Source organism: Thermicanus aegyptius DSM 12793 (assembly GCF_000510645.1).
Taxonomy (GTDB): domain Bacteria; phylum Bacillota; class Bacilli; order Thermicanales; family Thermicanaceae; genus Thermicanus; species Thermicanus aegyptius.
Genome location: NZ_KI783301.1, coordinates 3030041 through 3087067 on the forward strand (window position 1 = coordinate 3030041; position 57027 = coordinate 3087067).

The following is a 57027-nucleotide window of genomic DNA, read 5'->3' on the forward strand; positions in this document are numbered from 1 at the left end:
ATGCGCCTGTGTCATCTGATGTTTCTCCAAAAAATCACAGGCGATCTCCGCATCTTCATAAACCGCATGGAGGACAATCGGCTTCCCTAGCGATTTTGCTAATAGAATGAATTCTTCCAACAAAGCGATATAGGAGGCATAGTCAAGTTCTTCCCCTTTTCCCTCCGCTTCTTTTCTCGTATAATAGGGAAGACCCACTTCCCCCACCGCCACCATCTCATGGCTGTGAGAAATCATCCATTGAAGGAGCATTTCCTTTTCAGATGAATTGGGCAAATTTTGTTCAGGATGGTATCCATATGCAGGATGAACCAGGTTGGGATATTTCATGTGAATCTCCCGATTCATTTTGCAGGAATCCAAGTCCGTGGAAACCGTGATCAGTCCTTTTATGTTCATGGAACCTGCATCAGCAAGCAACTTTTCCCGTTCTTTGTCATTGTATTGATCCAGATGAAGATGGGCATCAATGATCGGTATCATCTTATCTCTCCTTTCACTTACAACCGGGTCCACACATCAAAGTTCATTATTTAGAAAGTTCATTATTTAGGTTCATATGATATGGAGGCATGTCTCAATTCTCCTCTTTTGGGCGTGTATTAGCCCTAAGGAAAGGAAGAAAAAAGCCATCCCTTCCCAGATGGCTTTCGCTTCTATGCACAATTTCCCTTGTATCGAGATAGGTAATTTCCTCATTCTCGTTCTTACCGGAATGGAACGCAAACAGGATGCGGAAGCTGTCGAGGTATTTATCCAAATCGGCAGCGGATGCAATGTGGTAAGACCGCCACAGGCGGCCGTTTGCTCATATTTATAACCTCTTTCAGCTCTACTTTCAGGACCGCAGATCCCTAAACACGTTTTATATGAAAGTATTGCTTTACATGATCGCTCCATTTTGGCGAAGAAACTCAGCGACGTTATTGTTACCTTGCTTGATCGCAAGAGACAATGGAGTATCTCCACCTTCAACCCTAGCGTTTACATCAGCTCCATGTTCAATCAATAAGCGAATCATCTCTGTGTTATCATCATGAAAGGCTGCGGTATGCAAACATGTATGACCATTGCTATCAAAAATGTTTGTCTGGGCATTGTGTGTGAGAAGAAGTTCAATAACATCCATATTTCGCTCCCCGGCGATTGCGGCATGCAGCGCAGTATTGGAAGGAATGTAAGAAATCTTGGAATGCGATACGGCATTAACGTCTGCGCCATAATCTAGTAAGACTTGCACGATATCTTTGTTCCCAAAATGCGCTGCAAATCCTAAAGGTGTAAGTCCATCGCTGTTTTCCGTATTTGCAAGCCTCGGATAAGATCCCAATATTTCTTTGAGCCCAGAAGCATCTCCTGATTGCACCGACTGAAATAATTCGTCAATGAGATGAGCTAATTCCATCCTTTTATCCTCCATTTCGACTGTTTAAAGCAATACCTGTCCATTCCGGATCCTTTCACCTTAACCATCGTTTTTCATTATTTTTATGTAGACTTGCCTACTCCTTGGGCCATCAAACTCGCAAAAATAAATGCCCTGCCATGTTCCAAGCTTTAATTCGCCATTCTCGATCATGACCATACAGGATGCTCCCATCACGGAGGCTTTCATATGTGCATGAGAATTCCCCTCCGCATGCCGGTATCCGATATTTTCCGGGAAAGCTTTTTTAAGTCCCAATAAGATATCATGAACCACATCTGGGTCGGCATTTTCATTAATGGTTACGCCCGCCGTCGTGTGAGGAACATATAGGATGGCAATGCCATCCTTCACTCCTTTTTTTCTCACCTCTTGTCTGACCATATCTGTAATTTCGATCATTTCTTCCGGTCTGGAGGTTTTTATGGTATATTCCATTTCAGCTTCACCGCTTTTCTTCACATTTCTTTCATAGAATATTTATTTCCATTTTTTTATGATTGAGGAAAATCATACATGGTCCATATTCACTTTACAGATTATATCTCAACAGAAAAAAGATCGAGTGATCATATCACGACAAAAAGGTATGAATTAGATTTAAACATTCCGTGACGACCTCATCAGAAACTTTACCTCTGATTTGAAATCGGCGGGCACGCCAATCCAAACTCTTCACTTGATCGGTCAGTATCACTCCTTCGAAGGCCAAGCCACCAGGTAATACGACTTCGAAAGGATACCCTTTCTGTTGGCGTGTAATCGGACAAACGACTGCAAATCCCGTCACTTCGTTAAATGCTTTTGGGGATAGTACAATTCCAGGTCGTGTTCCCGCTTGTTCATGCCCTGTTTGCGGATTAAAATTAACATAAACAAGGTCCCCTCTTTCAGGTACTTGCATTAGAATAGCTCATTCCCTTCTGCCCCAAAATCAATGTGAGCATGACGGTTTTCCGGTGTTACCTTCGCCAGAAGCTCTTCTAACGTAGGTTTCTCATTTTTAGGAACTAACAGGATTTTATGATCCTCTACACGAATCTCCATTTCCGAGCCCTGATGAATGGCCAGTTGCTCCACAATATGGCTGGGGATACGAATTGCCAGGCTATTTCCCCACTTCTGCACCTTCGTCCTCACGCATATCGCTCCTTTTCTCGCTCTAGACCCATTATATCACCTTCCATGTTCATTGTATATACATCATATAAACGTTACTTCGGAAAGAGGATATTCAGTCACGTCATAACAACTGGCTGTTATTTTTTAAAACTTTTGCTCGATACCATATCTTTGTTGGGGTGTGGCAGGTTGCTGAATGTTCAGGAACAAAACGGAAGCGATACTGGCGCATGAAGCGGTTCATGTTAAAAATCGTGATGTACTTTTGCAGCAACTGGCACGGTTGGTTTTCATTGGGCTTGTCGGCGGATTGGTGTTTCTGTTTTATGATGAACTGAAATGGCTTGCCCAAAATCATGTTTTTGTCACCTTTGTATTGGTGTATACGCTGATGTTTCTCTATCCCAATTATTTGTCTTTTTTTACCCAGTGGATGGAAGTACGGGCAGATCATCTGGGCGCCTCTTTGCTTTCAGGAGGACATAGGCAGATGGCCGGCGGGCTGACGGATTTGGCTCGCGCACAGGAACATGACCTGGAAAAGTCAATGGAATACAGTTTGCCAAACAAACGTTCAATATTGCGAAGTTCGTCAATCCTGGAACAGGTTGCATGGTTTTGGCGGTTCCTAGAATTTCAGTTTCAATATCATCCCCCGATGTATTGGCGGATTCAAAGCCTTCTACAATGTGTGACGTGGCGGGAAGCGCGCAAGCATTGGATGATCGATCGGTTCAAGGAGTCGTGTCCGGATGTCGTTTGGAAGAAATAAATGACCAGACCTCGTTCGGGACTCTCAGTCTAGAGATCACATCCATGCCGGACATAGACGAATCATCGCCTCCTTCGTGGAAGGAGGCGACAATCCATTTCCCCATAAGCATTGAAAACATATCGTTCTTCCGGTGAACCGGATGAAGGGTTCTTCCTTCACACCGTATACTCGCCTACTTCGATGACGAAATCGGCGATCCGTCGCTTTAAAGCGATCCGGTCGATGGGCTGGTAGCGGGTCAGTTTCCGGAGAAGGGCGAGCTGGGTCTTTAAGCTATCCCCCTCTTCCAGATGGGCGAGGGCTTCCTTCGCCAGCATTTCGATTCTCTCCATCCCTTCATATACCACCGCTTGGGCGAGATCGATCTTCCTGCTCGATTTCCCTACACCGTTTCTTCCGATCTCCTTTAAAGTCCGGAGGAGGGCGCTCTCCATGGCGAAGATCTCCGCCGCCAGATCGGCTGCGTGGGAAAGGATTTCCTGTTCACCCTCCAATTTCTCCTGGTACTTCTGCACCGCCTGGCCGGCCACCAGGAGGAAGATCTTCTTCGCCATCGCCACCATTTCTTTCTCCTGGGCGAGGGGCTCCGTCCCGATTTCCGCCGGCATGAAGGAAAGGATTTCATTTTGAAAGCGAAGGGCGGCTCCCATCAGGTCCAGTTCCCCTTTCATCGCCTTTTTCACCAGCGTCCCGGGGACAAGGAGGCGGTTGATCTCATTGGTTCCTTCGAAGATGCGGTTGATGCGGGAATCCCGGTACATCTTCTCCACTTCATATTCGGCCATGTACCCGTACCCGCCGTGGATCTGCACCGCCTCATCCACCACATAATCCAGCACTTCCGTGGCATAAAACTTATTGAGGGAGCATTCGATGGCATATTCGGCGATTCCCTTCGCCACCTCCCGCCCGTCTTCCACCTTCTCTCCGAGGTATTCCATCATCTCATCGAAGAGCCCCACGGTCCGGTAGATCATGCTCTCGGCCGCATAGGTGCGAATCGTCATCTCGGCAATCTTGGACTTGATGAGGGGGAAATTGGCGATCTTCGTCTTAAACTGTTCCCTCTCTTTGGCATATTGAACCGCAAGCTCAATGACCCGTTTCGCTCCGCCAACGCTTCCTGCAGCCAGCTTGTAACGGCCGATATTTAAAATGTTAAAGGCGATCACATGCCCCCGGCCCACCTCGCCCAGGAGGTTCTCCTTCGGAACCGGTACATCCTGCAGGATCAAGGTGCGGGTGGAGGATCCTTTAATGCCCATTTTCTTCTCTTCCGGGCCGGTCGATACGCCGGGATCGTCCCGTTCTACGATAAAGGCGCTAAACTTCTCCCCATCCACCTTGGCGTAGACGATAAAGAGATCGGCGAAACCGGAATTGGTGATCCACTGTTTTTCACCATTGAGAATATAATGGGTTCCTTCCGGATTCAAAACGGCGGTCGTCTTCGCGCCCAAGGCGTCGGAGCCGGAACCCGGCTCGGTCAGGGCATAGGCGGCCAGCCTTCGTCCGCTGGCCAGGTCAGGAAGATACTTTCTCTTCTGCTCCTCGGTGCCGAAATAGACGATGGGGAGCGTCCCGATCCCCACATGGGCCCCAAAGGAGAGGGCGAAGGAACGGGCAAGGGCAAATTTCTCCGCCACCAGCATGGTGCTGATCTTATCCAATCCCAGCCCCTCATATTTTTCCGGGATGTCCCCGGCGAGGAGGCCTAACTCCCCCGCCTTTTTCAGGAGGTTTACCGTTAGATCAAAGCGGTGATGCTCCTCAATTTCGTCCAGTACCGGCCATACCTCCCCCCTGATGAAGGATTCCGTCGTTTCTCCGATCATCTTTTGCTCTTCCGAAAGATCTTCCGGCGTGAAAATCTCCTCCGGGGCTGTCTCCTCAATGAGGAAACTTCCCCCTCGTTTTACGCTCTTCGTCTCAAACATCTTCTTCTCCTCCTTTATCCTTTTCCTTTATCCGCAAATTCGCATAGTCCAAACTCCATCAGGGGACCGTCCGACCGTCCGTTCGAATGGTAGAAATGTGGAAGCGAGTCTCCGCCCTAACAGGTGAAGAGGGTAGATTTGGCCGTTCCCTACTCTCCCACCCGCTCAAAAACCCCGGCGGCTCCCATGCCGCCACCGATGCACATGGTGACGACCCCATAGCGGGCTTTGCGCCGTCTCATCTCATGCATGAGCGTCACCGTCAGCTTTGCTCCGGTACAGCCCAAAGGATGGCCCAGAGCGATGGCCCCTCCATTTACATTCACCTTTTCTTCGTCCAGGGAGAGCTCCCGAATCACGGCCAGTGATTGGGACGCGAAGGCTTCATTCAATTCGATCAGATCTACCTCATCCAGGGAAATTCCGGCCATCTTCAGCGCTTTTGGGATGGCGTAGATGGGACCGATCCCCATGATCTCAGGTGCCACTCCCGCCACCGCAAAGGAACGGTAATAAAGCAGGGGGGGAAGTCCCAGCTCCCTCGCTTTTTCTTCCGACATGATGAGTACGGCGGCCGCCCCATCGCTCGTTTGGGAGGAGTTTCCCGCCGTCACCGTCCCCCCGAGGCGGAAAGCCGGTTTTAATTGGGAGAGCTTTTCCAGGCTGGTGTCATAGCGAATTCCTTCATCGGTGTCGAAGAGAAATTCGTGTTCCTCCACCCTCCCTTTCTCATTCAACGCTCGCTGCGTCACTTGAATGGGAATAATCTCCTCCTTAAATTTCCCTTCCTGTACGGCCTTTGCGGCCCTTTCATGGCTTCGTAAGGCGAAACGGTCCTGATCCTCACGGGAGATCCTATAACGGCGGGCCACCTCCTCGGCGGTGATCCCCATCGACATATAGACTTCGGGGCGATGATCGACCAGCCAGGGGTTGGGAGCCACTTTATGCCCTCCCATTGGGATGAGGCTCATGCTCTCCACACCTCCGGCGATGATCACATCGGCAAATCCCAACATGATCCGTTCTGCCGCCATGGCGATCGTTTGAAGTCCTGAACTGCAATATCGATTCACCGTCATCCCCGGGACAGAATCAGGCAGTCCGGCCCTTAGGAGAATATTCCGGGCCATATTCATCCCTTGCTCTCCTTCCGGGAAAGCACATCCTATGATCACGTCTTCGATCTCCTCCGGCTTAAGGGTTGGAACCCGGGCGAGGAGGGCTTCAATTACGGCTGCTCCCATATCCTCGGGGCGGACATTCCGGAGACTCCCCTTCGGTGCCTTCCCCACGGCGGTTCGTACTCCCGCCACAATTACTGCATTCCTCATCTTCCCTCTCCTTTCTATTCCTTGATCTCTACATTGACACCTTTATCACTTGAACGTATCCTTCTCCTTCGCTCTCTTATCGAACGTGTTTTGTCGCTCCCATCAAGCCATCGTAGAGATGGCCTCCCTCTCGCTCAGGGAAAATAAAGAGGTATTTCTTCCATCATCTCTATAATTTTGATATTCCGATCCAGCGTATGGGTCAGTTCCGCAGCGGTTTTCCCTTCGAGAGCATATATTGCATTCTAGCTTGCGTTTTCGGTTCTCCAGCCAGGCTTAGGAAGGCTTCTCGCTCCAGATCGAGGAGATACTCCTCCTCCACCTCCGTTCCTGCAGGCAGACGCCCCCCTGCAAGCACAAAGGCTAGCTTCTCGGCGATCTTCTGGTCATGTTCACTAATATAGCCCGCCTGCCTCATGGAGTAGGCACCTAACTTCATCACCGCATAGCCCGGCTCACCGACCACCTTGATCTTTCTTTTTTGCGGCGGCTGATACCCTTTTTGGGCCAACGCCAAAACCTTCTGTTTCGCGTCATAGAGGAGGTGATCCGGATGGATGCTGATCGTGTCGGTTGGGCGCATATACCCTAATTTTTTCGCTTCCAGCGCGCTGGTGGAGACTTTGGCGAAGGCGATCGTTTCAAAGACTTGATTCACATAGGGTTGGAGATCAGCCTTCGACCCTTCCGGAATCCGCTCCATGAAACGGATGAGAAGCTCTTTGGTTCCCCCTCCTGCAGGAATAAGCCCCACTCCCGTCTCTACCAACCCCATGTACGTCTCGGCGGATGCCTGAATGAGGCTGCCGGCTGCGGCAACCTCATACCCGCCCCCCAAGGTCATCCCAAAAGGAGCGGCAACGATCGGCTTCGGGAAGTACTTCAGGCTCATGGTAAATCTCTGAAACTCGCGAACGAGCAGATCCAATTCATCCCAATTCTCGTCTTGGGCCTCCAACAACATCATCATTACATTGGCCCCGGCACTGAAATTCTTCCCTTGATTTCCAATGACCAGGCCTTCGTAATTCCTCTCCGTCTCTTCCAGGGCAAAGCGGGCCACCTGAATGATATCGCTTCCAAGGGCGTTCCCGGTCGAATGAAATTCCAGGCATAAGACGCCGTCACCCAAGTCGATCAGGCTGGCGCTCTTGTTCCCCTTCACCTCTTTCCCTTCTTCTTTTAACCGTTCTAAGGAAATGAACTCCGGCCTTTCCTCCACCTTCCGGTAAGAACCCTTTAAATATTGGAAAATCCCTTCCCGATCCGTTCGGTAAAATCCTTTGATTCCGGATCGAAGCATCTCTTCAATCCAATCGGGAAGGTTTTCGCCCTCTTCCTTCATGCGGCGGGTCGCTTTTTCAAAGCCGATCGCCTCCCATAGTTCAAAGGGGCCCAGCTCCCATCCAAAACCCCATTTCATCGCCTGATCGATGGAGACGAGATCTTCGGATATCTCTCCCACTTTCTCCGCCGCATAGAGGAGGGTGCGCTTCGTCACGTTCCACGCGATCTCACCCGCCCGGTCCTTCGCATAGAGGAGCGTGCGGAGCCGTTCCTTCCGATCCCCCGTCTTCGCCGCCTGCAAGGAAGGCGCGGCCAGCTTCCTCCGGGGACGGTAAGAAAGGCTCTCTATATCTAAGGCAAGGATCTCCTTTTCCCCATTTTGCTTTACTTGCTTATAAAAACCCTGACCGGTCTTTGATCCCAGCATTCCCCGGGAGAGCATCTCCTCCATAAAGGGGGGAATGTGAAAGATGCTCTTCTCTTTTGGATCCTCCACATTCTCATAGACATTCCGAGCCACATGGACAAAGGTATCCAGCCCCACCACATCGAGGGTGCGGAAAGTGGCGCTTTTGGGACGACCCAGGGGCGGGCCCGTCACCGCATCCACTTCATCGACGCCGTACCCTCCCTTCAGCATCTCATCCACCGTCACCATCAGCCCGTAAGTTCCGATGCGGTTGGCGATAAAGTTGACCGTATCCTTGCAGAGAACCACCCCTTTGCCGAGGATCCGCTCCGCAAAATCCTTCATAAACCGCACCACGTCGGGATCGGTCTCCTGGTGAGGAATAATCTCCAGGAGCTTCATATAACGGGGCGGATTAAAGAAATGGGTGCCCAGGAAATGGCGGCGAAAATCCTCACTCCTTCCTTCCGCCATGGCCGTGATGGAGATGCCGGAGGTATTGGAGCTTACGATGCTGCCCGGCCGGCGATAGGTTTCGATCTTCGCCAGAACCTCCTTTTTGACCTCCAAGCTCTCCACCACCACTTCGATGATCCAATCCGCCTTCTTCAATCGGTCCAGATTATCTTCCAGATTCCCGGGGGTGATCAGGTCGATCCGCCCTGGATCGTACAGGGGGGCCGGGCTCGCCTTAAGAAGTTTGTTCTTCCCCTGTTCGGCCAAACGGTTCCTTACCTCCCTCTTATCCAGGCTTAATCCTTTTGCTTCCTCCTCCGGTGTAAGCGATTTCGGCACAATGTCCAGTAAGTCACTCCGAATCCCCACATTGGCCAAGTGGGCAGCGATCCCTGCCCCCATCACACCGGAGCCGATGACGGCTACTCTCTTAATGCTGCGCGACAAACCAATCCCTCCTCTTGAATGGTCTCACTTTTACTTTTATTCCGGAGCCGGCTCCTTCAGTCGTACGGTGCGTGAATGAATACTCATTCATTATTCTTTCTATTACTATAAAACAAATAGGGTTTACATGCAATGGGGAAAGTTGCATTTTCCGTACTCTTCTTTATTTTCAAAAGCGGAAACTCTCTATACAATGAAGGAAAAAGGATAGGAGGAAGAAACGTGTGAAGAAAAATCCCTTAGGCCATTCCCAATTATTCGTAACAGAGATCGGCTTCGGAGCCATGTCCATCGGCACCGATGAAAAAACGGGAATCCGCCTCATCCATGAAGCGTTGGATCTCGGGGTGAACTTCATCGACACGGCCGATCTCTATGATCATGGACAGAATGAGAAGATTGTGGGCAAAGCCATCCAGGGGAGAAGAGATCAGGTGGTTCTGGCGACCAAGGTGGGAAACCGCTGGCGAGAGGATGGGACCGGATGGGATTGGGTCCCTTCCAAGGAGTACATCAAGGAGGCAGTCCAAAAAAGCTTAGCCCGTCTTAAGACCGATTACATCGACCTGTACCAGCTTCACGGGGGGACGATTGAAGATCCCATCGATGAAATCATCGAAGCCTTTGAAGAATTGGTCCAGGCAGGAGCGATCCGCTACTACGGCATATCCTCCATTCGGCCTAACGTGATTCGGGAATACCTGAAACGGTCCCGCATCGCAAGCGTCATGATGCAGTACGGTCTCCTGGATCGCAGACCGGAAGAAGAGATGCTCGATCTTCTTTATCAAAACGGGGTAAGCCTCATCGCCCGGGGACCCTTGGCGAAGGGACTCCTGACCGATCGTATCCTTAAGGAGGAGAGAGGGGACGATTTCTTGGGCCATTCCTATCGGGAAATCAGAGCGGCGGTAAAAAAGATGAAAAAGATCCGCCCGGAGATAAGTCTCTCAAGTCTCTCCCTGCGTTACCCGCTTTCTCACCCTGCTGTCGCCACCGTCATCCCTGGGGCAAGCAAGATCGAGCAGATGCAGGAGAATGTAAGGGCAGCAAAGACTCCTCCCCTGACCGAGGAAGAGAAGAAGGCGCTTCAATCCCTATTCTGGCAAGATCGATATGAACTCCATCGGTAATTCGTTGCATTAAGGTGTGGGGTTATGTTCACCTTCCCCCGCGTTTCAAATTCACAGAAAAGTCATTCATCTATATGGATAAAATCAAGCATTTGGCGTATAATAGAATTACTATCTCATCTCAAAGAGATCAAGAAACAGAAGAAGGAGGGATGAAGAATGGATTTTTCCTTGAAAAGCAAACACGGTGCCTTTCCCGTCGAGGTGACGATTGATGAGGAGAATCATCGCTTCACCGTTCGCAACTCGGACACGACCGGAGAATTCTTCAATTCCCCCCTTGAATTGATCTCTTGGATCACAGAGAATTGGAGAAAAGAGGACTTCGAAGACCCGGACGCGTACGAGAGGATGCTTCATGAGTTCCGGTACTATGCCTAATCCGCAGTAAAGAATGGGGGGAAGGCCGATTGCATGGCAATCGGCCTTTTTTATGCGCTACTTTCCACGATCTTCGGCTATTTCTTTATTCCGCTTGTCTGGAAAAGCGCCTCTTCAACTCGACGTCCATAGTCAGGGTCCGCCTTGGCGAAGTGTTCAATTTGACGGCGCTTAATATCTTCTCTCGTTACGTGTCTCAACGATTCAACAATGTTTTTCACGAGACGCGCCTTTTCTTCCTCACTCATGAGACGGTACAAATCGCCAGCCTGTGTGTAATGATCATGATCATCATAGGGGACGCTGTCCGCCATACCGGATACCTCAAATGGGGTGATTTTATGCTCCGGAACTTCCGCCGGGCCTTCGAAGCTGTTCGGTTCATAATAGACAGACCCTCCACCATTATTGTCCAGGCGCATAAAACCGTCCCGTTGATAATGATTGACCTCAACCCGGGGCCGGTTAATCGGCAGCAGATGATGGTTTACGCCGACACGGTACCGGTGCGTATCACCATAGGCAAATAAACGCGCTTGCAGCATCTTATCCGGGGATGGCTCAACACCGGGAACCATGTTCCCAGGGGAAAACGTCGCTTGTTCCACTTCGGCGAAATAATTCTCCGGATTGCGGTTTAACACCATACGGCCCACTTCAATGAGGGGATAATCCTTGTGCGACCACACCTTGGTCACATCAAAGGGATTGAAGCGATACGCCTTCGCCTCTTCCAACGGCATGATCTGCACATATAAGGTCCAGGAAGGAAAATCTCCGTTTTCAATCGACGTAAAGAGATCTTCGGTATGATAATCCGGATTTTCTCCGGCGATTTTGGCGGCCAGTTCCGGGTCCATATTTTTTACGCCCTGGTCGGTTTTAAAATGATACTTCACCCAAACCGCTTCGCCCTCTTTGTTTACCCACTTAAACGTGTGACTCCCATATCCGTTCATATGGCGGTAAGTTAATGGGATGCCGCGATCTCCGAACAAATAAGTAACCTGGTGCAAAGATTCCGGTGATAACGACCAGAAATCCCACATGGCCGTCGGATTTTTCAGATGAGTACGGGGATCACGCTTTTGCGTATGGATAAAATCGGGAAATTTAATCCCATCGCGGATAAAGAAAATGGGGGTGTTGTTTCCGACGATGTCGTAGTTCCCTTCTTCCGTGTACATTTTTACCGCGAATCCCCGCGGGTCGCGAACGGTATCGGCAGAACCCGACTCGCCGGCCACCGTCGAAAAACGGACAAAAACGGGGGTGCGTTTCCCAACGTCGTTAAACACTTTTGCTTTTGTATACTTTGACATATCGTTCGTTACTTCGAAATAACCGTGAGCACCTGCTCCTTTCGCGTGGACGACTCGTTCCGGTACTCGTTCCCTATTAAAATGCGCCAGTTTTTCCAGAAGATGCACATCCTGAATTAACGTCGGACCAGAAAGCCCCCCAGTCATGGAATTCTGGTTGTCACCAACCGGAGCTCCCCAACTCGTGGTCAGCTTTTTCTTTTCGGACATCCTCATTCTCCTCCTCTTCAGTTTTTCTCCTTACAAATTCATAATAACTTTTTTAATTTTAAAGTCAATATCTATTTATAATAATTTTAATTAAAAGCGATCATCAAACATGGAGGGATAGACCCCCGTTTTTATGCATGATAAAATAGTCGTGAAATACACAAAAGCCCTTTTCGGCGTTTTTTGGTTCAGAAAGACGTTTTTTTGGTTCAGAAATGAAAATTACCGGTCTTTTTCCGCAATGGGGATTGTTACATATCAAGGCAGGGAAAATGAGAAGGAACGGAGAGGTTTAACCATGCAAAAGCTATTTAGCCAATGCACAAAAGAAGAGTTAAAGGAAGAAGCAAACCGCCTAAAAGAAGAGATGATTAAAAAGCGGGCGGAAGGGGAGCATAGCCGGGCCAACGTCCTGGAGAAGCGGTACTATCTGGCCCTCTCCTACCTGAAAGATCCCGGAGAAATTCTCCCTGGAGTCACTTACTCCATCCTCGGCGACGGCCGGGAGCTTATGGTGGAATGGATCGACGGTGTCATGGCCTGGGGTTATCTCTATGGGGACCGGTCCGGCGAGATGGTGGCTTTCCCCATCGGACAACTTGCACCGAAAAGAACTTGCCATCACCATGAACATCCGTAATGGTGGACCTCCTTGTTTGGGCGTTCGGTGAGATCCTGAAAAGAATTTATCATGCAGTGCAACATCCTTCGTTTTCCTTCGTCTAATAGAGTGAACTCTCTCAAGTTCCCCTGACGAAAACCCGCTCCCTATTCAGGAGCGGGTTTTCAAGCATTCCTATGTTTTCATTTATCCCTTCTTTTTGGCCACACACGCCTGTGAAGTTTCGTGAAAGACAAGGAGAGTTGAGCCCATCGACCGCCCAAGTGCTTCAATAGGGAAGCCCCTTCCCCATGGGTTTGCAACAACTCTTTTCTTTCGTAGAGGAGAAATACACCGAGGAAAGAAAAGGCCCCAATCAACCGAAAGACGGAAGAGATGTTCATGGAAGAATAAATATCGCCTAACTCCAAAAGCCAGACCCCAACCTGGGGAGCGATAAAACCGACGAGGCCGATAATGATGTTGTATCCTGCGATATAGGTGGTCCGCTCGTTCTCGGGGGATACATGAAGAAGCTGGTTAAAGAGAAGCATGGTTACTCCCGCCACAGGGATTCCCGTCCAGAGGTTTACCAGGACCAGATAAAAGAGATTGGGAGAAAGGATGGTGAGCGTAGGCGCTGTCGCAAGCCCCAATCCACTTAAAAAGAGCATGGCGGAATTCCCATATTTATTTGCGAACCGGCTCCAGTAAGGATAAGCAAATATCTGGGACAATTGGTTCGCCACCGTAAAGAAGCTAAACCACATGGCCGTCGCGTGGGCATTCTTAATCTGGTAAATATTAAAAAGGGGCCAGGCCATCTGCCAGCCGAAATTTAATAGAATGGCACAGATCATAAAAAGTAGATAAGGCCGATTCTTGATCATCGCCGGGATAAAGCGGAGAGGCGATTTAAGAGGAGATCCCTTCGGCGTAACCGGAGCATCTGCCGGATATTCAATATGGCGGAAGAGATAAAACGACTCCATCAACCCTAAGAGAAAAGCGAGAAAAAAGAAGAAAGAATAAGGATATGGATTGGTTTTATCAAAGAAATTAAGAATCAGACCGACCCCAAGAACCGTAATCATCGAGGCCAAGGTGGCATATTTATTCCGAATCCCGAAAAAGTTGTTTCGTTTTTCGGCAGGAATGAGGTCCCCGATAAAGGAGGACCAGGAGAGGTTGGCGAAGGAATTGGGCAAGCCGAGAAGGGCCGCCGCGATCACGAGCATCCAAGCCTGATCGAAAGGCAAAAAAGGAATGAGGGCGATAAACAGGTAAATGATTTTCCCCAAAGCGATATTATACCCGGTAAATTCCCTCTTCTTCGTCAGCCGGTTTAAAATCAACGTGCCCGGGATGATGGCGAGGAGATTCATCATCTGGGGCAGAGAAGAAAGAAGGGCTACCTGATACTCATTGGCGCGGAGGGCTTCCATCGCGAACAACGCAACAAATCCTGCATAGATATTGCCGGCGGCGGCGGAAAACATCGCATTTTTAATGCTATATTTCATGTTTAGGGCGATCTCTTCAGGAGTATAGCGGTACATGATGCATTCCTTTCCCTCATACGCTGAAGATAACTATACTCCTTTTCTCATCCCCTTACAAGAGAGAAAAAGCACCCTCTTCAAGCGGTGATCGCTAGTCGACCGATTCATTTTCGAATAACCGGCATAGCCGGGCCATCTCAATGGCGGCCAAAGCCGCTTCCCAGCCTTTATTTCCAGCCTTTGTCCCGGATCTCTCTATGGCTTCCTCGATGGTATTCGTCGTCAGCACCCCGAAGAGGATGGGGATTCCGGTTTTAAGCGAAACGGAAGCAACGCCTTTCGCCACTTCTCCCGACACATACTCGAAATGAGGGGTAGCTCCCCGGATGACCGCACCCAAGGCAATCACGGCCTGGTATTTCCCGGAGGAAGCCATTTTTTGGGCAATGAGCGGTATTTCAAAGGCCCCCGGAACCCAGGCCACTTCGATCTCTTTTTCATCCACCCCATGCATCCTTAATGCGCCCAGGGCTCCTTCCAATAAAGGTTTTGTGATGAAGTCATTAAAACGGCTCACCACAATGCCGAACCGTAAGCCCGTCCCGATCAGGTTCCCTTCCAATTCTCGAACCATTTTCCCACTCCTTCCTCTTAAATCATCATCAAAAGATGTCCCATTTTTTCCTTCTTGGTACGCAAATACCCTTCATTATTGGGATTCGCATCGATCTCCAAAGGAATCCGTTCCACCACTTCTAAACCATGCCCGTCCAGTCCTTTGATTTTTCTGGGATTGTTGGTCAAAAGCCTCATCTTTCCTACCCCCAGATCCTTAAGAATCTGCGCGCCAATCCCATAATCGCGGAGATCCGCCGGAAAACCTAACCGTTCATTCGCTTCGATCGTGTCATACCCTTCCTCCTGCAGCCGGTACGCCTTTATTTTGTTCACCAGGCCGATTCCCCGTCCTTCCTGCCTCATATAGAGGAGAACCCCCTTTCCCTCCTTCTCGATCTTCTCCAATGCGGCATGGAGCTGCGGACCGCAATCACAGCGATAGGAACCGAAGAGATCCCCCGTTAAGCATTCGGAATGTACGCGAACGAGAACCGGTTCATCCGGCCGGATCTCCCCCTTTACCAGAGCGACATGCTCTTTATCATCGATGAGGGTGGTGTAGACCATCACCTGAAAATCCCCATACGCTGTAGGAAGGGTTGCCTCCGCCGCCCGTTTGATCAGCACTTCCCGCTCTTTTCGGTACTTGATTAAATCGGCGATCGTGATCATCTTCAACCGATGAACCCTGGCGAATTCGATGAGGTCAGGAACCCTGGCCATCGTTCCGTCTTCGTTCAGAATCTCACAGATCACGCCGGCGGGATATGCGCCTGCAAGGCGCGCCAGATCGACGGCGGCCTCCGTATGCCCCGCCCGCCTTAAAACCCCTCCCTTCCTCGCAATCAGGGGGAAAATATGCCCGGGCCTGCGAAAATCTTCTCCCCTCTTATCCTCGGAGATTAGGGCCAGAACGGTAACGGAGCGGTCATGGGCGGAGATCCCTGTGGTTGTCCCCGCCTTGGCATCGACGGATACCGTAAAGGCGGTCGATTGGCTTTCCGTATTCTCTCCCACCATAGGGGGTAAACCGATCGCTTTCGCTCTTTCTTCGGTCATCGGCACACAGACCAATCCTCTTCCATAGGTCACCATGAAATTGATCACTTCCGGCGTCGCTTTTTCTGCCAGTGCGACGAGATCCCCCTCATTCTCCCGATCCTCGTCATCGCAGACGATCACCACCTTCCCCTGACGCAAATCCTCCAACGCTTCTTCAATGGTTGAAAAAGGGGATTTTTCCATTCGAAACCCTCCTACTCTAATCATCCATGTTGGTGCAAAAATTCCCCGGTCAATCCCTTCCCTTCCGAGAAGTGGAGAGTACCGATTCTTCCCCTCTCCAAAGCAATTTTTCCACATATTTCCCAATGAGGTCGAACTCCAAATTGACCAGATCTCCCACCTGTAGCTCTCCCAGCGTCGTCACCTGCAACGTATGGGGGATAAGGGCAATGCGGAGGCTCTCTTCCTCCACATCCATCACCGTGAGCGAAACGCCATCCACCGCGATGGAGCCTTTTTCAATCACATATCTCATCATTCGATCCGGCGCAGCGATGCGGATCACTTTTCCCTCCCCTTCTCCTTGGATGGACTTAACCTCTCCCACTCCATCAATATGTCCGCTCAACAGATGCCCGCCTAATCTCTTTCCCAGGGATAAGGCACGCTCCAGATTTACTCTCCGGCCTAAAGCAAGGCGGGATACATTGGTCCTCCTTACCGTCTCCGGAACCACCTCCACCGTAAATGCCGATTCTCCCATAGAGACCACCGTGAGACAGATCCCGTTTACGGCGACGGAATCGCCAATCTTTAGATCCTCCATCGTCTTCGTCGCATCGATCGTAAGGGAGTAAACTTCACCCGTTTGGCGGATGGCGGCCACCTGCCCCATCTCCTCCACAATTCCTGTAAACATGCCTCACCCTCCTCTTCTGAGATATCCTTGGATGAACCAGTCTTCCCCCACCTTTTCCACCTGAACCTCCGTCAGCGGGAGAGCCTCATCCATGCGGGGGAATCCTTTCCCTCCGAAGGGGGTAGGTCCCTTCCCGCCGATCAACTTTGGCGACAGGAAAAGGAGTACCTTATCGACCAGTCCTTCCATGAGTAAAGAGCCGTTCATTTCTGCACCCCCTTCGACCAAAAGGAACGCGATCTCCCGCAGACCCAGGACGCGAAGAAGCTCCTTCAGATCCACTCTTCCCTCCCGTTCGGGGAGGGGCAAAACCTCCGCCCCTTTCTCCCTCAGTTGGGCCATCTTCGCCGCATCGGCTCCCTCCCCGCAGGCGATCAGCGTCGGAGCCGCCGAGGTATCCAAGACACGGGCGGTTAAAGGGATGCGGAGCCTCGTATCCACGACGATCCGAAGCGGGTTCTTTCCTCCTTCCGGCAATCGGGTGGTTAAAAGGGGATCATCCGCCAATACCGTACCGATCCCCACCATCACCGCATCGGCCTGATTCCGGAGACGATGGACATACTCCCGGGCGGCTGCGCCGCTCACCCAGCGGCTATCCCCCGTATGGGCGGCAATTTTCCCATCCAGGGTCATCGCCATCTTTACGACGGTGAAGGGGCGCCTCTTCGTGATGTAGTGGAAAAAAACCTCGTTTAATCTCTTTCCCTTCTCCTCCCCTAACCCCACTTCCACGTGAATCCCTGCCTTCCTCATCTTCTCCACCCCCTTGCCGGAGACAAGGGGATTCGGGTCAAGCGTCGCCACCACCACTCGTTTAAGACCGGCTGCGATGATTTGGTCGGCACAGGGGGGAGTCCTCCCATAGTGGCTGCACGGTTCTAATGTAACGTACAGGGTTCCTCCCTCCGCCTCCTCTCCGGCCATCTTGAGGGCGTGAACCTCCGCATGGGGAGTACCCGCCTTGAGATGAGCACCAAAGCCGACAATTCTTCCCTCTTTTACAATCACGGCGCCCACCATCGGATTGGGCCATGTTCTTCCCTCTGTGGAGGCGGCCAAGGCGAAGGCGTGATTCATATAGAATTCATCGTTCATCCGTTCCCCTCTCCTTATGGATCTCTCTTTCTCTTCGATCAAAACAAGGCAACAAAAAAGCCCGGAAGGAAAAATCCTTCAGGGCGTTTTTTTATCCATGCACAAGAGAATCCCTCAACAAAACCTTTCCCATTTGCTCCCCCGGTCTTACCGTTGATTCCGTGCCCGAAAGCTCCTCTTCAACCGTAAGGATGAAGAGAGCCAACCGGTCGATGGGGTGTCCGCACAGGTCTAAGCCCTCCTCATCAAGGAGAGGAAAGAGCACTTTCCCCATCCGGAGGTGGAGGAATCACTTCACCCCTCCTCATCCTGGCATAAGGAGAGGAAAAATGACCTTTTCCCCTTAGACAGGATAAAAAGGAAAAGAGGAATTATAACCGATCCAATGGGTAAGGGAAAGGATCCATTCCGGTCGATCCTGTGCGTAAAATGTGCGTAAAAATAGAGGGATCTCGTTCCTTCTTCCATCCGGACTATACCGTCGGTACCGGCTTCTCACCGGTTCTGCCTTTCGGCTCGTGGACTCCACTCTTCCCTTTTGAAGAGATGTTACCACCGGTCGGGAATTGATTTCTCTCACCCTGCCCTGAAGGAACTATTCATTTTCATTTATGTTTTATAAGTATAGCCCTTTCTCCTCCGTCTGTAAAGGGGCCTGTCCGGGGTTTTTCCCCTCGCTCCTACTCCTCCTCGGCGGAATGCTGCAGCACGGGAAAATCGACATATCTTTCTTCTAAAAAGCGGATTTCCCCCTGCCCGTGGGTGAGATCGGTCATCCAGGCGGAAAAAGCCTCCTCCTCCCCCATTGGCACCTCCACATGAAGGGTGACCGCATCCGTATAGTCGATCTGGGACAGGCGAATGGCGCGGGTGCGAAGTTCATTCTCCACTCTTCCCAGCAGGGTATAAGGAATACGTATCGTGATTTCCCGGTGCAAGACCCGTTCGATCACTTGGGCCGCATCCACCCCCCGGGTCGCGCTCTTCCCGTAAGCCCGGATCAGCCCGCCCGCCCCCAGCTTAATCCCGCCGAAATAACGGGTCACCACCACCACCGTATCCTTCAGATTTCTTTTCTTCAAGACTTCCAGGATCGGTTTGCCTGCCGTACCGGAAGGCTCCCCATCATCATCCGCTTTCTGAATCTGATCTCTCTCCCCGATGAGATAGGCGGAGCAGTTATGCGTCGCATCCCAGTGTTTTTTGCGGATCTGCCCGATAAAGGCCAGGGCCTCTTCTTCCGTCTCGGCCCGATTTACCTGGGCGATAAAACGGGAGCGTTCAATCTCGATCTCTTCCTCCCCGTACCCTTTGACCGTGAAATATCTTTGCAGCATAAAAATAGACTCCCCCTTTTAACACGTCCCGAATGTTCTATTTCTATCCCCTCCTCTAATGGCCATCTTTCCTTCGTACTTCTATCCGTACTTCCGCCAGATTCGATTTCCAGCACGCTTTCTATCCAGATGATCCACACGATTTGATTCTCGTTTACGTGAGATTCCCGTTCATGGAATTCCGATTCTCTTCTTCCGCATCTTTTCTCATTTTAATTCCGTCAAGAAAAAGCTGCAAACCGAGTGTGCCCACACGATTCTGGGGGGATTTATTCATGAGGATCTGATAGCCGGCCATTCCCTCCATCATCCCCATGAAGGAATAGGCAAGCTCCTCAATATCCAGGGGCTTGAACTCCGCCCGGACGATGCCATCGAAGAGGAGTTCCCGGAGCATATCGTGTATTCGCCCCATCCAGCCCTGCATCCTCTCCGATGTGATGGGATGGGTCAGATGAAGGAGCCAGAACTCCATGCTGATGACCCACATGGTCTCGCCCGAGTCCCGATACGGAAAGTGTAAGAAACGCCGGATCTTTTCCTCATACGGACCCTTTTCTTCCCGTAAGGCATAGTAATGATGTCCCAGCTTCTCGATCCAATCTTCCATCAAGGCGAAAAAGAGCTCTTCTTTGCTGGGAAAATGCCAATAAATGCCTCCCTTGCTTACGCCGGAGAGGCTTACCATTTCATCCATGGTGGCTCCTTTATACCCCTTTTCCCGGAAGAGCCGAAAAGCGGACGCCAAGATCGCCTCCCTCTTCCCGGCAGGATCTCTTTTTCTCATCGAATTTCATAACCCCTTATACAATCAACTACCCTCATTCTACCCAATCGGGAAGATGAGGGCAATTGTTGCTGCACCCTATTATCTTCATCATTTTATCGGGGATCGTTCAATAGTAAACGATTGTTAAGATAAAAGTTTATTTTTTTCTAACTTATTTAAGGTCGATGAATCTGAACATTTATTTACGTATCCTTGTATTTACGCGTGCATCCGATATGTAGAGGCTACACTTTAAGGATCTCGGGAGGGGTAAAGTATTTCAACAAAGTATACAAGGTATACAAGACGTTTAGATAATAAGCCATCATAAAATACAATAAAATAATCTATATCACTTGACAATTCATATTTGTTTGGATATATTCTCTTTGTATCATTTGTTAAGTTTTTAATTGATTAATGTTACTTTATAAATAACGATCGCAGGATAACGGGAGCGCTTGCCTATCTTCACGTCATCTATCTTCCACGTCCAGGTTTACAATCAACTCCGGTCTTGTCCGTATCAGAGGGGGGTTTATTGCGTCGCCTATGAAAACTGTGACAGAATGGTCCCCTTGGCGGGACAGACGGTTTCTTCTCTTTGCCAGTGGAAACTTCATCGACAATGTGGGCAACTCCATCTACAACGTGGTCCTCCCTTTACTGGCTTATGATCTAACCCAGTCACTTACGGTTATGTCCTTTTTAGCCGCCACCCTACCCCTAAGCTTTTTAACGGCGCCGCTTTTCGGGGTCCTCGCCGATCGCTTTGGCTCCAAGGTATTGGTGATCCCAGGGCTTGGAGTACAGCTGATCGCGGCACTCGGGATCAACCTGATGGCCATGGGCGCCTTAGGGGGTGGAGAAGAGAACATCGCCTTAATCCCGCTCATGGCGCTTGCACTGTTGGTCCAACTCGGTGGAAACGCTTACCGGAGAGGATGGATGGCGGGAGTCCCAAGAATGTTCGGGGAGCATGCGGTGAAAGCGAGAGGCAGCCTTAACACGCTCTATGTCGCTTCAACGATTTTAGGACCTCTATTTGTGACGATCGGTCTTCCACTCATCGGGTACGTATGGCTTCTCTGGATCAACCTCTTCACATACGTCGCCCCGATCATCGTCTGGTGGCTCGGCGCCCATCCACCAGATCCTTCTCCTCGAGCGGGTAATGTAGGCTTCTTTTTTTTCCGAGATCTCGCCGAGGGGTGGATGATCTTGCGGAAACAGCCACAAATCTTTAATTATTTATTTGTTCTGTTTCCCCTTACTTTCGCGACGACGATTGAGGCCCTGATTATCTATTACCTGCGCAATTTTTGGGATCTTTCCGCTCAATACGTAAGCTCCGTATGGATAATCGTAAACCTAGCCACATTAGCAGGTTCTTTGTTTGCCAGTGAACAAAAGAAGCTCGACTTGCGTTGGTTATTAACCATTACGGTGGTTGGCTCGATAATCACATTATTTCTGTTGCCCGTACCTATCCTTCCAATTGTTTTGTTTGCCGTGATCCTACAATACATCATGGATGGTATATTGGGTACAACCGATTCGATGATGATGGTGAAATTTATCCCTGCCGAAGCCTTCGGACGCATCAACGGGATCATCTTGCTGCTTTACAGCATCCCTTCGGTCGCATCGAAGTTTCTGGTCCCGTTGATTCAGCACTTCGTCGGTGTTCAGATTACGTTCGTTATCTTAGGTCTCAGTGCTCTCTTTTCGGTATTCTGGCTATTTCGAAAGTGGAACCTGTGGTCCGACGATGCTCCCACGGTTCCTGCCCTCCAGCCAAGCAGTCAAAATGTCCGGCAAAACAGTTTTTCGGAAGATTCAGGACAGTGATCAGTAATTTACATCAATGCTTGCCAATCCTACATCATGAATTTTTTTCTTAACTCACATTGTATTTTCTTTTTGTTTCAAACAATTTTTCATAAATCTTCTTTTTCATTGGATTTGCATCAGGTAGAAGAGGAAGTTCTTTTTCCACTTTCTCTAGATTTCTCTTCCCTTCATCTATCTCCCCATTTTTCAACTGAACATCAGCTAAGGCTCGGAGGGCCCGGACATAAAGTTCATATCGCCCTTCTGTATAAAAGATGTATACTGCCTTCCGCATCAGGTTTATTGCTTCTCTCAATTCTCCTTTCATCTCGTGGGTGAGGGAAAGCAAGTGGTGGTATTCTCCCAATTGGTACAGTATTTGGTTTCGTATAAGATCGTAGAGAATGGCATATCCCGCTTTTAAAAGATCATCGTATCTACTATTACGGTACCAGACCGATAATAAATTGTAGCCAATTTTAGGATAAAGACTTCGATCTTTCAAATATGGGATTTCTTCAAGGCTTCGTAAAGCCTGTAGGAAAATCTCCTCCGCCTCAGTATCCCGAGATAACTTCATCAGCACAAGCCCTAATGAATTGGAAATTCCTATTTCTAGTTCTGTAATCGGCATCGGGGAAAGAGATAAGAGTTCTCGGAGAAGATATTCCGCTTTAGAAAGATCCCCTTCCTTCCGGAACATTAGAATGGCCTCATACCACTTAATATAGATATAAATAGATTTGGGAGTCTCCCTCATTCCTTTCACCAGTTCTTTGAGATGTCTGACCACATCGTCTAATAACTCGTATTCTTCATAATAATCCAATTCCCTGCAAAGATCCATCATCCGTTGAATATCTTTCATTTGGGGAGATTCTCCTGAAGGAAGAAGAAGAAACCCTATAGGGATCGATAAACGTTCACTGATTTTTTCTAAAATTGGAAGTGAGGGAGTGGAATGACCTTTTTCGATTCTCCATAGTGTATCCGGATTACATATCTCATCCGCCAATTCTTCAAGGGTAAATCCTCTTTTCTTCCTATAATCGCGAATGTTTTTTCCAATGGAATTCATCAAACTCCTCCTTGTCGTCGATGATGTTCACAATTTTCTTTTTCTTTTCTGCAATCTTTCATGTGGACGTTCACATTTTTGCATGATATTATGAACACAGAGCATAACAAATAAGGGTCAAGTCCTAATTGTGGTGTAAATTCTCCCCTCCCCGGTGATTGCATTATGTTAACTAACCTTTCGGACGCTCTGCTGTGACTCCGCCACCTCCTTCTTCCTACGCTCCTCCCGCCAGACGTAATAGTCTTCCATGTCAAAGTACCGGTGACCAGATTGCCATTTCTCGTCAATCTCCATCAGCAAGGCACCTAGAAGCCGTATCGCCGAGTCTCGATTCGGGTAGATTCGAATCACCCGATCTCGCCTGCGAATTTCCTCATTAAGACGCTCCTGACCGTTGGTAGTACGGAGACGTTTCCTGTACCGTTCTGGCAGCTCCAGTACTGCCGTGATGTCATCAAAGCCCGACTCGAGGATATCCACAGCTTTTCGTGCTCTATCGCTGTACTCTTTCACAACCTGCTCCATCAACAAACGGGCTGTCTTCACATCTGGCGCATCAAGGATGGCCCGCATTTTCCCATACAGCTCCTCCTGTAAACTCTTAGGCACGGCGTCCAAGAAGTTGCGCATAAAGTGCGTTTGGCATCGTTGCCAGGTACAGCCTTGAAACTGGGTGTGTAGGGCTTTCACAAGCCCGCTGTGGCTGTCAGAGACAACGATATCCACACCATGCAGNCCTCGGTCNTTCAACCAGCCGAAAAACGCACTCCAACTGGCTTCAGACTCGCTATCCCCGATGCGCATTCCTAGCACTTCACGGTATCCGTCTTCACCCACACCAGTAGCAATCAAAGCAGCCCTCGAGCGCACCCTGCCATCCTCACGAATCTTTAGCACCATGGCATCCACGATCACAAAGGGGTATTCCTTGTCCTTCAGGCTTCGTTCGTTCCATCCTTGGACAACGGGGTCCAATCGTTTACAGAGCTCCGATACGGTAGACTTGGAAAACTCTTCTCCACATAGCTCCTCCGTGATAGCGGCTACCTTCCTTGTGGATACACCATTAATAACCATCTCCATCATCGCCAGTAAAAGTGCCTGTTCACTGCGCTGATAACGGGCAAAAAGCTCTGTGGAAAACTTGCCGCTACGGAGTCGTGGCACCCGCAATACCAGCGTACCGACGCGGGTCGTGATGGGATGGGGGCGAGTACCATTGCGATAACCCTGACGATCTTCAGACCGTTCGTAGGGCTCTGCATTCAACTGCTCAGTGGCCTGGGCTTGAAGAACCTGATTCAGCACCTGTTCTAGTAAGACAGCCACCCCCTTATCTCCAGAAAATAGATCTTTCAAAATTTCATCGTTCAAGGTAATATTATATTGTGCCATCTCCATACCTCCCTGTAGATTTTGTTCACAAACTCATTCTACCAGAGAAGGGCGGGGGTGGCACCTGTGTATTATGTCACCCAGCTGAACGATTGATTTTACACCAATTATACGGACTCAACTCAAATAAGACCCTATAACTTTATTATACCAAAGAACTGAGGTGATTGTTAGATTTAGATGCGACAAATCATTATTTCTATGTTCATCATCGCCTTTTTTCTCTTCTCTGCTACTTACACCACAGATGATATTAAGGTTATTACAGGTAAGGGTACCGGTTCAACTCAATTATTCCCTCATGAGGACGATCCGATCGATGGGAAATAATTAAAAAAACATTTAAAGGAGACTTAAAATGAAAAATGTCTTTTTCAAAAAGGGTAAATTGGGAGTAACTATTTTTCTTTCACTTCTGTTGATGATGCTTTCGCAACCAATGTACGCTGAAGAACCAAATAAGTTTGATAAGGATCAGGCGCTTAAGGAGTTGCAAGAAGATTTGATTGTGGTAGAAAAAAAGAGAAATGAAACAAAGAGCGTGTCGCCGAAGGAGTATGTGAAGGTATTGAATCAATTGAAGAAAAACGCTCCTCAGAAATACGAAAAAATTATGTCTGAGGAGTTGAACTCTCCTAGGTACGTACCAAGTTACTCTGGTCAAGTTGGAACAGAGGGGGATATTTTAGTCACATACGACAATAAAACCAGCGGTTGGCATCACGGACACGCTGCAATTGTGAGGTGGGATAACACATATATTATCGAAGCATGGCCTGATGATGGTGTCCGATATTATGTGAACAACTGGGCTAGTCGCTTTATAGATGCACGTGGTTTTTGGGTAACAGGTGCAAGTGAAGATGATTATGATTATGCCGAAGACGTCGCTCAACGCCAAATAGGAGAACCATATTCGCTCACGACTAGTAAAGATGACACGACCAGATGGTATTGCTCAAAGTTAGTCTGGTACGCCTGGAATCAACAAGGGTATGATTTAGACCCAGATGGTGGGTATTATGTACTTCCGTCTGATTTGGAAGATAGCGACTTAACTTACCGATTCTTCATTCAATAAAATTAAGATAGCGTGATTTTCTCCTACATGGAAATCACGCTTACTTTTTAAAGTCAACGATCACTGGAGGTAATGATGAAAAAAGGATTATGGCTTTTTCCTGCAGTGATTATCATAACTGCAGGTATAATTGCATATATTGCGTACAAAAATTCCAACAACGTTATGAATAATGTAGGTTATTCTCCATCGGCCGGAACAACTGTGGAATTCGAGTACATTAATGCTAAAAATGAAGGACAAATTGATGTTCCAATAGGAATTATTTATTCACATCCTTTTTATAACAAATCATACTTCGTCAAGATTTCAAATGATAAAATCACATCCGCTAAAATTAAAGCAGCAGGTATTTTAAAGATGGAACAATCAAGCGAAAATGAACGGGAAATATGGATGTGGTCAGATCGAGTAGATCAACTTTATCGATTTGATTATGAAACAATGAGGTTGTTGGAAATGCGGAATTTAAAAGCCCCACTCAGTTTATTTGAAGATCATAAACAAACGATACTTAAGGGACTTAACATTGATTTTAAAGAAAATCGACTGGAATATACCTTCAAAGATAAAGAACATTCCATTCAGTTACCACCATTTCTTCTTCAAGCACTTATCGACAGAAACCATATTTACCTGTTTTCGGATATCGTAGAAAAAAAGAAATCCGTTCTCTATGTGATCAATATAAATGATGGAAAAATCATCCATACCATATCTTTGAATGATTCTTTTGCATCTGACATCGTTCATTACCGTCACTACATTGTTTTAAGCACAAAACGGCATGTTTCTGCTGTAGATACTCGGGACTGGAGTGTGAAGTACATTGAGCTTCCCAATTCAACTATCCAACCCGATCACTTTTATCTTTTCGAAAACAATTTATACGTTTCTTACGGAGACAATGTTACGCATGAAGCAGGATTGCTAAGAATGAATGAAAGCTTGAACATAATAGCGAATTACCGATTTCATTTTCCGTATAATAGTGCCGAATTCTTTAATGATCGAATCTATGTTTTATCCCAATTGCCATCTTACAACCACAAAAGTTTTAATGGAATAATAGGGGTCTTCTCAATTCACGACGGGAAGAAACTGGCACAACGCTTACTGCCAAATAAGGAAGTAAAAGTACAGGATTTCATCATTCTGCCCAGATAAAGGAGAAAAGAAAATGCCGTTACCCGATTATGTATGGTTCATCTATTACACGTTCTTCGCTCTAACCTTGGTGTACGGAATCTTGGTTTTAATCAAAGGGGTGATCCCCCGCCTCTGGTCGACTATAGCCGTCGTAGGAACCATTTCGTTTCTACCCCTCGCCTTTAGTTACAGTTTTTATCGGCCCGAAAACGAAAATGAATGGGAACATTTCATAAACGGGATTGTGCGAGGCGATCCTTATGCCTGGTTGCTTTTACTCTTTTTCTTATACTTGATCATTTGGTGGTTTTTTGCGATACGCGGGATCATGAAACAGGGTCCGGCTTCTCGAACCAAATCCTGATAACTCATGGAATGGATAAAACAATCTCCTCCCATATAAACAAAAAAAGATCCCCTCAAGCGGGGGATCTCCACGTAGGATGAAATCAAATCCGCTTTAACCGGCATTTCCTCTAGGAACGGATAAATTCCACCATGATCTCCACCAATCCCGGCAAATCATCCACAATGGGAGAATGGCCCCAATTTTCTTTGATCACGAGCTTCGCATTCTCACCAATCGCCAGTGCGGTGGATGTGGCCATATATTCGGGAACGACCAGATCTTGCTTGCCCCATAAGACGAGGGTGGGAATCTCAATCCGGTCGATCCGGCCGCTTCCTTCGGTTACCCCGTTAAACCCGTGCCCCATATTGAAGGAGGCGAGGGCGTAATCCACATCGACCAGGTTCCGTTGGGTCAGCATATCTTCCAGATAGGCTTCATATTCCTCCGGATCCGGTTGATTCCGGTTATAGATGACGGCGTTCCAAATCATGCGCAGGGTTTCTTTATCCCGGTTCGCATAGGCATTTACTATGGGAATCACCTTCACCGGATCGTTGGCGATCTCTTCCTTCGTCGTCAGGTAATCCCCCGGAATCTCCTCCCCTCTCTCATTCTTCCGAAAGATGGGGTAGCCTGTATACCCCACGCTCTCCAGGAGGATCAACTTCTTTGCATATCCCGGAAAATTGGCCACAAACTCCATCGCCACCCCTCCGCCGGTGGACCAGCCGGCGATGGTGAAGTCCTTTAAACCCAGAAGATCTACGAAAGCCTTTACATCCGCGGCGAAATCAAAAAGAGAGTCGATCGGCTTATGGTACGTAGATAAACCAAATCCCCTTAAGTCGACCGCCACCATCCGAACTCCCTCGGGCATGGCCATTAAGACCGGTTGCCAATGCCGGGAAGAGGTCATGTTGCCATGAATGAGGAGCAAGAGCTCCTCTCCCTCCCCCGCCGTCCGGTACCCCATCCTCTCCCCATTGGGCAGCAGCACCACCTCATGAACTTCAATCGTTCGCTCCATCCCGAATCCTCCTCTCCTAAGATACGTTTATTCTACAATACGGCAGTTACAAAAGAGAAACATGCGGAGGTCGCCGGGATGCCCCAAGATTTGGGGCCATATGGTGGAGCCATCTCCGCCCTCAACCTGGGGAGGAGACTCTTTTCGGGGAATGGGATGATTACGAAAAAAGGAGATACTGCGGCTGAAAATACCGAAGAGCCTATTCAACTTTGATGGGGGTGCGCATGCAACAAGGGAGACCGGAAAGATAAAAGGAAGGAGCTCCTAGAGGGTGAGCTCCTTCACCACATGGATGATGCCCGGATGCTCGGAAACGACCCTCCCGATGGCCACGGCACCAATCCCCTGCCGGTTCATCTCCTTCACCATCTTCCACCCTTCTTCAGGGGGCAGGCTCAAAAGAAGCCCTCCGGAGGTAACGGCGTCTGAGAGGATGAGACGGTCCGTTTCATCGATCTCCCGTTCATAATCCACTTTATCCCTTAACCAGCGGTAATTTGCTTTCGATCCCCCGGGAAAAACCTGCTGCTCCGCCAGTTCCCTCGTCTTGGGAAGGATGGGTACCCGGGAGAAGGCGATTTCCATTCCTACCGAACTCCCCCGCGCCATCTCTGAGGCATGTCCCAGGAGTCCAAATCCCGTCACATCTGTGGCCGCATGAACCGGATAACGGCGAGCGATTTCGGCCGTCTCCCGATTGAGGGTGGCCATCAACTTCATCACCTGCTCAATGCTTTCCTGATCCAGTTTCTCCCTTTTGATGGCGGTGGTTAAGACGCCGATCCCGATGGGCTTCGTAAGGATGAGGAGGTCGCCCGGACATGCCCCTGCGTTGGTCCATATCTTTGCCGGATGGATGAGGCCGGTTACCGCCATGCCGAACTTCGGTTCCTCATCGTCGATGGAATGGCCGCCCAGGAGCGTTACCTCCGCCTCCTGTAGTTTATCGGCCGCGCCTCGGAGGATCTCGGCTAAGATCCTCTTCTCCACCTTGCTGATCGGAAATCCTACAATATTTAAAGCGGTGACCGGCTTTCCTCCCATCGCATAAACATCGCTTAACGCATTGGCCGCCGCGATCTGTCCGTACATATAGGGATCATCCACAATGGGCGTGAAGAAATCGACCGTCTGCACGAGGGCCAAATCATCGGAGAGTTTGTAAATTCCTGCATCATCCGCGGTGTCCAACCCGACGAGTAGATCGGGATGAGGTGTTCCTCTCGGTAAATGACGCAGAACCTGCGTCAGGTCCTCCGGACCGATTTTACAGCCTCAGCCGGATTTGGAAGAAAGCGATGTTAATTTGAACGGGTCGCTCACTGAACTCACCCCCTTTAGCCATAAGCCCATTATAGTACAGCCAGGGGGAGCATGCCAAACATAACCGTTAGGGGAAAAGCTGCAGGTCGGTGAAATGATGGGGATAAGACGCTCCGCTTTCCAGCGCGACGGAAGGGATGAAAAGCAAACAGGTGAAAAGCACTATAAAAGGCATTCCACGAAGGAATGCCTCTTTTTCCTATGTATGGTGCCGAGTGGGAGAATCGAACTCCCAATTACGCATTACGAGTGCGCCGTTATACCATTTAACTAACTCGGCGAAAAGTCACATACTTTATTTTACCCATGTTACGGAGAATGTCAAATATTCTTTTTTACCAACTGCAGAAATTGCTGGAGAATCCGGGCCGTGAGGCCCCAAATGACATAATTCTTATAGAAGAAAAAGTACTCGGGGATCTTTTTGCGACGGAAACGATACTCTTTCCCACCTGTAATGTGCTGGTAAGGAAAATTCTTGTCGGGAATCAGGCGAAGGTCTAATTCATAAACCTCCGGTTCCTGGGCGAGCAAGGTCTCCAAAGGGACGGTGAAAACCTCCTGCACCTCCTCCGGATTAAAGGAGATAAGCTCCGCCCTTTTCAAAATGCCTACAAAGGTATGAATCGCCATCTGGTACGGGGGAACGATGACACCCAGATCATGAATCACCTCAATCTCTTCCCGGGGAAGGCCAAGTTCCTCCGCCGTCTCCCGTACCGCCGTCGTCTTGGGGCTTCCATCCCCATTTTCCATCTTCCCGCCCGGGAAGCTGATCTCTCCCGGCTGCCTGCGTAAAGAGAGGGACCGGACTTCAAAGAGAACCTCCACTTCACCCTCGTTCTCCACGAGGGGAAGTAGAACCGCATACCGGGTGAGCTCGGCGAAACCGTACACTTCCGGCTTTTCATGCTGAATCGCTGAAACCACCTCATGAAGCTGAAGTCTTCCCATCCTGCCATCCTCCCCTTTTACGGACACTCTGTTTCTCCTCACAGCCCGCTTCCACTTGACCTTATTCCGATTCTCCCCACGCCGGGCCATCCCCATGCCACAGTCCGATTTATTCATGATGCTTCATGCGTCCTTTACTCTATATTCCCCACGTTCCTCTAAACTCCTTCCCATCAAATTCATTTTTTATCTTAAAGGCCATTCATCCCGAGAGCAAGCCCTCCGGTTTTCTGGCTTACTTTTTTATAACGTGTTAAAATGAATCCGTAGTGAGAATAATTCTTATGAATAGAGGTGGCAGAATGAGCGAAGCAGCACATACGATTGAAGGCTGGTATACCTTGCACGATTTTCGCACCATGGATTGGCAGGCATGGAAGGCCGCTTCGGATGAGGAACGGGCGGAGGTCCTCCATACGCTTGAGGGATTTCTGCACGGCTGGCAGGATATCGAAGATCAAGGCAAGGGAAGCTATGGCCTCTACTCCATCGTCGGACATAAGGCGGATCTCCTCTTTCTCCATATGCGTCCTACCTTAAAGGAGTTAAACGAGATTGAAAACGAGGTGAATAAAAGCCGGCTCGCCCAGTACCTTTACCCGACCCGCTCCTATGTCTCCATCGTGGAGCTGGGTGGATACACCGGCGATCCGGAAAAGGATCCCACCGTAAAATCCCGTCTCTACCCGATCCTCTCCAAGGATAAACACATCTGTTTCTATCCCATGAACAAAAAGCGGCAGGGAAACGAGAACTGGTTCATGCTGCCTACCGAGGAACGGATCCGCATGATGAAAAACCACGGGGCGATCGGAAGAAAATATGCAGGCAAGGTACAGCAGATCGTCACCGGTTCCGTCGGATTGGATGATTGGGAATGGGGCGTTACCCTCTTTGCCGAGGATCCTCTCCAGTTCAAAAAGATCGTCTATGAGATGCGGTTCGACGAGGTGAGCGCCCGCTTCGGCGAATTTGGCGATTTCCTCGTGGGATACGGGATTCCTAAAGAGGATCTAAACCGGTATTTCCGCATATAAACGGGCAATCGAAAGGGTTACAAAAGATGTGCTGCTCATCCGGCGAGGTGGGCAGCACATGATTTTTTAAAAGATGGCAGGCAAATGGTGAAATGGGCTCGTGCAGGATGCACATTTATCCCGCCCACTCTATATCTTAATATGGAATCCCATTTCAAAAGAAATTCTTATTGAAATCAAAAGGAGGGTTTATGTGTGTATTACACGGTCCAACCCGGCGACACCCTGTGGAGCATTGCCAATCGATTTGGCACCACGTATCAGTCGATTATGGAAGCGAACAACTTGACTTCGCCCAATTTACAGGTAGGACAGCGTCTCTTCATTCCCACGCCAACCCCTCATATGCCGACGCCAATCTATCCCCATTTTCCACCCCATCCTCCCATGCCACCATATCCCATGCCTGACGGTATGCCCGGGCGTCATCTGATGGAACGGGTAGACCGCCTGGAGAGGAGAGTAGCCCAATTAGACCAGCGTCTGGACCGTCTGGAAAGAAGGGTGGATCGGCTGGAGCAACATCTGCCTGCTCCAAGATCGGAATCGTAGAAGACCGGACCCATTGTGATTTTCCCATCCGATCTCTCTCTTCATGAAAAAACCTGGAGATATGCCGGGTTTTTTCTTTGGTATCCATTAAACACTCTTCCTTTTCCCCTTGCTCTTTCCTAAAATAGAACTATACCTTTTCGCAGGAGGCAATCCATTGGAAGAGAAGTTAAATCCCCGTGTCCGGGAAATCCAAATCTCAGGCATCCGCAAGTTTTTTAACCGATTATCCCAATATCCCGATGCCATCTCCTTAACATTGGGACAACCCGACTTTCCCACGCCGGAACATGTGAAAGAGGCAGGGGTCCTGGCTATCCGGGAGAACCATACCACCTATACCCCGAATGCCGGGATTCTGCCCCTCCGCCAAGCCATCTCTCGTTTCCTTCACGCCCGCTATGGACTTTCCTATGATCCGGAAGGCGAGATCATCGTCACGAACGGGGCGAGCGAAGCCATCGACATCACCCTCCGCACCCTTCTCACCGAAGGAGATGAGGTGGTTCTCCCCGGCCCCATCTATCCCGGCTATGAACCCCTCATATTCCTGGCCGGGGCTCGTCCCATTTACCTTGATACGCGGAATCATCACTTCTTGATGACGGCGGAAACTTTAGAACCTCTCCTTACGGAGCGGACGAAATTGGTACTCCTTCCTTATCCGTCCAACCCGACCGGAAGAGTTCTGCCTGGCGGCGAATTGAAAAAAATTGCTGACCTTTTGGAGGATCGGGAGATTTTTCTCCTCTCCGATGAAATTTATAGTGAATTAATCTATGAGGGAACGCACCGCTCCATCGCCTCTTTTCCAGGCATGCGAAAGAAGACGATTTTAATCAACGGATTGTCCAAATCCCACTCCATGACCGGATGGCGCATCGGATACACCGCCGCACCTGAAGAGATAAGCCGCCATCTGCTTAAAGTACACCAATACAACGCCACCTGCGCCTCTTCCATCAGCCAATACGCCGCCTTGGAAGCCCTGGAGAACGGGCTCGGAGATCCTGAGGGAATGCGGGAGGAATACCGGAAACGAAGAGATTTTGTGTGGGAAGAATTGAACGGCATGGGCCTTCCCGTGACCAAACCAGAAGGCGCCTTTTATCTTTTTCCCTCGATCCGTTCCTTTTCCCTTACTTCATGGGAATTCGCAGAAAAACTGCTGGAGAAAGAACAAGTGGCCGTCGTCCCGGGAAGTGCCTTCTCCCCGTACGGAGAAGGGTATGTCCGGATTTCCTATGCTGCAAGCATGGATCACTTGAAGGAAGGAATGAAGAGGCTTAGGCGATTTGTCAAAACCTTAACATCATGAAAGAACCTCCCCCTCATTCCTCCCCGTCGAAAATCCACTCATCCTCCCGTTCTCCCTCCTTATCGAGGATCATGGTAAAAATGCCTTTTACATAATGGCTTGAGTAGTGTTTTGTGCTTACAGGATAGGGTAAACGGATGGAACGGTTCACCTCATGATGAGGAAATTCGGAGTGGACGAGGCGGCTCTCCTGCTGCGGTTTTAAACTGGGAAACTTTACTTTAACGAGCAGGGTTGTCGGATCCTTGAGGGTAAACTGAACATCCTGCTCGCTTTTCAGTCCAGGAAGAAAAGCTTGTAGATAAAATTTGTCTCTCGATTCCCAAAGTTGAACGGGGAAACTCTCCTTCAAGTTGGTCCTGATCTCTTCGGTAAAAGGGGCTCCCTGTACCGTCTCTCCTGTCATGGACCGGAGTTGGTCCAGCATCTTCCCCAATTGATCCATGTCCATTCCGGGAAAAGGAAATGAGAAAGGCGATGAAAAGCTATTCATGCGAGATCGCTGAAGATCAGTGATAGCACCCCAAAAGTCCCCGTTCATCATTCTCTGTAATTGGGCGAATAGTTCGTTCAGATGATTCTGGTCAAAAAAAGAATTCTTCTCCCCCATGGGAATCCCCCCTTGTATTGTCCACCTAAGGTTTTCCCCTTTGAACTTTCCTTTTTCCCTTTACCGGAATGTATACTCTATCCTATTCACTCCGTTTCCCTTCGTTCCAAAAGAGGTCCCGTACAAGCCCCCCCATTTTCCGGGAGCCCATTTCGTATTGGGTAAACAGCCCGTTCGAAACGAGAAAGCACATCATACGATATAGGAGGCGAATGGATATAAATGATGGGGGTTTTGCGATGATCTTACAAAACCAAGAAGTGATCCACGTATTGCTGGCCGCTTCGATTTTGTTAGCTTTTGCCCGCCTTTTCGGTTGGATTATGGAGAAGCTGGGGTCCCCCCGGGTGATCGGAGAAATAGGCGCAGGAATCCTCCTCGGCCCAACCCTCCTGGAGTGGCTTCTTCCTGATCTATGGCGATTTATCTTCACAGGTGTATTGGAGGAAGATCTTCTCCTCTCTGTCCTCTATTGGTTGGGATTTTCCTTGCTCATGTTTATCTCCGGCGTTGAACTCAAATTGGAATGGAAAAAGGAATACAGCCGATTAACGGCGACCCTTGTCCTGCTCACGACGACAATCCCTTTTCTAACCGGGATTATATTTACAGATCTCTTCCATTGGGAGGTCTTTTTTGGAGAAGCCAAGAACCCATTGGCGTTCTCTCTGGTCATGGGAATCGCTTTCGCCGTCATCTCCATACCCGTCATCTCAAAAATTTTCTTTGATCTGGGAATATCCCACACCTCATTTGCCCAGATTAATTTAACCATCGCCGGAATACATGACCTTTTCTTATGGGTGATCCTTGCCTTTGCTACGGCACTGGTTCATGAGGGCTATGGATCTTACTCCCTCCTTACCCCCCTCATTACCACAACAGGGTTTATCCTTAGTTTTGCCTGGTTTCTCCCCAACCTAATTTCACGATTCAGATGGTCGTTGGCTTCGGAGGAGAACAGCCTCTCTTCGACCATGATCCTTCTTTGGGTTTCCGTGAGCCTGGCCGGTTTATTGAGCATTGATATGATGTTTGGCGCTTTGGCCGCCGGTTTATTCGTGCGAAGAGTGGAAAACGCATCGGTTAAAACCGGAAAAATGGTGGAATTGTTAAAGAAGGTCTCCTTGTCCAGTTTCATTCCCCTTTATTTTTCACTGGTGGGATTCCAGCTTGACCTACTTCACCATTTTCCTCTCTTCTCCTTTCTCCTGATCCTCTTTCTAGCCACCCTCATTCAAGGCTCGCTGGTTTGGCTGGGAGCGAAATGGATGGGGCAGACCCCTCTTACTTCCCTCAATTTTGCAGCTGCCTTAAATGCCCGGGGAGGGCCAGGAATCGTGCTGGCCACGGTAGCGTACCAGGCGAAAATTATTAACCAGGATCTTTTCGCCATCTTTGTGATGCTCTCCCTCGTAACCTCCTGGATTGCGGGAACATGGCTTCGTTACGCCCTTCACCGGAAATGGTCCTTGATGAAGGAAGAATAGATAAAGCCCTGTACAGTTGAACAGGGCTTTATCTCCTTGCTCTTAATCCCGATCCCATCGATCATCATCCCGTTCCCATCGATCGTCTCGCTCCCATCGATCGTCTCGCTCCCATCGATCGTCGTCCCGCTCCCATCGGTCATCGTCCCGTCGCCACTTTTCCTTGCTTCTCTTCTCTCCTTTTTCCCATTCCTTTTTCTTAGGGTGGTCTTTATCCCCTCCTTTCTTATCCTGGGTTCCGAACTTTACATTCCCACTCTCCGTTCGGTCCCTATGGATGTTCTCTTTATTCTCCAATTTCCACGATCCAACATCTCCTTCTGTCCAACGATCATCCTCATCCCATTCGTCATCATCATTGCACCACATATAATGATGGTTCTTAACCCGGGCGATATACTCTTTAAGCATCCGGAGATGCCTCTCCTTCTGTCCTTTTTCCATCGCCCCAAATTCTACATAGGACTGAAAGAGCCTCTCATAATCCTGATAGAGCTGCTCATAGGCTTTATCCAATACTTTTTTTTGGGCTTCGGAATATTCCACTTTCTTGACGCAATCATCATCAAATGCGCGCCCGACCGAGGTAGGCGCAGGGGAAAGGTCTACGTTCATAGTCGATGGGGCACTTTTCGCCTCAGCAGCCACCGTTAAACTGAGCAAAAGAGCCATGATGAGGGATAATCTCTTCTTCACACCTATCACTCCTTGTTCATACTCTTTTTTAGGCAGTTTTTAGTATCACCCCAACGTAAAGACCTATCCCAACTGGAAAAAATACCTATTCTCGCCCGAAAACGACCGGCTATAGTCCCTTAACCATACAACATGAGCAAACAACTCATAGGATAATACACATACTTCGTCTGAAAGAGGTGCTTGTACGTGTCATTAACCAGCACGGAAGTGGTTCATCTTCTCCTGGCCGCTTCGACTCTCCTTCTTTGTGCTCGCCTATTCGGGATGTGGATGGAGAAAATCGGTTCTCCTAGGGTCGTGGGGGAGATCGGGGCAGGAATCCTCCTAGGGCCTTCTTTCTTCGGGATGGTGGCCCCGGATTTATGGCAATGGCTTTTTGCAGGGATTAAAGGAGAGGATCAGCTTCTTTCTGTCCTCTACTGGCTCGGCTTTGCTCTTCTCCTTTTTGTAACGGGGTACGATATGCAATTCCGTTTCTATAGAGGGGAAGGAAAACTGATCACCACCTTGTTACTCGCAACGACGATCCTTCCCTTTTCCATCGGTTTTTTTTATAGCGACCTTTTCCCTTGGCGTCATTATATGGGGGCTTCCGGAAACGAACTTTCTTTTTCCTTGGTCATGGGAATCATCTTTTCCCTCACTTCCATCCCCGTGATTTCCAAGATATTTCTTGATCTGCACATCTCACACACCTCATTTGCGAAAATCATTTTAATTATTGCAGGATTTCATGATTTAATCTTGTGGGGGATTTTATCGGTCGCTTTGAGCGTTTCTCTGGGAACCACTCTTTTCGTTCCTTCGCTGTACGCCTATTTCGTCCCCATCCTTCTTCTCATCCTGCTCATTGGGGTTATTCTGTGGAGAAATGGAAGCTCAAAATTTCCCCGGTTTCCCATCGCCATCCACGAAGAAGGAGCGATCGCATTCTCCCTTGTTTTTTTATGGTTTTTCTCCAGCATGATCAGTTCCCTAGGGATGGATATCCTCCTTGGCGCATTGATCACGGGGATCTTGATGCGCACCATCGTCGATGCGAAACAATTCACCTTAGGGAAAAGCTTGCATGCCATCTCGATGTCCATCTTCGTTCCGATCTATTTTGCATTGGTGGGTTTCCAGATTGACTTACGTCATCCGTTTCCCCTTCTTGATTTTCTACTCCTCTTTATCTCTGCTACGATTTTACAAATCCTCCTAGCATGGTTCGGAGCCCGTTTCAACGGGCAATCTCCCAGGAGTGCCCTGAATTTCGCGGCAGCCTTAAATGCGAGAGGCGGTCCTGGAATCATCGTGGCATCCGTCGCCTACCAGGCAGAAGTGATTAACGGTGATCTTTTCACGATGTTTATCTTTCTCTCCGTCCTTACTTCCTGGATGGCAGGCGCCTGGTTAAAAAGGGTGATGAAAAAAAAGGAGCCGCTCATGAATGAGCTGAAGACCGAAAAAAAATTCCCTTCCCCCTTTTATTATCAAAAAACGGAACGTCCCCTGAAACAATTGGCGATTTATCTTTATGAACAGGACCGTCATCGATCGGAACCCCTCCATCATCTCATTTTGCAAAACGCCCGGGAACACAACATGCTGGGGGTTACGGTCTTTCGAGGCATTGCAGGGTTTGGAAAAAGCAAACGCATTCAATCGATTCTGAAATTTGAAGCACTCCATTATCTTCCTGTGATGATTCACATCATCGATACGGAAGAGAAAATTAACTCTTTTCTTCCCAAAGTAGAGACACTCCTCCGGGAATACGGGAGCGTTGGAGGGGTTTTCACCCTCTCTTCTGTGGAAGCTACGTTCTTTCATCCGGAAAGATGGGAATAAACCCCTCGCTTCTTTATTCTTTTTTGGCTCATTTCACGAATAAAGGAAAATAAGATATAATTGGGGGTAGGTTTTTGTCCGGAGTCTTCCGGTGAAATGAAGGAGCGATATGAGTGGAAAAATTACAGTTTTTAATCGCCGTTGCGACAGGGGGGGCTTTAGGGGCAATCGCTCGGTACTTGGTCACGCTTTTTATCGGGGATCGAATCGGAGGGGTTTTCCCATGGGGCACATGGGTGGTTAATCTGGTGGGCTCTCTTTTGATTGGCTTTATCTTTACCCTGAGCGTGGAGACCACAGCCCTTTCGACGAACCTGCGGCTCTTTCTTATCACCGGCTTTTTAGGCGGCTTTACCACCTTTTCCTCTTTCGCGAACGAAAGCCTTCTTCTGTTCCGCCAAGGGTTTAATACCATGGCTCTTCTGTATATGGTAAGCACCAATTTTCTGGGCATTCTCTTCGTCATCCTAGGCTCCGCCTTGGCCCATTGGTTCATCCGATAGCTAAACCACTACGGTCTTTCTGTGGCCGCCTCTTTCTCCACACCCGTTACATTGCATCTGCGCTACTTATTTACAAGGTTTATGGAGTCGAGGGGATTATCTAATTCTTTGATCCGACATGTTCATGAAGTTAATTCGACGATGAATTCCCTTAGTGGTAGAATCAGATGCCGTGCTGGTCTGCTGAAGCATCCCAAAGAAGCAGTTCGATCGGCTTACTGCGCGCGGTTGCGGTGAGGTAGGGTGGCAACGAATCAAATAAATTTGGAGTAAAAACTGTTTAGAATTGGAATCTACAATACTTTGGGATAAGGTATAAATTTTATCTACCCTTATGCAGGAATCCACCTTTAAGGTTCCCTCATCAAGTTCGCTACCGGTTAACATCACAATATAATCTTTTGCTGCTAAGTTCGAAGTAATAGCCGCAACCACTATATCCGCTGTTCTGATGTTATAATCATCATTAGATAAAACAAGAACAGGGCGTTTTTTATTCGAAGTCAAATCACTGAAAGGAATAGGAACTAATAAAATATCGCCCTGTTTATACATTATTCCAAACCTCGTCATCAATATCATTGTCCCAAAAATCTATGCCGCTCTCACCGGCAGACAATAAATCCTTGAATACCTGATTATTCTGCTTATTTTTTAAAAATAAAATATAATCAATAACTTCTCGTACTTGATTTTCTGGAATTTCATCAATTAATTTTAATAAAATGCTCTTACCTGCATTCATTAATTTCACCTCAAAATTATTATACCACAATGACTCACCAAAATTTACAACTGAACTTTCGAGGATACTGTCAAAAAAGTTGGTATAAAGAAACTTAGGTTCCTCATTCGCTCAAGATTCTTTTCGATAGCGGCTGTGCTTCCAAGATATTAACAGAAGATTTAGGGAATATCGAAAAAGAAAAAACGGAGCTGGAGCCCCGCCTCCATGAATGATAAACGTACAACCTTAGAACGATAAGTGACGAGAAAACGCTTATCGAGATTTTTCTGCAGTTCCGCCAGTTTGTGGAAAACAAAAAAAGTACCCCATTTATGAAGAGCCCATTAAAGTGATCTGCAAACTGCACATAATGTAGCTTCATTTGGTGGAGGCGAGGGGAGTCGAACCCCTGTCCGAAGATCTCGTCACATCCGTTTCTCCGAGCGCAGTTACAGTTTTAAGATTCGCCCTCACAGCTCCCTGTAACCGGATCTCCTTCAGGCTAGCCTGGTTTAACTCTTCAGTTCCCTACAGGCGGAAGGGAGACTGCGTATCCCACTGAAGTGGCCCCTGTTCACGCCACATGGGCGATGGCGTGGCAGAGGTTAGCCGCGATTAAGCAGCTAAAGCTAAACGATTATTGTTGCCAGTTATTCTTGGCTTCCGCGTTTTTTACGAGTCCGCAGCCCCTCGGCTCGCTACGAATGCTCGAACAATCCCCGTCGAATCCAAAAACGCCCCCGTTTAGGTGACACCTTATAGTATAAAATACCTCTACGGATGTGGCAAAGGGAAATTTCCCCTTATCAATATCCACAGCGCCATTGCCGGATATCCATTTCGATTTCTCCCCTTCGCTGGTCGAGAGTTCGCTTCCCCTCCATCCAGGCGCCCCATCGGGAATATCCCCTTCACTCCAGGATGATTGCAGATCCCTGTTTGGATGGAAGGACCAGGATCGCGGGGTTCCTTTCATTTCAGTCTCATTATCCCTTCTGCCGTTCCCGGAAGACCCGTTCGATCTCCCGTTTGGAATCCCGCTCTTTCATGGACTCTCGTTTATCGTAGAGCTTTTTCCCTTTAGCCAAAGCCAATTCGATTTTTGCAAAGCCTCCCTTGAAATAAAGCTCCAGCGGGATGAGGGAATATCCCTTTTCCTTTGTAAGACCCATCAGGCGGAAAATCTCCTTTTTCCGTAGGAGCAGTTTCCGAGTACGCAAAGGATCCTGATTATAGCGATTTCCTTGTTCATAGGGACTGATGTGCATGTTCATGAGGAAAGCTTCCCCGTCTTTAATTCGGGCAAAGCTATCCTTTAAATTTACTTTCCCCCGACGAATCGATTTTACCTCGGTTCCAGCCAAGACGATCCCTGCTTCGAAGGTATCTTCAATAAAGTAATCGTGTCGGGCTTTTTTGTTCTGTGCCACCACCTTTTTTCCGTCTGCCATTTTCCTTCTCCCTTTCTTCACAATGATAAGACAAACGGTACTTAGATGAATCCGTAAACTATATTTTACATCATATATGGATAAAACGTCAAATACTATTTTTATCCAGGCGAAGATGAGCTCCCCTGTTCACCCCGGGAATTATTTCTTCCCCTTTTTTCTCTTCTTTTTCTTCTTACGCTCCATTTGGTGATTCAAAGACTTTAGCTTTCCTCCCACAGGAGAAAACGTGTGCTTTTCCTTTTTCTCTTTGCCAGGAGCGAGGATCACCTTAGGTGTCTTCTTCCTCTTCCAGGTTCCCTCCGTCTTATCGCCAACCAGTTCAAAGTCAATCGTCCGTTCCTCTTTATGAACGGCGATACAACGGACCCGAACAAGGTCCCCGATTCGGTATGTCTTCCCTGTTCTTTCCCCAACCAAGGCATATTGTTTCTCGTTATAATGGTAGTAGTCATCGGTTAAATAGCTGACGTGAATCATCCCTTCGATGGTGTTGGGCAGCTTCACGAAAAGGCCGAAAGAGGTTGTTCCGCTGACCACGGCATCAAATTCCTCCCCAATATGATCCATCATGTATTCGGCCATCTTCAGGGCATCCGTCTCTCTCTCCGCTTCCATGGCGATCCGCTCCCGGTCGGAGGATTGTTTCGCAATCTCCGGGAGTTTTTCCTTTAACTCATCGATTCTCTCCTCATCCACCTCCCCGGAGAAGAGATACTCCCGTATGAGGCGGTGTACCATCAGATCAGGATAGCGGCGAATGGGGGAGGTAAAATGCGTGTAATAGTCTGCCGCCAATCCAAAGTGACCCGCATGGTAGTCGGCATACTTAGCCTGTTTCATGGAACGGAGGAGAACCGTTGAGATCACGTTCTCTTCGGGGGTTCCTTTTGCCTCTTCCAGAACCCTCTGCAAGGCTTTGGGGGAGATGCGGGCTGCCGTTCCACCCCGGATGAGATATCCCAAGGTAGAAATAAACTCTAAAAAGGATTGCATCTTTTGAGGATCCGGGTCTTCATGGATGCGGTAAATGAAGGGGACTTTCAGCCAAAAGAAATGCTCGGCAATCGTTTCGTTGGCAGCCAGCATAAAATCTTCGATCAGCTTCTCGGCCACTTGCCGCTCCCTGAGCAACACATTGATCGGTCTACCGTCTTCATTGACGATCACCTTGGCCTCATCCAATTCAAAATCAATGGCTCCCCTTTTCTCCCTGGCTCTTCTCAGGATACGGGAAAGTTCTTCCATCCGTTGAAAGAGGGGAACCAATTCCTCATAACGGGACGTCATCCCTTTATCATGCTCCACCAGGATTTGATTCACCGCCGTGTAGGTCATCCGTTCCTTGGTTCGGATCACACTGGGGAAAATCTCATAATGTTCCAGGCTTCCTTGTTCGGTAAATTCCATCACGCAGGAGAGGGTTAAACGGTCCACCTTTGGATTTAAACTACAAATTCCGTTGGAAAGGCGATGGGGTAACATGGGAATCACCCGGTCAACCAGGTAAACGCTTGTCCCCCGTTGGTATGCTTCTCGATCAAGGGCTGTGCCTTCTTGAACATAATAACTCACATCGGCAATATGTACTCCTAAGAGGTAATTCCCATTGGGCAATCGCTCTACTTCTACCGCATCGTCCAAATCCTTCGCATCTTCCCCGTCAATGGTTACGATGATACGCTCCCGCAGATCCCGCCGTCCTGTTAAATCTTCCTCCCTGATCTGATCGGGAATTTCTTCCGCTTCCCTCAGGACCTCTTCCGGGAACTGTTCCGGGAGGTTAAACTTGCGAATAATAGAGAGAATATCTACTCCCGGATCATTCTTGTGTCCCAAGATTTCCACGATACGCCCTTCTCCGTTTTTTCGTCCGTCGGGAAACTTGGTCATCTCCACCACCACTTTATGCCCATCCACCGCCCCCATGCTCATCTCCTTTGGGATGAACACATCCGCGGTGATCCTCGTGTCATCCGGAACGACAAAACCGAAATAGGCGGAATCCTGGTAGGTGCCCACAATCCTCTGGTTCGCCCTCTTTAGGATCCGAACCACTTCTCCTTCAACTCGCTTGCCGAAAGGAGCTTGGTTGACTCGTACCAACACCGTGTCTCCATTTAATGCCCCATTTAGATCACTTCCATTAATGTATATATCTTCCTGATCTTGATCATCTGGGATTAGGAAGGCAAAACCCTTCGCATTTCCCTGTATCCGCCCTTTCAAGAGATTCATATGCTCCGGCAAACCATACCTGTGGGTACGCGTCTGAACAATCTCCCCCTCTTTCTCCAAACGGTTCAGCATTTTCACCAGCGCTTTAAACTCTTCCGGATCGGTGATGTGAAGCGCCTTCTCCAATTCTTGTACGGTCATGGGTTTATAGGAAATCTGATGCATAAGATCCATCAGGCGTTCTTCCATCATTTTATCTATTCCATCCCTTCTAATTTTTGGATGAATTCATAGACATCCTGGAAAATTTTTTCCCGATCATGATCTAGGACGAGAATATGAGAAGAATTGTCGTAATAATGGATCTCTTTTTGCTGAGAGCCGATTGTTTCATAGATGATCTTCGCATCGGTAGGAAAGATGGTTTCATCTCTTTTCCCTTGGACAATCAATACCGGCGTCCGGATCTCGGGCAGACCTCGCCGTACGTCTTGCATCAACCGCTTTAACTCTGCCACCGATTTCACCGGCATTTTTTCGTAAGGAACGATCACCTCTTCGATATGGGGAGCTTTTTGAGGCCCTCTTCCCACATAAGGGATAAAATGGTGGATGAAAAAAGCAAAGTGTGCGGTCCGATCCCGAAAGCGGATGGGAGCCGCCATGGAGATGGCTCCTTGAACCTTTTTTTCCCTGGCCAGTCGAAGGGCTAAAAGACCGCCCATGGAAAGGCCGCCTACATAAATTCGCTCGCATCCGGCTTCCTTTAACCGCTCATATCCATGAACGGCCGATTGCCACCAATCTTTCCAACCTGTTTTCGCCATCTCCTCCGGGGTGGTTCCGTGTCCGGCAAGAAGCGGGCCATGAACCGTCATCCCCTTGGAATGAAAAAACGTACCCATGGGAATCATTTCCGCTGTAGACCCCGTAAAACCGTGAATCAGTAAAAGTCCCCTTTCATCTCCCGGATAAAAAAAGGGGGAGACTTCTCTTCGGTTTGTTTTCATGCTTTGCTCCCCTTTCTCCCACACGCTTTCCTTTTTTCCAGTATATCACAAAAAGGAGGGGAAAAGAATTTCCCCCACTTTGTAATCTCGTGGCTCTGAAGCGATTTACGGAAGCCGGCTCAACGGAGATGGGACAAAACGCAAAACCAGCTCCTTCAATAGGGCTGCCTCCTGATCACGGCAAATCATATGTTTGGAATTGGGTAAAAAATAGAGATGTTTTTCCGTCGCGGCGATTTGATTATAAATCTCCTGCGAGCTTTTCGGATGAACGATGTCATCCCGATTTCCATGAATGATCAATGTCGGGATCTGTACCCGGGGAAGGTCCCGGCTGAGCGTCTTTACCAACTGGTGAAACTGCCACACGGGTCGTTTTGGTATGGTGAGCAGCTTCCATAAATAATCCCACAATTTGACCGGCACTTTCCATCCTTGAAGCCGGCTTTCCTCCCAAAGGTCCATAAAAATTTGCCGGAAATTGGGATAGAAAAGGGGAGCGCTTAACACGACGAGCCTCGTTACCGGATAACGGGTGGCCAGATGGGCGGCAATCATGCCGCCCATGGAAAACCCAACGATCATCACATCGGGGGTAAGACGATACAGCCGATTTAAAGCATCTTCCGCCGTGTATACCCATTCCTTCCACTTTACCCGCTTTAGTTCTTCCCGATTTCCATGCCCGGCCAACACCGGGATCTCGATCAAATACCCGTTTTTCACCAGTTCTTCCCCCAACGGCTTTACTTCTTCCGGATTCCCGGTAAAGCCGTGGATCAATAAGCATCCAGGCATGATTTATCATCCTCCGGGTGTAAGATACCTATATTCTCTCCGTGAAGAATAAAAAGATGAAAAAGAGGTGAAGGGGGTTCCCTCCACCTCGTGCACTTGTTGGGATTCAAACCGAACGATTCTACTTGAGGAAAAAACCAACCACCACGGCCAGAACCATAAAGAGTCCGGCCAAGATGCGGGTAATATTATGAAGCAGCCGATCAATCCCGCGACCCTTCTGTTTTCCCATGAGCTGCTCGGCTCCACCGGCGATCGCTCCGGAGAGTCCGGCGCTTTTTCCCTGTTGCAGAAGGACCACGGCGATAAGCGCAATTGCGTCGATAAGTAACAGGATTGTAAAGAAGGTTGCCATCTTTCCACCCCCTTGAAATGCCGAACCTTCACAAGCAGGTTGATTATATCATAGGCGGTCGGTCACTTCAAGGATTCCTCTTCTCATTTAACTTCTTAAATTGTAGAAGGCGCTCATCCCCGCATATTGTGCCAAGAGAGAGAGCTCATCTTCGATGCGGAGGAGTTGGTTGTACTTGGCGACCCTATCGGTACGGGAAGGGGCGCCTGTCTTAATCTGGCCTGCATTGGTGGCGACGGCAATATCCGCGATGGTGGCATCCTCCGTTTCGCCGGAACGGTGGGAAACGATCGCGGTATATCCTGCCCGTTTTGCCATTTCAATGGCATCAAAGGTTTCCGTCAACGTGCCGATTTGGTTTACCTTAATCAGGATCGAGTTGGCTGTGCGTGCGTCAATCCCTTGTTTAAGCCGTTCCGTATTGGTGACAAAGAGGTCATCTCCCACCAGCTGTACTTTGGAGCCTAAGCGATCGGTGAGGAGTTTCCACCCGTCCCAATCGTCTTCTGCCAATCCGTCTTCGATGGAGAGGATGGGATAGCGGTTGACCAGACTTTCCAGGTAGGCGACCAATTCCTCGGAAGAGCGGGTGATCCCTTCTCCTTCAAAACGGTACAAGCCTTCTTTATAAAGCTCGGTAGAAGCGCAATCCATCCCGATGTAGACATGCTTTCCGGGTTCGTAACCGGCTTTTTGGATGGCCTCCAGGATCGTTTCGATCGCCTCTTCGCTGGAACGGAGATTGGGGGCAAATCCGCCTTCGTCGCCAACCGAGGTATTCATCCCTTTTCCTTTCAGTACCGATTTTAAATGGTGGAAAACCTCTGCTCCCATGCGAAGGGCCTCACGGAAGGAATCAGCCCCGACAGGGAGGATCATAAACTCCTGAAAATCGATGGTGTTATCGGCGTGTTTTCCTCCATTAATGATATTCATCATGGGAACTGGAAGGGTCTTCGCATTAAACCCGCCCAGGTAAAGGTAGAGGGGGATATCCAGGTCGTTGGCAGAAGCGTGGGCCACCGCCAAAGAGACCCCGAGGATCGCGTTGGCTCCCAGTTTCCCCTTGTTCGGGGTCCCATCCAAATCAATCATGGCCCGGTCAATTCCCACCTGGTCCAAGGACTCCATGCCGATCAGTTCAGGGGCGATCACTTCATTCACATGTTCTACCGCTTTAAGAACGCCTTTGCCCAAATAACGATCCCCTTTGTCCCTGAGCTCCACCGCTTCGTGGGCACCGGTAGAAGCCCCTGAAGGAACAATGGCGCGGCCCCGGGCCCCTGATTCCAGATGTACTTCTACTTCCACCGTCGGGTTGCCCCGGGAGTCGAGCACTTCCCTCGCATATACCTCTTCGATGACAGCCATTTCAATCACTCCTTGGTTTTGGTATGGAGAATGAGGGTTTTACCCGTCATTTCCTCAGGTTGAGGAATGGATAAAAGGTCAAGCATCGTAGGGGATAAATCGGCCAAAACTCCGTCCTCCCGGAGTTCGACCCCCTCCTTCGTGATGATGAAAGGAACAGGATTGGTGGTATGAGAGGTAACCGGTTGATCCTGGTCATCAAGCACCATTTCGGCATTCCCATGGTCAGCGGTGATCAGGGCAATTCCTCCCTTCCGTAAGACAGCCTCTACCACCTTTCCCAGGTTCTCGTCCACCGCTTCCACCGCCCGAATGGTAGGTTCCAATTTCCCGGAATGGCCTACCATATCGGGATTGGCAAAATTGAGAATGATCACGTCCGGGGTTTCCCCTTCGATCTCTTTTACACAAGCATCCGCTACTTCATAGGCGCTCATCTCAGGTTTTAAGTCATAGGTGGCCACCTTTGGAGAAGGAATGAGAACCCTCTTTTCTCCCGGGAATTCTTTCTCCCTTCCGCCGCTAAAGAAAAAGGTGACATGGGGGTATTTTTCCGTTTCGGCGATGCGGAGCTGGGTTAAATGGTTCTGGCTCAGGACTTCTCCCATCGTGTTATCCAAGTTGGTAGGCTGATAAGCCACATACCCGTCTACCAGATCGCTAAACTTCGTCAAGCAAACGAAGAAGAGGTCTTGAGGCGCCCCCGGACCCCGGTCAAACCCGCGAAAATCCTTATTGGTGAACGCTTGGGAGATCTGAATCGCCCGGTCAGGCCGGAAGTTAAAGAAGATGACGGAATCCCCCGATTTCACCAAGCCAACGGGTTGATCCTTCTCATCGACGAGGACGACCGGCATGACAAACTCGTCATATACCGATTTCTCATAGGAGTCCTTGACCGCTTGGATAGGGTCCCGATAATGGGGGGCATCTCCATAAACCATCGCCCGGTAAGCTTTCTCCGTCCGCTCCCATCGGCGATCCCGGTCCATGGCGTAATATCTTCCTTGCACGGTGGCGAATTTTCCGACCCCTAATTCTTTCATCTTCGCAAGGGTCTGTTCAATATAGCCCACGGCCGAATCAGGAGCCACATCCCGTCCGTCGAGGAACGCATGGAGGTATACTTCCTTCACCTCATTCCTCTTAGCAAACTCCAACAAGGCGAAGAGGTGACTAATGTGGGAATGAACTCCCCCGTCCGAAAGAAGTCCATAGAGATGAAGGGCTCGTCCTTCTCTCTCTTTTACATGGGTGACGGCCTTTAGGAGAACTTCATTTCGAAAAAAATCCCCCTCCTGAATCTCCTTCGTCACCCGGGTAAAATCCTGATAAACAATCCTTCCTGCCCCAATATTAAGATGCCCTACTTCGGAGTTCCCCATTTGCCCTTCCGGCAGGCCGACCGACATGCCCGACGCGCCCAGGGTGGTATGGGGATACGTGCCCCAGTAGCGGTCAAAATTTGGTTTTTTTGCCTGGGCCACCGCATTCCCATGCCTTTCGTCCCGAAGGGCGAAGCCATCTAGAATGATTAAGGCAAGAGGTTTTGGTCGCTTCATCTTCCTTTTCTCCTTCCAGCTATTTCAACCATTTTCACAAAGCTCTCCGGTTTCAGACTGGCTCCGCCCACCAATGCCCCGTCGATCTCTTCTTCTGCCATAAATTGATCGATGTTTTCCGCATTCACACTGCCCCCGTAAAGAATGCGAACCTCACGGGATACTTCCTCGCTGACCAGGGTGAAGATTTGTCTCCGGATCCATCCGATCACCCGGGCCGCCTCTTCGGCAGAGGCGGTCTTCCCAGTGCCGATCGCCCAGACCGGTTCATAGGCGATGACGAGGGAGCTGATTTTTTCCTTTGGGAAATTCTTCAAACCTTGAAGTTGCCGGGAGATCACCTGCTCCGTCTCTCCCTTCTCCCTCTCCGCCAATGTTTCTCCCACGCAGAGGATGGGAGTAAGCCCATGGGCAAAGGCCGAAAAGACTTTTTTTTCGATCTCCGCATCGGTCTCATGAAAGTAGGCTCTCCGTTCCGAATGCCCCAAAATCACATAATCCACTTCCAATTCCTGCAGCATCAAAGGGCTAATCTCTCCTGTATATGCCCCTTTTTCTTCCCAATGCATATTTTGGGCACCAAGCTTAATCGAAGCATGGCTCCTCCCCAATGCTTCCCTTAGGGGAGGAAGAGCCGTGAAGGGCGCACAGAGCACCGCCTCTACCGTTTCTCCTTTGACGGACTCTTTAACGGCGGAAAGAAACTCCCTGGCTTCCTCCCCGGTCTTATGCATCTTCCAATTTCCGGCTACCATCGGGTTTCTCATGAGATCACCTATCCCTCTCTTCCAGAACGGCGACGCCGGGTAATTCTTTCCCTTCCATAAATTCAAGGGAGGCGCCCCCTCCCGTGGAGATGTGGGAGATTTTCTCGGCCAATCCCGCTTTCTCCACAGCAGCCACCGAATCCCCGCCGCCGATGATGGTCTCGGCATCGCTTTCGGCGCAGGCTTTCGCCACGGCGAAGGTGCCCTTTGCGAAATTCTCCATTTCAAAAACGCCCATGGGGCCATTCCATATGACCAGTTTGGAGCTCTTAATCACATCCGCATATCGTTTCACCGTCTCAGGACCGATATCTAAGGCTTGCCATCCTTCCGGAATGGAATCGATGGGAACCACTTTACTTTTCGCCTCATTGGAGAAGGAATCTGCCACCACCACATCGATCGGGATAAGGAAGGAGGCGCCCTTCGCCTCTGCCTTTGCCATCAGTTCTTTGGCAACTTCTACTTTCTCTTCTTCATAGAGAGAGGCGCCCACCGAGTAACCCTTTGCCTTAATGAAGGTGTTGGCCAACCCCCCTCCGATGAGGAGGTGATCTACCTTGTCCAACAAATTTTCAATCACGCCGATCTTATCCTTTACCTTCGCCCCACCGATAATCGCCGTAAAGGGATGCTTGGGAGAAGTTAACGCTTTGCCGATGGTTTCAATCTCCTTTTCCATCAGGAAGCCGGCCACGGCAGGAATATAGGAAGCGATTCCCGCTGTGGAGGAATGGGCCCGGTGGGCACTCCCAAAGGCGTCGTTAACGAACAGGTCGGCGTAGGAGGCCAGCTCTTTGGACAGCGCCGGGTCATTCTTCGTCTCACCGGGATGAAAACGGACATTCTCCAGCAGGAGAACTTCGCCCTCTTTCAAGCCGTTGACCAATTCTTCCACTTCCGGACCCGTAACCTCATTTGCCTTTTTCACCGGTTGGTTAAGCAGTTCCGACAGGCGCTTTGCCACCGGAGTAAGGCGAAACGGCTCCAAATTCCCCTCCTTCGGCCTGCCCAGATGGCTGGCTAAGATAAGCTTGGCTCCATGATCCAGTAAGTATCGAATCGTGGGTAGAGCTGCCCGGATGCGGGTATCGTCGGTGATAACGCCGTTTTCCAAAGGAACATTAAAGTCAACGCGGCAAAAAACCCGTTTCCCCTTCACATCTACATCCCGAATGCTTTTTTTATTCATTCAACTCTCTCCATTTCCTATGGATTAATCGCCCAATGGATGGTCATCCGAGAAAAGGGGAAGAGGGAAGCCCCTCCTCCCCCATTCATTATACTTGAACGGAACGAATATGGCAATCTTTTCCTATTTCGCTTTAAAGACCTTTTTTCACCAAATAACCGACCAAGTCGGCCACCCGGTTGGAATAGCCCCACTCGTTATCATACCAAGCGACAACTTTTGCCATCTTGTTCTCAATCACCATGGTAGACAATCCATCGACGGTGGAGGAGACGGAGGAGTGGTTGTAATCCTTTGAGACCAAGGGAAGTTCATTATAATCCATGATCCCTTTTAGTTCATTCTCGCTGGCCGCCTTAAGCGCAGCGTTAATCTCTTCCACCGTTGCTTCCTTTTCCAGATCAACGACCAAGTCAACCACAGAAACGTTCGGAGTAGGAACGCGCATGGCAAATCCGTTTAATTTCCCCTTTAATTCAGGAAGAACAAGGGCAACGGCTTTTGCGGCGCCGGTGGTGGTGGGAATGATGGACTCGGCGGCAGCCCGGGCACGGCGGTAATCCTTATGGGGGAGATCCAGGATCTGTTGGTCATTGGTGTAGGAGTGAACGGTGGTCATGAGGCCGCGGACGATCCCGAATTTTTCATGAATCACTTTCGCCACCGGAGCTAAACAGTTGGTGGTACAGGAAGCATTGGAGATGATGTGATGGGTGGCGGGGTCATATTTCTCCTCATTTACCCCAAGGACAATGGTAATATCCTCATTCTTGGCCGGAGCGGAAATGATCACTTTTTTGGCCCCTGCCGCCAGGTGCTTCTTCGCATCTTCGGCATTGGTGAAGCGGCCTGTCGACTCGATGACAATGTCGACGCCCAGTTCCTTCCACGGCAGATTGGCAGGATCTCTCTCGGCAATCACCTTAACTTTCTTACCGCGGACCATAAACCCATCTCCTTCCACCTCGACCGGATCCGGGAGCGTCCCATGGACAGAATCGTATTTCAGGAGATGAGCCAACATTTTCGCATCCGTCAAATCGTTCACCGCAACGATCTCATAATCATCCCTTTCCAAAGCCGCCCGAAATACGTTGCGCCCAATGCGTCCAAATCCATTAATCCCTACTTTAATCATTTCAAAACCCTCCTTATAAGTATATTGGTTTATGATGTAGGCGAATCAGAAGCGTGTAAGATCGCCCTGGCCGCCCCTTCATCGGTAATTAAAACTTGAAAAATTTTCGTCTTGGCTAGTGAACGAATCGCTTCGGCTTTATGTGTGCCGCCTGCGATGGCAATGCATCGCTTTCCTTTTAAGTCTTCCCAGCGGAGCCCGATTGTAGGCATCTGGTAAACCATCTCTCCCTCCGCATCAAAATAAACTCCAAATGCCTCACTAACCGCCTTTTTTTCCTTAAGAAGCTCAAGGATTTCGGAGCTTGCCCCCCGCCGTTTGGCCATGGTGATCGCATCCCCTATCCCATGAAAAACCAGCCGGGATTTTTGTATCTCTTCCACGCGTTCTCGAACATAGGGTTCTTCACAAAGAGATTGGTAAGCCTCCTTGCTTAACTGGTCCGGCACCTGCAAAAGTAGATAAGAGCCCCCCAAGCGTTTCGCCAGTTGAGCGGCAATCGTATTGGCCTGCGTATCCACCCTTTCCCCCAAACCGCCGCGTGCCGGGCAAACCATCACATCAGGATAAAGGTGCTCCACTTCCACCATCTCCGCCAAGGCTGCCATGGAGGTCCCTCCGGTAATCGCGATGCGATCCGTGGCAAGAATATTATTTTTTAGATAGTAGCCGGCTATGCGGCCCATTTCCCTTTTTACCTCTTCTGATTGGCCGGAGTCGCCGGGAACCATATAAACCTCTTCGATTTGCAGCTCTTTCTTCAGCATCTCTTCCAGATCATTTAGCCCATAAAAGGGCAAAATAACGGGGTAAATCTGATTGAGAACTTTCTTTCCCTCCCGGGTCAGGTACATGCCGGCCGGGTGGATCTGGATCAATTTCTGCCGTTCCAAAAGCTCCACTTCGCTCCGTAAAATCCGCTCGGTCTGATTTAACTGCCGAGCCAAAGATCTACGGCCAATCGGTTGGTGAATCTCTACGCTTTGTAAAATTTCCAGACGTCTTCGTACCAGGTCGATAAATTCGGGATGAATCTTGGATATGGATTCCAACAGCTTCCACATATCACCCACCCTCTGGACGTATATAGTCCCGTGTGACGTTTTATGTCCCGCGCCAAGCAAAAATATACGGCGAATCTTTTCCGCCTTTACCGTTTTTATCATATCCCAATCAATGAAAAAATACAAGGAGGATAGAAAAATTTACAATGCGTTTTATCATTGATTTTTTATCTCTCATCCCTTATAATAAACTTTGCTGTTTGAATTGCACCCGTAGCTCAGTGGATAGAGCGTTGGTCTCCGGAACCAAGCGCGGGGGTTCGATTCCCTCCGGGTGCACCATACATAATAGAGCGGATTGTTTAACTTACATAACGGGACCCCGCTTTTTTTTCTAAACTTCTAATTCGATTCAGGTAGATGACCAGCATGCGGTCCATATCCCCACCCGTCCGGACACGAAAGATAATCGCTTCCTCAATGAGCTGCAGAATTCTCCCTCCCAAGGTCCAAGAACTCCCTTCCCCATCAAAAAAGGTAAGATAAACCCTTTCTCCGCTCTGGATCAATTTCAGAATATCGGATCGGTGGATCACTCTTTCGCCTCCTCTTTCCTTTTCATAGTTTTTCTCCAATCCAAAGCCTTAATCCTGCTCCTCGACAAATCTAGTCGTATGATTCTGTTTATTTACAATCTTTACTCACCATTTCGTCAAACCTCGTATTTGACCTTTTTTGACCTTTGTAGTAATATAAAAATAACCGAGGGATATTCTATTCCCGTAACAAACCTTGTACTATGCAATAAACCCGATAGCGAAAGCGCACAGAACGAAGAGGAGGCTAAAAAATGGCATTGATTCCAACCGTGATTGAGCAGACGAATCGAGGCGAACGAGCTTATGATATTTACTCCCGTCTCTTGAAAGACCGGATCATCTTCCTGGGAACAGAGATTAATGATCATGTGGCCAACCTCGTGGTAGCCCAGCTGCTCTTTCTACAAGCGGAAGATCCGGAGAAAGATATCTCCCTCTATATCAACAGCCCCGGAGGCTCCATCACCGCCGGAATGGCCATCTACGACACCATGCAGTACATTAAGCCGGATGTCTCCACCATCTGCATCGGTCTTGCGGCTTCCATGGGGGCGTTTCTCTTAGCTGCCGGAGCTCCTGGAAAGCGCTTTGCTCTCCCCAACAGTGAAATCATGATTCACCAGCCGTTAGGTGGAGCTCAAGGGCAAGCGACCGATATTGAAATCGCTGCGAAACGAATCTTGAGGATGCGGGATAAGTTAAACCGAATTTTATCCGAAAGGACCGGGCAACCCCTCTCTCGCATCGAGCTGGATACGGACAGGGATCACTTCATGAGTGCAGAAGAAGCGAAAAATTACGGCCTCATCGACAGCGTAATTACCCGACCCACCGATATACGGGCCAAACATTGACGGAATCGCATAGCAAAAGGGGCAAATCGATGGAGATGCCCCTTTTTGTTTTATCATCCTTTGGCTTCCGTCACCCGCTTCACCGTCGTTTCATCGCTTCGTAATCTTGAAGCGCGTCCCTGATCCGTTATTTTTTGGACCGAATCCGAAACTGATCGGCAAGAAGGGTCCAATTTTGCGGGAACGCTCCCCCTAATTTCCAAAAACTGATCCCTCGCAAGCGGTACTCTTTCACCAGGTTAAACTTTGCCTGCATGCTTCGGACATCTTCGAACCAAACCACATGCTCCCTTCCTTCCCGGTCATAATAACGGAAGGTGGGCGCCTCAGCAGTGGCATCATATTGAATCGACACCCCGACACGGGCAGCCAGGTCCACAGCCTCCACAGGGCTAATCACACGAGCAAACGCACCGCTGGGAACATAGGGCAGGGTCCAATCATACCCATAAAGGGGCGCACCCATTAAGATTTTCTCCCGCGGTATGACGGAAACCGCATAATCAAGAACCCGCCTCACTTGCGGGATGGGGGCAACCGGCATCGGCGGACCGCCGGACCAACCCCATTCATAGGTCATGATCACCACAAAATCGGCAATCCGCCCATGGGCCGGATAATCGTGTCCTTCATACCAGGTACCCACTTGCGCACCGCTCGTTTTAGGAGCCAGGGCGGTGGAAAGAAGATATCCCTCCGCATGCAGGCGCCCGGCAATCCGTTCCAAAAAGCGGTTATAGACGGTCCGATCCGCCGGAAAGATATGCTCAAAATCGACCTGAAGAGCCCGATATCCTCTTGCTTTTAAGAGGCGGAGCACATTCTCAATGAGGCGATCCTGCACGTTATCACTGGAAAAGATGGCATGGGCCAACTCCGGAGAAAAAGTGCCTGCTCGGAAATTGGTTATCACCAACATGGGAATGGCCTGTGAATCACGAACCGCCTCCAACGCCCGCATATCCTGCAGAGGTGAAAGCCCGCCGCTTTCCTCCACATGGGCGCTAAATAGACTAAGGTAGGTTAAAAAGCCTTCCACTTCATTGACGATCTGGACATCCCTTTCCGTTCCGGAAGGCTCAAGATAAGCATTGACCTCAATCTCCATTTTTTCCTTCTCAGGAATAATGATGGACATTCCCGGCATGATCCGGTTTGGATCCTCAATCCGATTGATTTGAAGCAGAGAATCCAAAGAAACGCCATACCTTCTTGCGATCAACCACAGCGATTCGCCGGGCTGTACCCGATGAATATTCTTCTGCGGAACTAAAAGGGCTTGCCCCGGGACAAGGCGCTCCGGATGAGTCAACGCATTGGCTTGGACCATTTCATCCACCGAAACTCCGAAACGTCTGGCGATCGTCCAAAGGGAATCTCCCTGGTGTACGACAACGATCTGCACTCCATTAACCTCCCATCTTTTACTCCCCAACAGGGGAAGGGGGTAAAAACGATATACTCTATCCTATGGGTATTCATCGGGGAGATGGGAGGTTCTTAAAAAACAAAAAAACCACCTAGCAATCCTGCTAGTGGTCTTTTTTCTTAACGGGGAGTGTAATTCTCCTGGCTTACAAGGGAAGCAAGGGCATCCAGAGCTTTTTCCGCGTCGGCTCCCTCTGCTGCCAAGATGATTTCACTCCCGGAGGCAACGGCCAAGCTCATCACCCCCATGATGCTTTTCGCATTGATTCTTTTTCCATCCTTCTCCACGTAAATCTCCGATTTATATCGGTTCGCCTCTTGAACGAAGAGGGCGGCCGGTCGGGCCTGCAGACCCGTCTTTAAACGCACAGTTACTCTTCTCTCCATCATGTTCCCTTCCCCCAGTTCAAAAGTAGATGTTTTTATTATACCATTTTTTGATCCTTTGTAACTTCCATCTTGAGAGCGATTTCATATATTTTTCTCAATCGATGATTAACCCCGGATTTGCTTACCGGCCCACCGGGAAGGAGCTGTCCCAGCTCCGCCAAATTCATATCCGGATGGGAAAGACGCAATTCGGCCACCTCCCGGAGGCGCTTCGGCAGTTGGTCGAGGCCGATCTTTTCTTCAATTCTCCGAATCGCCTCAATCTGCTTCATGGAGGCGGAGACCGTCTTATTCAGATTGGCTGTTTCACAGTTTACCAAGCGGTTGACCGAATTTCTCATATCCTTCATGATCCTTACATCTTCAAAGTGGAGCAGCGCCGAATGGGCCCCGATGATATTGAGAAACTCGGTTATTTTCTCCCCTTCTTTCAAGTAGAGGATAAACCCCTTTTTTCGCCTGAGAAGCCTGGCATTTAGCCCAAAATGTTCCGTCAAGCGAAGAAGGCTTCGTGCATGCTCCTCCTCCGCCGTGAAGATCTCCAGATGATATGAATTGGACTCGGGGGAGTTGACGGACCCTCCTGCCAGAAAGGCCCCTCTGAGATAAGATCGCTTGCAGCAAGCATTTTGGATCACCTCCGCATCGATCTCATCCTTTAGCTGGAATTGTTCATCAATCAGGGCTAGTTCCTCCATCACTTCCTCAGCGCGGTCGGGTATTCGGATGATATACGTGTTGTTCTTCTTTAAACGCATCTTCTTCCGAACCAGCACCTCTCCTTGGATTCCAAATCTCTCCTTGAGCAAGGTATAAATCCTCCGGGCAATTGCTGCATTTTCCGTGGTGATATCGAGGATCATCCGATGGAGATGGAGATGAAGGGAGCCATTCATCTTGATCATGGCCGATAGTTCCGCCCTTTGGCAGCACGGTTCCAATGGGATCCGGGTCAACTCCTTTTTTGTCTGCGAAGCAAAAGACATCATGATCCCCCCTATTCCCCGCTTCGAAGGATTTTCATCAGCGTCTCCCCCACTTTTTTAGCGTTGTGACGAAGTAAAGCATCATAGAGGAGAAAATCTTCAACAATCACCTTATATCCCGATTTGGACAGGGAATCTTGATCATAGCGGACCACTTCCTGATTTTTCTCCAAATATTTGGTATAGACATGGGAGGGAATCTTTCCGTTGTTTACCAGGATATAATCGAAGAAAGAGTCGCCCACATGATCGTGAACCGCACGAAGATGATCGGAAGCCGTGTAATGGTCTGTCTCGCCAGGTTGGGTCATGAGATTCACGATAAAGATTTTCTTCGCCCGGGAGTTCTTTATCGCCTCCGTAATCCCCCCGACTAAAAGATTGGGCAATATACTGGTGTACAGGCTCCCTGGGCCCACGATGACAAGATCCGCATCCCGAATCGCTTCGATCGCTTCCTTTAATGGATGAGCATCGGCCGGTTCAATAAAGACGCGAGAAATCCGTTTCCCCGCCAGCGGAATGAGCGATTCTCCCATGACGGTGGTTCCATCTTCCATGATCGCTCCCAAGTGAAGAGGCTCAGAGGCAGAGGGAAGAACTTCGCCCCGTACGGCCAAGACCCGGCTCAACTCCCGAATCGCAGAGACGAAATCCCCTGTGATTTCCGTCATCGCCGCGATCAAGAGATTTCCCAAATTATGTCCGTCCAACTCTCCCCCATGGTTGAAGCGAAATTGGAGCAATTGATCCAATAACGGCTCCACATTGGAAAGGGCGAGTAAAACATTGCGGACATCGCCGGGAGGGGGAATCTGCATCTCCTTCCGCAGGCGACCGGAACTCCCTCCATCATCGGCAACCGTAACGATCGCCGTAATAGAGAAAG

Annotated in this window: 58 protein-coding genes, 2 tRNA genes, 1 other RNA gene and 1 riboswitch (2 of these 62 only partly in view); of the genes, 17 read left to right on the forward strand and 44 right to left on the reverse strand. The window is 49.1% G+C overall.

Annotation, left to right across the window (positions count from 1 at the left end; translation table 11 throughout):
• The 5 genes from THEAE_RS0116195 to THEAE_RS0116220 all read right to left on the reverse strand — a co-directional run.
• Positions 1-483: the 5' portion of a TatD family hydrolase gene (locus tag THEAE_RS0116195; protein WP_005586687.1), read on the reverse strand. 309 nt of this gene lie to the left of the window's left edge; only the first 483 of its 792 coding nucleotides appear in the window; the start codon lies at positions 481-483; its stop codon lies off the left edge, out of view.
• A gap of 400 nt (positions 484-883) precedes the next feature.
• A complete protein-coding gene (locus tag THEAE_RS0116205; protein WP_005586689.1) occupies positions 884-1405 on the reverse strand; it encodes an ankyrin repeat domain-containing protein in 522 nt (173 codons plus the stop codon).
• Positions 1406-1465: 60 nt separating this feature from the next.
• Positions 1466-1888, reverse strand: coding sequence for a secondary thiamine-phosphate synthase enzyme YjbQ (locus THEAE_RS0116210; RefSeq protein ID WP_005586690.1), 423 nt, complete (start codon positions 1886-1888; stop codon positions 1466-1468).
• Between the two features lie 112 nt (positions 1889-2000).
• A complete protein-coding gene (mazF, locus tag THEAE_RS0116215) occupies positions 2001-2330 on the reverse strand; it encodes an endoribonuclease MazF (RefSeq protein ID WP_005586692.1) in 330 nt (109 codons plus the stop codon).
• Entirely contained in the window at positions 2330-2572 is a 243-nt protein-coding gene (locus THEAE_RS0116220) for an AbrB/MazE/SpoVT family DNA-binding domain-containing protein (protein ID WP_028988165.1), read from the reverse strand. Before THEAE_RS0116220 ends, mazF begins: the two co-directional genes overlap by 1 nt.
• Positions 2573-2744: 172 nt before the next feature.
• Here THEAE_RS0116220 and THEAE_RS0116225 point away from each other — a divergent pair, with 172 nt between their 5' ends.
• Complete coding sequence (locus tag THEAE_RS0116225) at positions 2745-3320, forward strand: M56 family metallopeptidase (protein WP_028988166.1); 576 nt, start codon at positions 2745-2747, stop codon at positions 3318-3320.
• Between the two features lie 158 nt (positions 3321-3478).
• On the opposite strand, the gene THEAE_RS0116230 is transcribed toward THEAE_RS0116225, so the two are convergent.
• The 3 genes from THEAE_RS0116230 to THEAE_RS0116240 form a co-directional block, all read right to left on the reverse strand.
• A complete protein-coding gene (locus tag THEAE_RS0116230) occupies positions 3479-5260 on the reverse strand; it encodes an acyl-CoA dehydrogenase family protein (RefSeq protein ID WP_005586694.1) in 1782 nt (593 codons plus the stop codon).
• A 149-nt stretch (positions 5261-5409) separates the two neighbouring features.
• Positions 5410-6594 carry an acetyl-CoA C-acetyltransferase gene (locus THEAE_RS0116235; RefSeq protein WP_028988167.1) on the reverse strand — a complete coding sequence of 395 codons (1185 nt, stop codon included), beginning with the start codon at positions 6592-6594 and terminating at the stop codon, positions 5410-5412.
• A 202-nt stretch (positions 6595-6796) separates the two neighbouring features.
• The gene (locus THEAE_RS0116240; protein WP_028988168.1) at positions 6797-9193 is read right to left on the reverse strand and encodes a 3-hydroxyacyl-CoA dehydrogenase/enoyl-CoA hydratase family protein; all 2397 of its coding nucleotides are present in this window, start codon (positions 9191-9193) and stop codon (positions 6797-6799) included.
• A gap of 224 nt (positions 9194-9417) precedes the next feature.
• Between THEAE_RS0116240 and THEAE_RS0116245 the strand changes: the two genes are divergently transcribed.
• Positions 9418-10326 (forward strand): aldo/keto reductase, encoded by a 909-nt coding sequence (locus tag THEAE_RS0116245; RefSeq protein WP_005586696.1) that lies wholly within the window; start codon positions 9418-9420, stop codon positions 10324-10326.
• 159 nt (positions 10327-10485) lie between these two features.
• On the forward strand, positions 10486-10707 hold the full coding sequence (locus THEAE_RS0116250) for a hypothetical protein (RefSeq protein ID WP_028988169.1): 222 nt from the start codon (positions 10486-10488) through the stop codon (positions 10705-10707).
• A 77-nt stretch (positions 10708-10784) separates the two neighbouring features.
• Here THEAE_RS0116250 and THEAE_RS0116255 read toward each other — a convergent pair whose 3' ends face one another.
• Positions 10785-12239, reverse strand: coding sequence for a catalase (locus THEAE_RS0116255; RefSeq protein WP_005586697.1), 1455 nt, complete (start codon positions 12237-12239; stop codon positions 10785-10787).
• Between the two features lie 298 nt (positions 12240-12537).
• On the opposite strand from THEAE_RS0116255, the gene THEAE_RS22265 reads away from it, so the two are divergent.
• A complete protein-coding gene (locus THEAE_RS22265) occupies positions 12538-12879 on the forward strand; it encodes a DUF1811 family protein (RefSeq protein ID WP_169730001.1) in 342 nt (113 codons plus the stop codon).
• A gap of 164 nt (positions 12880-13043) precedes the next feature.
• On the opposite strand, the gene THEAE_RS21440 is transcribed toward THEAE_RS22265, so the two are convergent.
• From THEAE_RS21440 to THEAE_RS22270, 8 genes are all read right to left on the reverse strand, one after another.
• Positions 13044-14399, reverse strand: a complete 1356-nt coding sequence (locus tag THEAE_RS21440; protein WP_052330088.1) for an MFS transporter — start codon at positions 14397-14399, stop codon at positions 13044-13046.
• A gap of 94 nt (positions 14400-14493) precedes the next feature.
• Entirely contained in the window at positions 14494-14976 is a 483-nt protein-coding gene (ribH, locus tag THEAE_RS0116275) for a 6,7-dimethyl-8-ribityllumazine synthase (RefSeq protein WP_005583690.1), read from the reverse strand.
• A gap of 17 nt (positions 14977-14993) precedes the next feature.
• On the reverse strand, positions 14994-16205 hold the full coding sequence (locus tag THEAE_RS0116280) for a bifunctional 3,4-dihydroxy-2-butanone-4-phosphate synthase/GTP cyclohydrolase II (protein ID WP_028988170.1): 1212 nt from the start codon (positions 16203-16205) through the stop codon (positions 14994-14996).
• 49 nt (positions 16206-16254) lie between these two features.
• Positions 16255-16884: a riboflavin synthase gene (locus THEAE_RS0116285; RefSeq protein WP_028988171.1), complete on the reverse strand. Its 630-nt coding sequence runs from the start codon at positions 16882-16884 to the stop codon at positions 16255-16257.
• 3 nt (positions 16885-16887) lie between these two features.
• A complete protein-coding gene (gene ribD / locus THEAE_RS0116290; protein ID WP_028988172.1) occupies positions 16888-17982 on the reverse strand; it encodes a bifunctional diaminohydroxyphosphoribosylaminopyrimidine deaminase/5-amino-6-(5-phosphoribosylamino)uracil reductase RibD in 1095 nt (364 codons plus the stop codon).
• A gap of 91 nt (positions 17983-18073) precedes the next feature.
• On the reverse strand, positions 18074-18247 hold the full coding sequence (locus tag THEAE_RS0116295; RefSeq protein WP_156920655.1) for a hypothetical protein: 174 nt from the start codon (positions 18245-18247) through the stop codon (positions 18074-18076).
• Between the two features lie 187 nt (positions 18248-18434).
• Positions 18435-18580: riboswitch (FMN riboswitch) on the reverse strand.
• Between the two features lie 82 nt (positions 18581-18662).
• Positions 18663-19319 (reverse strand): YigZ family protein, encoded by a 657-nt coding sequence (locus THEAE_RS0116305; RefSeq protein ID WP_028988175.1) that lies wholly within the window; start codon positions 19317-19319, stop codon positions 18663-18665.
• A 154-nt stretch (positions 19320-19473) separates the two neighbouring features.
• Positions 19474-20106, reverse strand: a complete 633-nt coding sequence (locus THEAE_RS22270) for a TetR/AcrR family transcriptional regulator (RefSeq protein ID WP_028988176.1) — start codon at positions 20104-20106, stop codon at positions 19474-19476.
• Between the two features lie 534 nt (positions 20107-20640).
• On the opposite strand from THEAE_RS22270, the gene THEAE_RS21450 reads away from it, so the two are divergent.
• On the forward strand, positions 20641-21939 hold the full coding sequence (locus THEAE_RS21450; RefSeq protein ID WP_005583681.1) for an MFS transporter: 1299 nt from the start codon (positions 20641-20643) through the stop codon (positions 21937-21939).
• A gap of 49 nt (positions 21940-21988) precedes the next feature.
• Here the strand turns inward: THEAE_RS21450 and THEAE_RS0116320 are convergent, their stop codons facing one another.
• Entirely contained in the window at positions 21989-22999 is a 1011-nt protein-coding gene (locus THEAE_RS0116320; RefSeq protein ID WP_005583680.1) for a helix-turn-helix domain-containing protein, read from the reverse strand.
• A 168-nt stretch (positions 23000-23167) separates the two neighbouring features.
• Complete coding sequence (locus THEAE_RS0116325) at positions 23168-24397, reverse strand: IS256 family transposase (protein WP_028988177.1); 1230 nt, start codon at positions 24395-24397, stop codon at positions 23168-23170.
• A 358-nt stretch (positions 24398-24755) separates the two neighbouring features.
• Between THEAE_RS0116325 and THEAE_RS21455 the strand changes: the two genes are divergently transcribed.
• From THEAE_RS21455 to THEAE_RS0116345, 3 genes are all read left to right on the forward strand, one after another.
• On the forward strand, positions 24756-25478 hold the full coding sequence (locus tag THEAE_RS21455) for a YiiX/YebB-like N1pC/P60 family cysteine hydrolase (RefSeq protein ID WP_051430850.1): 723 nt from the start codon (positions 24756-24758) through the stop codon (positions 25476-25478).
• 75 nt (positions 25479-25553) lie between these two features.
• Entirely contained in the window at positions 25554-26645 is a 1092-nt protein-coding gene (locus tag THEAE_RS0116340) for a hypothetical protein (protein WP_005583026.1), read from the forward strand.
• 13 nt (positions 26646-26658) lie between these two features.
• A complete protein-coding gene (locus tag THEAE_RS0116345; RefSeq protein ID WP_005583025.1) occupies positions 26659-26991 on the forward strand; it encodes a hypothetical protein in 333 nt (110 codons plus the stop codon).
• A gap of 112 nt (positions 26992-27103) precedes the next feature.
• Here THEAE_RS0116345 and phaZ read toward each other — a convergent pair whose 3' ends face one another.
• Positions 27104-28006: an intracellular short-chain-length polyhydroxyalkanoate depolymerase gene (phaZ, locus tag THEAE_RS0116350; RefSeq protein ID WP_028988178.1), complete on the reverse strand. Its 903-nt coding sequence runs from the start codon at positions 28004-28006 to the stop codon at positions 27104-27106.
• A gap of 78 nt (positions 28007-28084) precedes the next feature.
• On the opposite strand from phaZ, the gene THEAE_RS23155 reads away from it, so the two are divergent.
• Positions 28085-28222, forward strand: a complete 138-nt coding sequence (locus THEAE_RS23155; RefSeq protein WP_156920656.1) for a hypothetical protein — start codon at positions 28085-28087, stop codon at positions 28220-28222.
• A gap of 51 nt (positions 28223-28273) precedes the next feature.
• Here the strand turns inward: THEAE_RS23155 and selD are convergent, their stop codons facing one another.
• The 3 genes from selD to THEAE_RS0116370 form a co-directional block, all read right to left on the reverse strand.
• The gene (gene selD, locus THEAE_RS0116360; RefSeq protein ID WP_084213588.1) at positions 28274-29362 is read right to left on the reverse strand and encodes a selenide, water dikinase SelD; all 1089 of its coding nucleotides are present in this window, start codon (positions 29360-29362) and stop codon (positions 28274-28276) included.
• A 176-nt stretch (positions 29363-29538) separates the two neighbouring features.
• Positions 29539-29612: transfer RNA gene (locus THEAE_RS0116365), tRNA-Thr, on the reverse strand.
• A 41-nt stretch (positions 29613-29653) separates the two neighbouring features.
• Positions 29654-30286: an NUDIX hydrolase gene (locus THEAE_RS0116370; RefSeq protein ID WP_039945399.1), complete on the reverse strand. Its 633-nt coding sequence runs from the start codon at positions 30284-30286 to the stop codon at positions 29654-29656.
• A 302-nt stretch (positions 30287-30588) separates the two neighbouring features.
• Here THEAE_RS0116370 and hemQ point away from each other — a divergent pair, with 302 nt between their 5' ends.
• The 3 genes from hemQ to THEAE_RS0116385 all read left to right on the forward strand — a co-directional run bounded on the left by hemQ (position 30589) and on the right by THEAE_RS0116385 (position 33193).
• A complete protein-coding gene (gene hemQ / locus THEAE_RS0116375) occupies positions 30589-31323 on the forward strand; it encodes a hydrogen peroxide-dependent heme synthase (protein ID WP_005583020.1) in 735 nt (244 codons plus the stop codon).
• A gap of 195 nt (positions 31324-31518) precedes the next feature.
• Positions 31519-31875 (forward strand): LysM peptidoglycan-binding domain-containing protein, encoded by a 357-nt coding sequence (locus tag THEAE_RS22735; protein ID WP_005583019.1) that lies wholly within the window; start codon positions 31519-31521, stop codon positions 31873-31875.
• A 157-nt stretch (positions 31876-32032) separates the two neighbouring features.
• Positions 32033-33193: an aminotransferase A gene (locus THEAE_RS0116385; protein ID WP_005583018.1), complete on the forward strand. Its 1161-nt coding sequence runs from the start codon at positions 32033-32035 to the stop codon at positions 33191-33193.
• Between the two features lie 13 nt (positions 33194-33206).
• On the opposite strand, the gene THEAE_RS0116390 is transcribed toward THEAE_RS0116385, so the two are convergent.
• Positions 33207-33803 (reverse strand): Hsp20/alpha crystallin family protein, encoded by a 597-nt coding sequence (locus tag THEAE_RS0116390; protein ID WP_005583017.1) that lies wholly within the window; start codon positions 33801-33803, stop codon positions 33207-33209.
• Between the two features lie 239 nt (positions 33804-34042).
• On the opposite strand from THEAE_RS0116390, the gene THEAE_RS21460 reads away from it, so the two are divergent.
• Positions 34043-35293 carry a cation:proton antiporter gene (locus tag THEAE_RS21460; protein WP_051431007.1) on the forward strand — a complete coding sequence of 417 codons (1251 nt, stop codon included), beginning with the start codon at positions 34043-34045 and terminating at the stop codon, positions 35291-35293.
• 42 nt (positions 35294-35335) lie between these two features.
• Here THEAE_RS21460 and THEAE_RS22275 read toward each other — a convergent pair whose 3' ends face one another.
• The gene (locus THEAE_RS22275) at positions 35336-35989 is read right to left on the reverse strand and encodes a hypothetical protein (RefSeq protein WP_005583015.1); all 654 of its coding nucleotides are present in this window, start codon (positions 35987-35989) and stop codon (positions 35336-35338) included.
• 189 nt (positions 35990-36178) lie between these two features.
• Between THEAE_RS22275 and THEAE_RS0116405 the strand changes: the two genes are divergently transcribed.
• Positions 36179-37825, forward strand: a complete 1647-nt coding sequence (locus THEAE_RS0116405; RefSeq protein ID WP_005583014.1) for a DUF190 domain-containing protein — start codon at positions 36179-36181, stop codon at positions 37823-37825.
• 113 nt (positions 37826-37938) lie between these two features.
• A complete protein-coding gene (gene crcB / locus THEAE_RS0116410; RefSeq protein WP_028988182.1) occupies positions 37939-38328 on the forward strand; it encodes a fluoride efflux transporter CrcB in 390 nt (129 codons plus the stop codon).
• A 96-nt stretch (positions 38329-38424) separates the two neighbouring features.
• Here the strand turns inward: crcB and THEAE_RS22740 are convergent, their stop codons facing one another.
• The 14 genes from THEAE_RS22740 to THEAE_RS0116480 form a co-directional block, all read right to left on the reverse strand.
• Complete coding sequence (locus THEAE_RS22740) at positions 38425-38883, reverse strand: type II toxin-antitoxin system PemK/MazF family toxin (RefSeq protein WP_005583011.1); 459 nt, start codon at positions 38881-38883, stop codon at positions 38425-38427.
• Entirely contained in the window at positions 38876-39073 is a 198-nt protein-coding gene (locus tag THEAE_RS0116420; protein WP_028988183.1) for a DUF2281 domain-containing protein, read from the reverse strand. Before THEAE_RS0116420 ends, THEAE_RS22740 begins: the two co-directional genes overlap by 8 nt.
• A 365-nt stretch (positions 39074-39438) precedes the next feature.
• Positions 39439-39797: a transfer-messenger RNA gene (gene ssrA, locus THEAE_RS22745) on the reverse strand.
• Positions 39798-40041: 244 nt separating this feature from the next.
• Positions 40042-40506, reverse strand: a complete 465-nt coding sequence (gene smpB / locus THEAE_RS0116430) for an SsrA-binding protein SmpB (RefSeq protein ID WP_005588343.1) — start codon at positions 40504-40506, stop codon at positions 40042-40044.
• A 141-nt stretch (positions 40507-40647) separates the two neighbouring features.
• The gene (rnr, locus tag THEAE_RS0116435; protein ID WP_084213666.1) at positions 40648-42933 is read right to left on the reverse strand and encodes a ribonuclease R; all 2286 of its coding nucleotides are present in this window, start codon (positions 42931-42933) and stop codon (positions 40648-40650) included.
• A gap of 8 nt (positions 42934-42941) precedes the next feature.
• Positions 42942-43694: an alpha/beta hydrolase gene (locus THEAE_RS21475; RefSeq protein ID WP_039944518.1), complete on the reverse strand. Its 753-nt coding sequence runs from the start codon at positions 43692-43694 to the stop codon at positions 42942-42944.
• Positions 43695-43799: 105 nt separating this feature from the next.
• On the reverse strand, positions 43800-44492 hold the full coding sequence (locus tag THEAE_RS0116445) for an alpha/beta hydrolase (RefSeq protein WP_028988186.1): 693 nt from the start codon (positions 44490-44492) through the stop codon (positions 43800-43802).
• A 121-nt stretch (positions 44493-44613) separates the two neighbouring features.
• Entirely contained in the window at positions 44614-44847 is a 234-nt protein-coding gene (gene secG / locus THEAE_RS0116450; protein ID WP_028988187.1) for a preprotein translocase subunit SecG, read from the reverse strand.
• An 87-nt stretch (positions 44848-44934) separates the two neighbouring features.
• Positions 44935-46218 carry a phosphopyruvate hydratase gene (gene eno / locus THEAE_RS0116455; protein ID WP_028988188.1) on the reverse strand — a complete coding sequence of 428 codons (1284 nt, stop codon included), beginning with the start codon at positions 46216-46218 and terminating at the stop codon, positions 44935-44937.
• 5 nt (positions 46219-46223) lie between these two features.
• A complete protein-coding gene (gene gpmI / locus THEAE_RS0116460) occupies positions 46224-47780 on the reverse strand; it encodes a 2,3-bisphosphoglycerate-independent phosphoglycerate mutase (RefSeq protein WP_028988189.1) in 1557 nt (518 codons plus the stop codon).
• On the reverse strand, positions 47777-48547 hold the full coding sequence (gene tpiA, locus THEAE_RS0116465) for a triose-phosphate isomerase (RefSeq protein WP_028988190.1): 771 nt from the start codon (positions 48545-48547) through the stop codon (positions 47777-47779). The genes gpmI and tpiA overlap by 4 nt, the downstream gene beginning before the upstream one ends.
• Before the next feature lie 4 nt (positions 48548-48551).
• Entirely contained in the window at positions 48552-49739 is a 1188-nt protein-coding gene (locus THEAE_RS0116470) for a phosphoglycerate kinase (RefSeq protein WP_028988191.1), read from the reverse strand.
• Between the two features lie 133 nt (positions 49740-49872).
• Positions 49873-50877 carry a type I glyceraldehyde-3-phosphate dehydrogenase gene (gap, locus tag THEAE_RS0116475; RefSeq protein ID WP_005588352.1) on the reverse strand — a complete coding sequence of 335 codons (1005 nt, stop codon included), beginning with the start codon at positions 50875-50877 and terminating at the stop codon, positions 49873-49875.
• A gap of 29 nt (positions 50878-50906) precedes the next feature.
• Positions 50907-51941: a sugar-binding transcriptional regulator gene (locus tag THEAE_RS0116480; protein WP_028988192.1), complete on the reverse strand. Its 1035-nt coding sequence runs from the start codon at positions 51939-51941 to the stop codon at positions 50907-50909.
• A 207-nt stretch (positions 51942-52148) separates the two neighbouring features.
• Here THEAE_RS0116480 and THEAE_RS0116485 point away from each other — a divergent pair.
• A tRNA-Arg gene (locus THEAE_RS0116485) sits at positions 52149-52223 on the forward strand.
• A 20-nt stretch (positions 52224-52243) separates the two neighbouring features.
• On the opposite strand, the gene THEAE_RS0116490 is transcribed toward THEAE_RS0116485, so the two are convergent.
• Complete coding sequence (locus tag THEAE_RS0116490) at positions 52244-52477, reverse strand: hypothetical protein (protein ID WP_005588354.1); 234 nt, start codon at positions 52475-52477, stop codon at positions 52244-52246.
• A gap of 254 nt (positions 52478-52731) precedes the next feature.
• Here THEAE_RS0116490 and clpP point away from each other — a divergent pair, with 254 nt between their 5' ends.
• Positions 52732-53334, forward strand: a complete 603-nt coding sequence (gene clpP, locus THEAE_RS0116495; protein ID WP_028988193.1) for an ATP-dependent Clp endopeptidase proteolytic subunit ClpP — start codon at positions 52732-52734, stop codon at positions 53332-53334.
• A 127-nt stretch (positions 53335-53461) separates the two neighbouring features.
• On the opposite strand, the gene THEAE_RS0116500 is transcribed toward clpP, so the two are convergent.
• The 4 genes from THEAE_RS0116500 to THEAE_RS0116515 all read right to left on the reverse strand — a co-directional run.
• Positions 53462-54739, reverse strand: coding sequence for a glycoside hydrolase family 18 protein (locus THEAE_RS0116500; protein WP_005588356.1), 1278 nt, complete (start codon positions 54737-54739; stop codon positions 53462-53464).
• Positions 54740-54882: 143 nt separating this feature from the next.
• Complete coding sequence (locus tag THEAE_RS0116505; RefSeq protein WP_005588357.1) at positions 54883-55152, reverse strand: HPr family phosphocarrier protein; 270 nt, start codon at positions 55150-55152, stop codon at positions 54883-54885.
• Between the two features lie 35 nt (positions 55153-55187).
• A complete protein-coding gene (whiA, locus tag THEAE_RS0116510) occupies positions 55188-56138 on the reverse strand; it encodes a DNA-binding protein WhiA (RefSeq protein ID WP_028988194.1) in 951 nt (316 codons plus the stop codon).
• Between the two features lie 11 nt (positions 56139-56149).
• On the reverse strand, positions 56150-57027 hold the 3' portion of the coding sequence (locus THEAE_RS0116515) for a gluconeogenesis factor YvcK family protein (protein ID WP_005588358.1). Its footprint extends 97 nt past the window's final position; the window shows 878 of its 975 coding nt (coding positions 98-975); the start codon falls outside the window, past its right edge — the gene reads right to left on this strand; it ends in the stop codon at positions 56150-56152.

Bases quoted from the DNA above. Each gene is read 5' to 3' on its own strand.
- THEAE_RS0116205 (WP_005586689.1), bottom strand. From the start codon at position 1,405: ATGGAATTAGCTCATCTCATTGACGAATTATTTCAGTCGGTGCAATCA.
- mazF (WP_005586692.1), bottom strand. From the start codon at position 2,330: ATGCAAGTACCTGAAAGAGGGGACCTTGTTTATGTTAATTTTAATCCG.
- THEAE_RS0116225 (WP_028988166.1), top strand. From the start codon at position 2,745: ATGTTCAGGAACAAAACGGAAGCGATACTGGCGCATGAAGCGGTTCAT.
- THEAE_RS0116230 (WP_005586694.1), bottom strand. From the start codon at position 5,260: ATGTTTGAGACGAAGAGCGTAAAACGAGGGGGAAGTTTCCTCATTGAG.
- THEAE_RS0116235 (WP_028988167.1), bottom strand. From the start codon at position 6,594: ATGAGGAATGCAGTAATTGTGGCGGGAGTACGAACCGCCGTGGGGAAG.
- THEAE_RS0116250 (WP_028988169.1), top strand. From the start codon at position 10,486: ATGGATTTTTCCTTGAAAAGCAAACACGGTGCCTTTCCCGTCGAGGTG.
- THEAE_RS0116255 (WP_005586697.1), bottom strand. From the start codon at position 12,239: ATGTCCGAAAAGAAAAAGCTGACCACGAGTTGGGGAGCTCCGGTTGGT.
- THEAE_RS22265 (WP_169730001.1), top strand. From the start codon at position 12,538: ATGCAAAAGCTATTTAGCCAATGCACAAAAGAAGAGTTAAAGGAAGAA.
- THEAE_RS21440 (WP_052330088.1), bottom strand. From the start codon at position 14,399: ATGTACCGCTATACTCCTGAAGAGATCGCCCTAAACATGAAATATAGC.
- ribH (WP_005583690.1), bottom strand. From the start codon at position 14,976: ATGGTTCGAGAATTGGAAGGGAACCTGATCGGGACGGGCTTACGGTTC.
- THEAE_RS0116280 (WP_028988170.1), bottom strand. From the start codon at position 16,205: ATGGAAAAATCCCCTTTTTCAACCATTGAAGAAGCGTTGGAGGATTTG.
- THEAE_RS0116285 (WP_028988171.1), bottom strand. From the start codon at position 16,884: ATGTTTACAGGAATTGTGGAGGAGATGGGGCAGGTGGCCGCCATCCGC.
- ribD (WP_028988172.1), bottom strand. From the start codon at position 17,982: ATGAACGATGAATTCTATATGAATCACGCCTTCGCCTTGGCCGCCTCC.
- THEAE_RS0116305 (WP_028988175.1), bottom strand. From the start codon at position 19,319: ATGCTGCAAAGATATTTCACGGTCAAAGGGTACGGGGAGGAAGAGATC.
- THEAE_RS22270 (WP_028988176.1), bottom strand. From the start codon at position 20,106: ATGAGAAAAAGAGATCCTGCCGGGAAGAGGGAGGCGATCTTGGCGTCC.
- THEAE_RS21450 (WP_005583681.1), top strand. From the start codon at position 20,641: ATGAAAACTGTGACAGAATGGTCCCCTTGGCGGGACAGACGGTTTCTT.
- THEAE_RS0116320 (WP_005583680.1), bottom strand. From the start codon at position 22,999: ATGAATTCCATTGGAAAAAACATTCGCGATTATAGGAAGAAAAGAGGA.
- THEAE_RS21455 (WP_051430850.1), top strand. From the start codon at position 24,756: ATGAAAAATGTCTTTTTCAAAAAGGGTAAATTGGGAGTAACTATTTTT.
- THEAE_RS0116340 (WP_005583026.1), top strand. From the start codon at position 25,554: ATGAAAAAAGGATTATGGCTTTTTCCTGCAGTGATTATCATAACTGCA.
- THEAE_RS0116345 (WP_005583025.1), top strand. From the start codon at position 26,659: ATGCCGTTACCCGATTATGTATGGTTCATCTATTACACGTTCTTCGCT.
- phaZ (WP_028988178.1), bottom strand. From the start codon at position 28,006: ATGGAGCGAACGATTGAAGTTCATGAGGTGGTGCTGCTGCCCAATGGG.
- THEAE_RS23155 (WP_156920656.1), top strand. From the start codon at position 28,085: ATGCCCCAAGATTTGGGGCCATATGGTGGAGCCATCTCCGCCCTCAAC.
- THEAE_RS0116370 (WP_039945399.1), bottom strand. From the start codon at position 30,286: ATGGGAAGACTTCAGCTTCATGAGGTGGTTTCAGCGATTCAGCATGAA.
- hemQ (WP_005583020.1), top strand. From the start codon at position 30,589: ATGAGCGAAGCAGCACATACGATTGAAGGCTGGTATACCTTGCACGAT.
- THEAE_RS0116390 (WP_005583017.1), bottom strand. From the start codon at position 33,803: ATGGGGGAGAAGAATTCTTTTTTTGACCAGAATCATCTGAACGAACTA.
- THEAE_RS21460 (WP_051431007.1), top strand. From the start codon at position 34,043: ATGATCTTACAAAACCAAGAAGTGATCCACGTATTGCTGGCCGCTTCG.
- THEAE_RS22740 (WP_005583011.1), bottom strand. From the start codon at position 38,883: ATGTATAAACAGGGCGATATTTTATTAGTTCCTATTCCTTTCAGTGAT.
- THEAE_RS0116420 (WP_028988183.1), bottom strand. From the start codon at position 39,073: ATGAATGCAGGTAAGAGCATTTTATTAAAATTAATTGATGAAATTCCA.
- smpB (WP_005588343.1), bottom strand. From the start codon at position 40,506: ATGGCAGACGGAAAAAAGGTGGTGGCACAGAACAAAAAAGCCCGACAC.
- rnr (WP_084213666.1), bottom strand. From the start codon at position 42,933: ATGGAAGAACGCCTGATGGATCTTATGCATCAGATTTCCTATAAACCC.
- THEAE_RS21475 (WP_039944518.1), bottom strand. From the start codon at position 43,694: ATGAAAACAAACCGAAGAGAAGTCTCCCCCTTTTTTTATCCGGGAGAT.
- THEAE_RS0116445 (WP_028988186.1), bottom strand. From the start codon at position 44,492: ATGCCTGGATGCTTATTGATCCACGGCTTTACCGGGAATCCGGAAGAA.
- secG (WP_028988187.1), bottom strand. From the start codon at position 44,847: ATGGCAACCTTCTTTACAATCCTGTTACTTATCGACGCAATTGCGCTT.
- eno (WP_028988188.1), bottom strand. From the start codon at position 46,218: ATGGCTGTCATCGAAGAGGTATATGCGAGGGAAGTGCTCGACTCCCGG.
- gpmI (WP_028988189.1), bottom strand. From the start codon at position 47,780: ATGAAGCGACCAAAACCTCTTGCCTTAATCATTCTAGATGGCTTCGCC.
- tpiA (WP_028988190.1), bottom strand. From the start codon at position 48,547: ATGAGAAACCCGATGGTAGCCGGAAATTGGAAGATGCATAAGACCGGG.
- THEAE_RS0116470 (WP_028988191.1), bottom strand. From the start codon at position 49,739: ATGAATAAAAAAAGCATTCGGGATGTAGATGTGAAGGGGAAACGGGTT.
- gap (WP_005588352.1), bottom strand. From the start codon at position 50,877: ATGATTAAAGTAGGGATTAATGGATTTGGACGCATTGGGCGCAACGTA.
- THEAE_RS0116480 (WP_028988192.1), bottom strand. From the start codon at position 51,941: ATGTGGAAGCTGTTGGAATCCATATCCAAGATTCATCCCGAATTTATC.
- clpP (WP_028988193.1), top strand. From the start codon at position 52,732: ATGGCATTGATTCCAACCGTGATTGAGCAGACGAATCGAGGCGAACGA.
- THEAE_RS0116505 (WP_005588357.1), bottom strand. From the start codon at position 55,152: ATGATGGAGAGAAGAGTAACTGTGCGTTTAAAGACGGGTCTGCAGGCC.
- whiA (WP_028988194.1), bottom strand. From the start codon at position 56,138: ATGTCTTTTGCTTCGCAGACAAAAAAGGAGTTGACCCGGATCCCATTG.